Origin of the sequence: Gemmobacter aquarius, from assembly GCF_003060865.1 — a bacterium.
Classification (GTDB): Bacteria; Pseudomonadota; Alphaproteobacteria; order Rhodobacterales; family Rhodobacteraceae; genus Paragemmobacter; species Paragemmobacter aquarius.
Window position 1 is genome coordinate 2,642,345 of record NZ_CP028918.1, and the last position, 55,572, is coordinate 2,697,916.

General features: G+C 65.2%; 53 protein-coding genes, 1 tRNA gene and 1 pseudogene. 29 read left to right on the forward strand and 26 right to left on the reverse strand.

What is annotated here, in order from left to right:
* Window positions 1-142 precede the first annotated feature (142 nt).
* From HYN69_RS12740 to HYN69_RS12750, 3 genes are all read left to right on the forward strand, one after another.
* A complete protein-coding gene (locus HYN69_RS12740) occupies window positions 143-1,012 on the forward strand; it encodes a hypothetical protein (protein WP_108436075.1) in 870 nt (289 codons plus the stop codon).
* 180 nt (window positions 1,013-1,192) lie between these two features.
* Complete coding sequence (locus HYN69_RS12745) at window positions 1,193-1,741, forward strand: fasciclin domain-containing protein (protein ID WP_108436076.1); 549 nt, start codon at window positions 1,193-1,195, stop codon at window positions 1,739-1,741.
* A gap of 184 nt (window positions 1,742-1,925) precedes the next feature.
* Window positions 1,926-2,531 (forward strand): glutathione S-transferase family protein, encoded by a 606-nt coding sequence (locus tag HYN69_RS12750; protein WP_108436077.1) that lies wholly within the window; start codon window positions 1,926-1,928, stop codon window positions 2,529-2,531.
* A 30-nt stretch (window positions 2,532-2,561) separates the two neighbouring features.
* Here HYN69_RS12750 and irrA read toward each other — a convergent pair whose 3' ends face one another.
* Entirely contained in the window at window positions 2,562-2,978 is a 417-nt protein-coding gene (gene irrA / locus HYN69_RS12755; protein WP_108436078.1) for an iron response transcriptional regulator IrrA, read from the reverse strand.
* 195 nt (window positions 2,979-3,173) lie between these two features.
* On the opposite strand from irrA, the gene fabA reads away from it, so the two are divergent.
* The 4 genes from fabA (at window position 3,174) to HYN69_RS12775 (ending at window position 7,008) form a co-directional block, all read left to right on the forward strand.
* Window positions 3,174-3,680 carry a bifunctional 3-hydroxydecanoyl-ACP dehydratase/trans-2-decenoyl-ACP isomerase gene (fabA, locus tag HYN69_RS12760; protein ID WP_108436079.1) on the forward strand — a complete coding sequence of 169 codons (507 nt, stop codon included), beginning with the start codon at window positions 3,174-3,176 and terminating at the stop codon, window positions 3,678-3,680.
* A gap of 360 nt (window positions 3,681-4,040) precedes the next feature.
* Window positions 4,041-4,706, forward strand: a complete 666-nt coding sequence (locus HYN69_RS21810; RefSeq protein ID WP_108436080.1) for a PAS domain-containing protein — start codon at window positions 4,041-4,043, stop codon at window positions 4,704-4,706.
* Between the two features lie 226 nt (window positions 4,707-4,932).
* Window positions 4,933-6,162: a beta-ketoacyl-ACP synthase I gene (gene fabB / locus HYN69_RS12770; RefSeq protein WP_108436081.1), complete on the forward strand. Its 1,230-nt coding sequence runs from the start codon at window positions 4,933-4,935 to the stop codon at window positions 6,160-6,162.
* A 45-nt stretch (window positions 6,163-6,207) separates the two neighbouring features.
* Window positions 6,208-7,008, forward strand: a complete 801-nt coding sequence (locus tag HYN69_RS12775; RefSeq protein ID WP_108436082.1) for an enoyl-ACP reductase FabI — start codon at window positions 6,208-6,210, stop codon at window positions 7,006-7,008.
* A gap of 277 nt (window positions 7,009-7,285) precedes the next feature.
* Here the strand turns inward: HYN69_RS12775 and HYN69_RS12780 are convergent.
* Together HYN69_RS12780 and HYN69_RS12785 are read right to left on the reverse strand one after the other, a co-directional pair.
* Window positions 7,286-7,359, reverse strand: a tRNA-Gly gene (locus tag HYN69_RS12780).
* Between the two features lie 46 nt (window positions 7,360-7,405).
* A complete protein-coding gene (locus HYN69_RS12785) occupies window positions 7,406-8,056 on the reverse strand; it encodes an SOS response-associated peptidase (RefSeq protein ID WP_108437193.1) in 651 nt (216 codons plus the stop codon).
* Between the two features lie 110 nt (window positions 8,057-8,166).
* Between HYN69_RS12785 and HYN69_RS12790 the strand changes: the two genes are divergently transcribed.
* Window positions 8,167-8,505, forward strand: a complete 339-nt coding sequence (locus HYN69_RS12790) for a DUF952 domain-containing protein (protein ID WP_108436083.1) — start codon at window positions 8,167-8,169, stop codon at window positions 8,503-8,505.
* Window positions 8,502-9,575, forward strand: a complete 1,074-nt coding sequence (locus HYN69_RS12795; protein ID WP_108436084.1) for a quinone-dependent dihydroorotate dehydrogenase — start codon at window positions 8,502-8,504, stop codon at window positions 9,573-9,575. Before HYN69_RS12790 ends, HYN69_RS12795 begins: the two co-directional genes overlap by 4 nt.
* Window positions 9,576-9,726: 151 nt before the next feature.
* On the opposite strand, the gene HYN69_RS12800 is transcribed toward HYN69_RS12795, so the two are convergent.
* The 6 genes from HYN69_RS12800 to HYN69_RS12820 form a co-directional block, all read right to left on the reverse strand.
* Window positions 9,727-9,963, reverse strand: a complete 237-nt coding sequence (locus HYN69_RS12800) for an Lrp/AsnC family transcriptional regulator (RefSeq protein ID WP_108436085.1) — start codon at window positions 9,961-9,963, stop codon at window positions 9,727-9,729.
* A 97-nt stretch (window positions 9,964-10,060) separates the two neighbouring features.
* Complete coding sequence (locus HYN69_RS12805) at window positions 10,061-11,599, reverse strand: ATP-dependent DNA helicase (RefSeq protein ID WP_108436086.1); 1,539 nt, start codon at window positions 11,597-11,599, stop codon at window positions 10,061-10,063.
* Window positions 11,600-11,777: 178 nt separating this feature from the next.
* Complete coding sequence (locus HYN69_RS20625) at window positions 11,778-11,954, reverse strand: hypothetical protein (RefSeq protein ID WP_159082461.1); 177 nt, start codon at window positions 11,952-11,954, stop codon at window positions 11,778-11,780.
* A 148-nt stretch (window positions 11,955-12,102) separates the two neighbouring features.
* Complete coding sequence (ccrA, locus tag HYN69_RS12810; protein ID WP_108436087.1) at window positions 12,103-13,383, reverse strand: crotonyl-CoA carboxylase/reductase; 1,281 nt, start codon at window positions 13,381-13,383, stop codon at window positions 12,103-12,105.
* Window positions 13,384-13,492: 109 nt separating this feature from the next.
* Window positions 13,493-14,872: a 1-acyl-sn-glycerol-3-phosphate acyltransferase gene (locus HYN69_RS12815; protein WP_108436088.1), complete on the reverse strand. Its 1,380-nt coding sequence runs from the start codon at window positions 14,870-14,872 to the stop codon at window positions 13,493-13,495.
* A 42-nt stretch (window positions 14,873-14,914) separates the two neighbouring features.
* Window positions 14,915-15,232, reverse strand: coding sequence for a hypothetical protein (locus tag HYN69_RS12820; protein WP_108436089.1), 318 nt, complete (start codon window positions 15,230-15,232; stop codon window positions 14,915-14,917).
* Window positions 15,233-15,586: 354 nt separating this feature from the next.
* Here HYN69_RS12820 and HYN69_RS12825 point away from each other — a divergent pair, with 354 nt between their 5' ends.
* The 3 genes from HYN69_RS12825 to HYN69_RS12835 all read left to right on the forward strand — a co-directional run bounded on the left by HYN69_RS12825 (window position 15,587) and on the right by HYN69_RS12835 (window position 19,104).
* A complete protein-coding gene (locus HYN69_RS12825; RefSeq protein ID WP_108437194.1) occupies window positions 15,587-17,551 on the forward strand; it encodes a protein meaA in 1,965 nt (654 codons plus the stop codon).
* Window positions 17,552-17,839: 288 nt separating this feature from the next.
* Window positions 17,840-18,412 (forward strand): nitroreductase family protein, encoded by a 573-nt coding sequence (locus HYN69_RS12830; RefSeq protein ID WP_108436090.1) that lies wholly within the window; start codon window positions 17,840-17,842, stop codon window positions 18,410-18,412.
* The gene (locus HYN69_RS12835; protein WP_174213623.1) at window positions 18,409-19,104 is read left to right on the forward strand and encodes an EI24 domain-containing protein; all 696 of its coding nucleotides are present in this window, start codon (window positions 18,409-18,411) and stop codon (window positions 19,102-19,104) included. The genes HYN69_RS12830 and HYN69_RS12835 overlap by 4 nt, the downstream gene beginning before the upstream one ends.
* A 61-nt stretch (window positions 19,105-19,165) precedes the next feature.
* Here the strand turns inward: HYN69_RS12835 and HYN69_RS12840 are convergent, their stop codons facing one another.
* From HYN69_RS12840 to aspS, 4 genes are all read right to left on the reverse strand, one after another.
* Entirely contained in the window at window positions 19,166-19,444 is a 279-nt protein-coding gene (locus HYN69_RS12840; RefSeq protein ID WP_108436091.1) for a DUF1467 family protein, read from the reverse strand.
* On the reverse strand, window positions 19,444-19,848 hold the full coding sequence (gene mce / locus HYN69_RS12845; protein ID WP_108436092.1) for a methylmalonyl-CoA epimerase: 405 nt from the start codon (window positions 19,846-19,848) through the stop codon (window positions 19,444-19,446). The genes HYN69_RS12840 and mce overlap by 1 nt, the downstream gene beginning before the upstream one ends.
* Before the next feature lie 306 nt (window positions 19,849-20,154).
* Entirely contained in the window at window positions 20,155-20,874 is a 720-nt protein-coding gene (locus tag HYN69_RS12850) for a GNAT family N-acetyltransferase (RefSeq protein ID WP_108436093.1), read from the reverse strand.
* 303 nt (window positions 20,875-21,177) lie between these two features.
* Window positions 21,178-22,959, reverse strand: a complete 1,782-nt coding sequence (aspS, locus tag HYN69_RS12855; protein WP_108436094.1) for an aspartate--tRNA ligase — start codon at window positions 22,957-22,959, stop codon at window positions 21,178-21,180.
* Window positions 22,960-23,261: 302 nt separating this feature from the next.
* Here aspS and HYN69_RS12860 point away from each other — a divergent pair, with 302 nt between their 5' ends.
* Window positions 23,262-24,170 (forward strand): ring-cleaving dioxygenase, encoded by a 909-nt coding sequence (locus HYN69_RS12860; RefSeq protein ID WP_108436095.1) that lies wholly within the window; start codon window positions 23,262-23,264, stop codon window positions 24,168-24,170.
* Complete coding sequence (locus tag HYN69_RS12865) at window positions 24,167-24,805, forward strand: alpha/beta hydrolase (protein WP_108436096.1); 639 nt, start codon at window positions 24,167-24,169, stop codon at window positions 24,803-24,805. The genes HYN69_RS12860 and HYN69_RS12865 overlap by 4 nt, the downstream gene beginning before the upstream one ends.
* Before the next feature lie 270 nt (window positions 24,806-25,075).
* Here the strand turns inward: HYN69_RS12865 and HYN69_RS12870 are convergent, their stop codons facing one another.
* Window positions 25,076-25,699: an aminotransferase class IV family protein gene (locus HYN69_RS12870; RefSeq protein ID WP_174213660.1), complete on the reverse strand. Its 624-nt coding sequence runs from the start codon at window positions 25,697-25,699 to the stop codon at window positions 25,076-25,078.
* Window positions 25,654-26,796, reverse strand: coding sequence for an aminodeoxychorismate synthase component I (locus tag HYN69_RS12875; protein ID WP_108436098.1), 1,143 nt, complete (start codon window positions 26,794-26,796; stop codon window positions 25,654-25,656). Before HYN69_RS12875 ends, HYN69_RS12870 begins: the two co-directional genes overlap by 46 nt.
* A 383-nt stretch (window positions 26,797-27,179) precedes the next feature.
* On the opposite strand from HYN69_RS12875, the gene HYN69_RS12880 reads away from it, so the two are divergent.
* From HYN69_RS12880 to HYN69_RS12890, 3 genes are all read left to right on the forward strand, one after another.
* On the forward strand, window positions 27,180-28,769 hold the full coding sequence (locus tag HYN69_RS12880) for an amino acid permease (protein WP_108436099.1): 1,590 nt from the start codon (window positions 27,180-27,182) through the stop codon (window positions 28,767-28,769).
* Window positions 28,770-29,094: 325 nt separating this feature from the next.
* Window positions 29,095-32,424 (forward strand): carbamoyl-phosphate synthase large subunit, encoded by a 3,330-nt coding sequence (gene carB / locus HYN69_RS12885; protein WP_108436100.1) that lies wholly within the window; start codon window positions 29,095-29,097, stop codon window positions 32,422-32,424.
* Between the two features lie 131 nt (window positions 32,425-32,555).
* Window positions 32,556-33,389: an NYN domain-containing protein gene (locus HYN69_RS12890; RefSeq protein WP_108436101.1), complete on the forward strand. Its 834-nt coding sequence runs from the start codon at window positions 32,556-32,558 to the stop codon at window positions 33,387-33,389.
* A gap of 2 nt (window positions 33,390-33,391) precedes the next feature.
* On the opposite strand, the gene HYN69_RS12895 is transcribed toward HYN69_RS12890, so the two are convergent.
* Window positions 33,392-33,865 (reverse strand): BrnA antitoxin family protein, encoded by a 474-nt coding sequence (locus HYN69_RS12895; protein ID WP_159082462.1) that lies wholly within the window; start codon window positions 33,863-33,865, stop codon window positions 33,392-33,394.
* A 323-nt stretch (window positions 33,866-34,188) separates the two neighbouring features.
* On the opposite strand from HYN69_RS12895, the gene HYN69_RS12900 reads away from it, so the two are divergent.
* Together HYN69_RS12900 and HYN69_RS12905 are read left to right on the forward strand one after the other, a co-directional pair.
* Complete coding sequence (locus HYN69_RS12900; protein ID WP_108436103.1) at window positions 34,189-35,577, forward strand: DEAD/DEAH box helicase; 1,389 nt, start codon at window positions 34,189-34,191, stop codon at window positions 35,575-35,577.
* Between the two features lie 159 nt (window positions 35,578-35,736).
* Window positions 35,737-36,327: a thymidine kinase gene (locus tag HYN69_RS12905; RefSeq protein WP_108436104.1), complete on the forward strand. Its 591-nt coding sequence runs from the start codon at window positions 35,737-35,739 to the stop codon at window positions 36,325-36,327.
* 65 nt (window positions 36,328-36,392) lie between these two features.
* Here HYN69_RS12905 and HYN69_RS12910 read toward each other — a convergent pair whose 3' ends face one another.
* On the reverse strand, window positions 36,393-37,337 hold the full coding sequence (locus HYN69_RS12910; protein WP_108436105.1) for a DMT family transporter: 945 nt from the start codon (window positions 37,335-37,337) through the stop codon (window positions 36,393-36,395).
* A gap of 103 nt (window positions 37,338-37,440) precedes the next feature.
* Here HYN69_RS12910 and HYN69_RS12915 point away from each other — a divergent pair, with 103 nt between their 5' ends.
* Window positions 37,441-39,063 carry an AMP-binding protein gene (locus HYN69_RS12915; protein ID WP_108436106.1) on the forward strand — a complete coding sequence of 541 codons (1,623 nt, stop codon included), beginning with the start codon at window positions 37,441-37,443 and terminating at the stop codon, window positions 39,061-39,063.
* A 30-nt stretch (window positions 39,064-39,093) separates the two neighbouring features.
* Here HYN69_RS12915 and HYN69_RS12920 read toward each other — a convergent pair whose 3' ends face one another.
* From HYN69_RS12920 to HYN69_RS12930, 3 genes are read right to left on the reverse strand one after another with little or no spacing between them, the layout of a single operon-like run.
* Window positions 39,094-39,894: a 3-methyl-2-oxobutanoate hydroxymethyltransferase gene (locus tag HYN69_RS12920; protein WP_216824604.1), complete on the reverse strand. Its 801-nt coding sequence runs from the start codon at window positions 39,892-39,894 to the stop codon at window positions 39,094-39,096.
* Window positions 39,894-40,208 carry a MocE family 2Fe-2S type ferredoxin gene (locus HYN69_RS12925; RefSeq protein ID WP_108436108.1) on the reverse strand — a complete coding sequence of 105 codons (315 nt, stop codon included), beginning with the start codon at window positions 40,206-40,208 and terminating at the stop codon, window positions 39,894-39,896. Before HYN69_RS12925 ends, HYN69_RS12920 begins: the two co-directional genes overlap by 1 nt.
* Window positions 40,209-40,219: 11 nt before the next feature.
* On the reverse strand, window positions 40,220-41,305 hold the full coding sequence (locus HYN69_RS12930; protein WP_108436109.1) for a fatty acid desaturase family protein: 1,086 nt from the start codon (window positions 41,303-41,305) through the stop codon (window positions 40,220-40,222).
* 151 nt (window positions 41,306-41,456) lie between these two features.
* On the opposite strand from HYN69_RS12930, the gene HYN69_RS12935 reads away from it, so the two are divergent.
* The 5 genes from HYN69_RS12935 (at window position 41,457) to HYN69_RS12955 (ending at window position 46,471) form a co-directional block, all read left to right on the forward strand.
* Window positions 41,457-42,494: a LacI family DNA-binding transcriptional regulator gene (locus HYN69_RS12935; RefSeq protein ID WP_230426400.1), complete on the forward strand. Its 1,038-nt coding sequence runs from the start codon at window positions 41,457-41,459 to the stop codon at window positions 42,492-42,494.
* A 263-nt stretch (window positions 42,495-42,757) separates the two neighbouring features.
* Window positions 42,758-43,501 (forward strand): TIM barrel protein, encoded by a 744-nt coding sequence (locus HYN69_RS12940; protein ID WP_216824689.1) that lies wholly within the window; start codon window positions 42,758-42,760, stop codon window positions 43,499-43,501.
* A gap of 82 nt (window positions 43,502-43,583) precedes the next feature.
* The gene (locus HYN69_RS12945) at window positions 43,584-44,525 is read left to right on the forward strand and encodes a substrate-binding domain-containing protein (RefSeq protein ID WP_108436110.1); all 942 of its coding nucleotides are present in this window, start codon (window positions 43,584-43,586) and stop codon (window positions 44,523-44,525) included.
* Window positions 44,526-44,633: 108 nt separating this feature from the next.
* Window positions 44,634-45,704 carry an ABC transporter permease gene (locus HYN69_RS12950; RefSeq protein ID WP_108437197.1) on the forward strand — a complete coding sequence of 357 codons (1,071 nt, stop codon included), beginning with the start codon at window positions 44,634-44,636 and terminating at the stop codon, window positions 45,702-45,704.
* A gap of 5 nt (window positions 45,705-45,709) precedes the next feature.
* Window positions 45,710-46,471 carry an ATP-binding cassette domain-containing protein gene (locus HYN69_RS12955; protein ID WP_108437198.1) on the forward strand — a complete coding sequence of 254 codons (762 nt, stop codon included), beginning with the start codon at window positions 45,710-45,712 and terminating at the stop codon, window positions 46,469-46,471.
* 49 nt (window positions 46,472-46,520) lie between these two features.
* Here the strand turns inward: HYN69_RS12955 and HYN69_RS12960 are convergent, their stop codons facing one another.
* Both HYN69_RS12960 and HYN69_RS12965 read right to left on the reverse strand, forming a co-directional pair.
* Window positions 46,521-47,216, reverse strand: coding sequence for an SDR family oxidoreductase (locus HYN69_RS12960; protein WP_108436111.1), 696 nt, complete (start codon window positions 47,214-47,216; stop codon window positions 46,521-46,523).
* A 60-nt stretch (window positions 47,217-47,276) separates the two neighbouring features.
* The gene (locus HYN69_RS12965) at window positions 47,277-48,908 is read right to left on the reverse strand and encodes an ATP-binding protein (RefSeq protein ID WP_216824606.1); all 1,632 of its coding nucleotides are present in this window, start codon (window positions 48,906-48,908) and stop codon (window positions 47,277-47,279) included.
* A 355-nt stretch (window positions 48,909-49,263) separates the two neighbouring features.
* Here HYN69_RS12965 and HYN69_RS20630 point away from each other — a divergent pair, with 355 nt between their 5' ends.
* From HYN69_RS20630 to HYN69_RS12980, 3 genes are all read left to right on the forward strand, one after another.
* Complete coding sequence (locus tag HYN69_RS20630; protein WP_159082463.1) at window positions 49,264-49,503, forward strand: hypothetical protein; 240 nt, start codon at window positions 49,264-49,266, stop codon at window positions 49,501-49,503.
* 397 nt (window positions 49,504-49,900) lie between these two features.
* Window positions 49,901-50,659, forward strand: a complete 759-nt coding sequence (locus HYN69_RS12975; protein WP_108436113.1) for a nitrilase-related carbon-nitrogen hydrolase — start codon at window positions 49,901-49,903, stop codon at window positions 50,657-50,659.
* Entirely contained in the window at window positions 50,659-52,743 is a 2,085-nt protein-coding gene (locus HYN69_RS12980) for an oxidoreductase (RefSeq protein ID WP_108436114.1), read from the forward strand. The genes HYN69_RS12975 and HYN69_RS12980 overlap by 1 nt, the downstream gene beginning before the upstream one ends.
* A 266-nt stretch (window positions 52,744-53,009) precedes the next feature.
* Here HYN69_RS12980 and HYN69_RS21475 read toward each other — a convergent pair whose 3' ends face one another.
* From HYN69_RS21475 to HYN69_RS13000, 4 genes are all read right to left on the reverse strand, one after another.
* Window positions 53,010-53,186 carry a diacylglycerol kinase gene (locus tag HYN69_RS21475; RefSeq protein WP_230426401.1) on the reverse strand — a complete coding sequence of 59 codons (177 nt, stop codon included), beginning with the start codon at window positions 53,184-53,186 and terminating at the stop codon, window positions 53,010-53,012.
* Between the two features lie 212 nt (window positions 53,187-53,398).
* Window positions 53,399-53,761, reverse strand: coding sequence for a diacylglycerol kinase (locus HYN69_RS12990; RefSeq protein ID WP_108436116.1), 363 nt, complete (start codon window positions 53,759-53,761; stop codon window positions 53,399-53,401).
* A 43-nt stretch (window positions 53,762-53,804) separates the two neighbouring features.
* Entirely contained in the window at window positions 53,805-54,167 is a 363-nt protein-coding gene (locus tag HYN69_RS12995; RefSeq protein ID WP_108437199.1) for a YigZ family protein, read from the reverse strand.
* A gap of 110 nt (window positions 54,168-54,277) precedes the next feature.
* Window positions 54,278-54,538 (reverse strand): DUF6455 family protein, encoded by a 261-nt coding sequence (locus HYN69_RS13000; RefSeq protein WP_108436117.1) that lies wholly within the window; start codon window positions 54,536-54,538, stop codon window positions 54,278-54,280.
* A 144-nt stretch (window positions 54,539-54,682) separates the two neighbouring features.
* Here HYN69_RS13000 and HYN69_RS13005 point away from each other — a divergent pair.
* A pseudogene (locus tag HYN69_RS13005) lies at window positions 54,683-55,515 on the forward strand (integrase core domain-containing protein).
* The last annotated feature ends 57 nt before the right edge of the window (window positions 55,516-55,572 follow it).

Below are 55,572 nucleotides of genomic sequence, written 5' to 3' on the forward strand. Positions count from 1 at the left end.
TATACGCCCTTCGCGCCCCCGCGCAATGAGTGCCCCGCAAGGCCGGCGCAAGATCGCGGGCCAAGATCGCGGGCACGGGGCTTGCAATACCGGCCCTTTCCCCCGACTCTGCGCGCCAGTACCCTCGCCCTTGGAACAGCCCATGCGTTTTGCCAGTCTCGACGCCTATATCGACAGCCAGCGCCGCAGCCCGCCCAAAGGGCCCGTCGCCGTGATCGTCGCCGAAGACGGGGTCGAGATCGACACCACGCTGCGCCACCACCTCGCCGCAGGCTTCTCGCCGGTCCTCCTGCTCGCCAATCCCGACACGCCGCTCGGCGCCAAACTGGCAGACGAGGTGACGCGCATCGACTATGACAGCAACGCCGAAGGCGCCCTCGTCGTCGCCGTCAACCGGCTGAACGACGCCTTCCCCGACATCTGGCTTTATTACTGCTTCAACGCCGAATACCTGTTCCACCCCTTCTGCGAAACTCGCTCGATCCGCGAGCTTCTGGCCTTCCACACCGAGGAACGGCGCAATGCCATGCTCACCTATGTCGTCGACCTCTACGCAGGCGACCTGAACCGCGCGCCCAATGCCGTCAGCCTCGAAGATGCCCATCTCGACCGCTCGGGCTATTACGCGCTCGCCCGCCAAGACCCCGCAAACAACTGGCAACCCAAGGACCGCCAGCTCGATTTCTACGGCGGCCTGCGCTGGCGGTTCGAAGAACACGTGCCATGGACCCGCCGCAAGATCGACCGCATCTCGATCTTCAAGACCCGCCGCGGCCTGACCCTGCGCCCCGATTTCACCTTCGATGACGACGAGATGAACACCTACGCCTGCCCGTGGCACAACAACCTGACCGCCGCCGTCTGCTCGTTCCGCACGGCCAAGGCGCTCAAATCCAACCCCGGCTCGCGCTACGAAATCCACAATTTCCGCTGGCACAACTCGACCGAATTCCAATGGCACAGCCAGCAACTGATGGACTTCGGCCTGATGGAACCCGGCCAGTGGTTCTGACCCTCCAACCTCCCCCGTTCATCCTTGCCCCAAATACTCTGGGGTCCGGGGTGAAACCCCGGCGGCATCCGCCAACACCCCGGCCGGGAAAATTTCATCCCGCCTGAAACTCGGCCCCAAAGCCCCCCGTAGCTCCGGACACAAGGCGGGATCGGCCCGCCTCCAAACCGGAGACTGCCCATGAAACTCTCGATCCGCGCCCTCGCGCTTACCACCCTCTTCGCGCTTCCCGCCTTTGCCGCCGAAAACCCGATGGTGGGCGGTGCGCCCATGTTCGCCACCAAGAACATCGTCGAAAACGCCGTGAACTCGGCCGATCACACCACGCTCGTCGCCGCCGTGCAGGCCGCGGGCCTCGTGGAAACCCTGCAATCGGCAGGCCCCTTCACCGTCTTCGCCCCCGTGAACGACGCCTTCGCGGCCCTGCCCGCAGGCACCGTCGAAACCCTGCTCAAGCCTGAAAACAAGGCGATGCTGACCAAGATCCTGACCGCCCACGTGGTCGCAGGCACCCTGTCGGGCGAAGAAATCATGCGCCGCGCCAAAGCCTCGGCCGATGGTTTCTACCATATGCAGACCGTGTCGGGCGATGCACTCTCGGCGCAGGTCAAGGGCAAGAACCTGTATCTGATCGACGAATCGGGCAATGCGTCCAAGGTCACGATCGCCGATGTGAACCAGTCGAACGGCGTGATCCATGTGGTGAACGCGGTCCTTCTGCCGCGCTGAACCGGCACCCTCCCTGCCAGTTCTTGGCCGGTCCGTGGCCGGTCCGTGGCGGGTCCGTGGCGGGTCCGTGGTGGGTCCGTGGCGGGGGCCTGTCCTTCGGGGCAGGCCCTTTGCCCATGTCGCGATCAGACGCGACAGCCCCGCCGCCGCCTGTTTCGCTAGCCCGAAAGCGAAAGGCACCCCCATGCGACTGCTCGGCACCTATGGCTCTCCCTTCGTCCGCCGCGTGGGCGCCACGCTGCACCTTTACGCCATCCCCTTCGACCATGCGCCGCTGCAAACCGCAGCCGACCGCGACGAGATCACCGCCCACAACCCCCTCGGCCGCATCCCTGCGCTTGTGCTCGACGATGGCACGGCCATAGCCGACAGCAGCGCGATCCTTGACCACCTCGACGAAACGATGGGCGAAGCCGCCCTCACCCCCCGCTCCGGCCCCGCCCGCCGCCGTGTGCTGGCCCTTACGGCCATCGGCCTCGGCACCGCCGAGAAATACGTGGCCGCGTGGTACGAAACCGCCATGCGCCCCGAAACCCATGTCTGGCAGCCGTGGCTCGACCGCCTGCAAGCGCAGATCGTGCAAGGCTTGGCTGCGCTGGAAGCGGAAATGACCGGACCCTACCTTGCGGGGGACAGCCTGACCCAGGCCGATGTCACCGCCATCTGCGCGCTCGACGGCGTGCTGATCGACATGCCCGACCTGATTGCCCCCGGTGCCATCCCGAAATTGCGCGGCCTGCGCGACCGTCTGGCCGATCTCGACGCCTTCCGCCTTACCGCGCCCGAATGATCAAGCCCGAGAATGATCAGGCCCGAATGATCAGGCCCGCTTCAGCCTGATCACCACATCGACGCGCGAAACCTGCATCCCCGCAGGCGCATCGGGCAAGCCCTCGATCCGCAAGGCATCGGCGGGCGCATCGGTCAGCGCGTGGCTGTCTTCCCAGTAGAAATGCGGATGCTCGTCCATGCGCGTGTCGAAATAGCTTTTCGACCCGTCCACCACGACCTCGTTCATCAGGCCCGCTTCGCAGAACGCGCGCAGCGTGTTGTAAACCGTCGCCAGCGACACCTTCTCGCCCGACGTGGCCGACAGCGCATACAGGCTTTCCGCCGTCACATGCCGGTTCTCGCCGTCACCCACCAGCAGTGCCGCCAGCGCAAGCCGCTGCCGTGTCGGGCGCAACCCTGCGCTCGCCAGCCATTCGGTCCCGCGTGTCTGTGCCGTCACCGCCATCCGCTCCGCCCCTTGCAGTCTGCCCCGTATATAACGGCCCGGACCGCCGCTTTACAAATGAAAATAGGTCGCAGCCGCAACACTTGCCCGGCCCACGCCCCCTGATTTGCCGGAACCTGCCGCCCTTGCTTTGGCTTACACGCCGATGTTACATCGCCCGAACACTGCAAGACCCGCCAAAAAAGGGAAGTCCCGATGTCCTACCCGACCAGTTTCGACCGCGAGGCCCTGCTGAAATGCTCCCGCGGAGAGCTGTTCGGCCCCGGCAACGCCCAGCTTCCCGCGCCCCCCATGCTGATGATGGACCGCATCACCGAAATCTCGGGCGATGGCGGCGAACATGGCAAGGGCCATGTGGTCGCCGAATTCGACATCACGCCAGACCTGTGGTTCTTCGACTGCCACTTCCCCGGCAACCCGATCATGCCGGGCTGCCTCGGCCTCGACGGCTTGTGGCAGCTGACCGGCTTCAACCTGGGCTGGCGCGGCTGGCAGGGCCGCGGCTACGCGCTCGGCGTGGGCGAGGTCAAACTGACCGGCATGGTCCGCCCCGACCGCAAGATGCTGACCTACCGCGTGAATTTCACCAAGGCCCTGCAAACCCGCCGCCTGACGATGGGTGTCGCCGACGGCATCGTCGAAGCCGATGGCGATGTGATCTACATCGTCAAGGACATGAAGGTGGCCCTCAGCGAAAGCTGAGGCCCCTTCCCGCACCATCAGCCAAAGGGGCGCGGCCGTCCCGCCGGGGTGGTTGCACGTATACGTGCGGCCGCCCCGGGGGGGCGGGACGGCCGCGCCCCGATGCTTGGGGCATCGGGGCAATCCCACGCGTTGCGACTGTGCGAAGGTCAAAGGCCGATCTCTGTCGCAAATCCCCTATACTGCCATCGGTCTCGCCCAGCCCCCCGCCAACCCATCGCCCGCGCGCGCCAGAAACCGCGGGCGCGCATTGCCCCACACCGGCGCTAAACTTTCCGCCGCCCCACCCGTTCTGTGCATCGTTGCGTCTGCTGGCACGAAACCTGCCAGCGCCGCAGAGAAGCAAGTTTCGGGGGCAGAATGGACGGCGCAATTTTTGACGGGCGGGCCGTGATCGGCAGCATCGTCCACCGGACCAACGGCTTCGTCTACCGCTGCCGCAACGACCGCGACTATTCGATGCTCCTGATGGAAGGCGCTGTGGCCGAACTCACCGGCTACCCCGCATCCGGTTTTCTCGAGGCGCCTCAACGCTCCTATTCCGGCCTCTGCCACCCCGACGACTGCGATTCAGTCTATCTGGCCGTCGATACCGCGCTGGAAAAGCAGGAAAACTGGACCGTCGATTACCGCCTCGTGCGGCCCGACGGATCGACCCGCTGGGTGCATGAAATCGGCGGCGGCGTCTTCGACGGCGCGGGTGCTCTGGAATTCCTCGAAGGCATCGTGCTCGACCACGAAGCCCGCCGCAACGAAGACACCGAACGCGGCAAGCGGACCGAACTCATCGCAGGCCATTGCCGCACCTTGGTGCAGGAAACCAAACCCGTCCTCCGCGTCCTGCGCGAACTCCGCATCCTTGCGATCAACGCCCGCATCGAAGCCGCCCGCGCCGGTCGCGCCGGCGCAGGCTTTGCCGTCGTCGCAGGCGAAGTCGGCCGCATCGCCGACGAAACCGCCGCCCGCGCCTCCCGCGTGGCCGACCTCACCGAAGAGCTGCAAAGCCTCTTGCGCGCCAACGACTGACTGCGCCCAAGGGCGCGACCAGCACCAGTTGCAGCACGCCCGTGGCCCCGCTACGCCCGAAACTCTGCCCGCAGCCCCCCCCGACCCGCAGCCCCGCCCCCCGACCCGCCCCCCGCCCCCAGCCGCCTGCTGCCGGTCGCCTGCAGCCCGCCTCGCGCGCCCATCCCCCTTGCCCCCATCCCCCCTCTCCCGTAGAGAAAAACCAAAGCTCACGAACGGAGGCTCCATGCGTCGCGTCGTCATCACCGGAATCGGGATCGTCTCGCCCATCGGCAACACCGCGGCCGAGGTGGAAGCCTCGCTCCGCGCCGGAAAATCGGGCATCGTCTTCGCCCCCGAATACGCCGAACGCGGCTTCCGTAGCCAAATTCACGGCCAGCCGCAGATCGTACTGGAAGACCATATCGACAAGCGCGACCTGCGCTTCATGGGCGATGGTGCGGCCTACAACTTCATCGCCATGGATCAGGCGATCAAGGACTCGGGCCTTGAACCCTCGGACATCTCGAACGACCGCACCGGCATTATCGTGGGCAGCGGCGGCCCCTCGACCAAGTCGTTCTTCAAGGCCCATAACATCGTCCGCGAAACCGGCTCGCCCAAGCGCATCGGCCCCTTCGGCGTGACCAAGGGCATGTCGTCCACAACCAGCGCCTGCCTCGCCACGCCGTTCAAGATCAAGGGCGTCAACTACTCGATCACCTCGGCCTGCTCGACATCCGCCCATTGCATCGGCAACGGAACCGAACTCATCCAGTTCGGCAAGCAGGACATCGTCTTCGCCGGCGGCGGCGAGGAACTCGACTGGACGCTGTCGTGCCTTTTCGACGCGATGGGCGCGATGTCGTCCAAGTACAACGACGCCCCCGAAACCGCGTCCCGCACCTATGACGCCACGCGCGACGGTTTCGTCATCGCAGGCGGTGGCGGTGTGGTGGTGCTCGAAGAACTCAACCACGCGCTGGCCCGTGGTGCCAAGATCTACGCCGAAGTCACCGGCTATGGCGCCACCTCCGACGGTCACGATATGGTCGCCCCCTCGGGCGAAGGCGGCGAACGGTCGATGCGTGTCGCCCTCTCGACCCTGCCCGCAGGCCGCAGCATCGACTACATCAACAGCCACGGCACCAGCACCCCCGTAGGCGATGTGACCGAAATGGAAGCCATCCGCCGCGTCTTCGGCAAAGGCTCCACGCCCCCCGTGGCATCGACCAAATCGCTCACCGGCCACTCCTTGGGTGCCACCGGCGTGCACGAGGCGATCTATTCGCTTCTGATGCTCAACGGCGACTTCATCGCCGCCTCCGCCAACGTCAAAACGCTCGACCCCGCGCTCGACCCGTCCGAAATCGTCACCGAACTCCGCACGGGCGTGAAACTCGATTCGGTCCTGTCCAACAGCTTCGGCTTCGGCGGCACCAACGCGACACTGGTGATGAGCAGATATCTCGGCTGACCCCGCCAAGGGGTAAGCCGCAATAAACCGACAGGGACAGAGAAAATGGCCGATCTGATGAAGGGCAAGCGCGGGCTTGTCATGGGCGTGGCGAACGAACGCTCGATCGCATGGGGCATCGCCCGCGCCATGGCCGCCGAAGGCGCCGAACTCGCCTTCTCCTATCAGGGTGACGCTTTCGGCAAACGCCTTGCCCCGCTCGCGGCCTCGGTCGGATCAGATTTCATGGTCGATGTCGACGTGACCGACGACGCCTCGCTCGACGCCTGCTTCGCCGCACTGGCAGAGCGTTGGGGCACCATAGACTTCGTGGTCCATGCCATCGCCTATTCCGACAAGAACGAACTCACCGGCCGCTTCTCGAACACCTCGCGCGCGAACTTCACCAATTCCTTGGCGATCTCGTGCTTCTCCTTCATCGACATCTCGCGCCGCGCGGCCGAGCTGATGCCCGCAGGCGGTACGCTGATCACCCTCACCTACGGCGGCTCGAACCGCGTCACGCCGAACTACAACGTGATGGGCGTGGCCAAAGCGGCGCTGGAATCCTCGGTCCGCTACCTCGCCAATGACCTCGGCCCGCAACAGATCCGCGTCAACGCCGTATCGCCGGGGCCGATGAAGACACTGGCAGGGGCCGCCATCGGCGGTGCGCGCGCCACCTACCGCCACACCGAAGCCAACGCCCCCCTTCGCGCCAATGCCACCCTCGAAGCCGTAGGCGGCACAGCCGTCTGGCTCGCGTCGGACTACGGTGCCTGCACGACCGGAGAGATCATCCACGTCGACGGCGGCTACCACGTCCTCGGCATGCCGCAACCAGAATCGGGCGCCGACAAGGCCTGACCCCACCCGTTGGGGGGCTTTCCGCCCCCCCACGGGCCGCAAGCGGCCCTCCCCCCGAGGATATTTGAACAAGCATGAAAGCAGGGCCGCCCCTGCCCGTTTCACACTTGCATAAATATTCTCGGGGGAAGCGGCGCGGCACGCGCCGCGCGGGGGCAGACAGCCCCCGTCCCACGCCAGCCAAAGCCCCGTCCGGCACAGCACCAAACCGCGGCAGCCCGCCCGAGCGGGGGCTCGATGCCCCCCGAGGGCGGGGCCTGTTCAAGATCGGTTATTCTGGAGCGGGCGGCGGGAATCGAACCCGCGTCTCTTGCTTGGAAGGCAAGGGTCTTACCATTACACAACGCCCGCGCTGATGCCTATCTAGCCACCCGCGAAAGCGGATGCAACCCACCCCTCACGCCAAAAGCGGCTCGATCAATCCCGCCCCCTCGGCACGGTTGGAATTCACCGCCACGTCCACCCGATGCGCCGCCAGCACCCCGCCGCCCGAGGCTTTCATCAACACCGCCGCCCCATGCCCCGCCTCGCCCAGCCACAGGGGCCAGTCGGCCGCCTCCAGCACCACGGCTTCGCGGTGGTGCAGCCCGCACATCCCCGGCCCCGCGTCAGTCGAGACGATGGCCACCGTGTCCAGTTCCCCCCACCTCTGCCACAGTCCCGCAAAGGCCAAGGGCGCCCCATCCACACGGGTGAAATACCACGGCAGCTTGGCCTTGCCCTCGGCCTGCCATTCGTAAAACCCGCTCGCGGGCACGATGCAGCGCCGCGCCCGCACCGCCTCGCGGAAGGCGGGCTTCACCGCCACCGTATCGGCCCGTGCATTGATGATCAGCGGCCCGTCCGTCGGCGTCTTGTACCAGCTTGGAATGAACCCCCAGCGCATCGGGCGCAACCGCCGCACGCCCCCATCGCTCGTCACCACGGCGACTGGCGTCGTCGGACAAACATTGAACCGCGGCGACGGCGGCAGATCGTTCGACGGCACGGCATCGAACAGTCGCGCCAGCGCGTCATTCGGGTGGGTGATGGTGAAACGTCCGCACATGCCCCCAAGATAGGCCCGCCAGCCACGCCTGCCAAGCGCAGCACAACCGGCCATGCCCGCACAGCCGACCCCCATTGACCGACCGCCCCCCGCAGTGCAATGAACCGCCCATGCTGATCTACAAAATCTTCCGCCGCCCCGAATGGGATGCCTACCGCGCCGCCGGCCAGACCGCAGGCGCCCCCATCGACATAGCCGATGGCTTCATCCACTTTTCGACGGCGGCCCAGGTCGCCGAAACCGCCGCGAAATGGTTCGCCACCGAAAGCGATCTCGTCCTCGTCGCCTTCAACTCCACCACCCTCGGCCCGATGCTGAAGTGGGAGCCATCCCGCGGCGGCGCCCTCTTCCCGCACCTTTACCGCCCCCTCACCCTCGCCGATGTGGTCTGGGACAAATCCCTGCCCCTCGGTGCCAGCGGCCATATCTTCCCCGAAGGTGTCTGGTGAAACGGCTCGAACGCGCGGGCCTCGCCCTTCTCCACCTGACAGACCCCGAAACCGCACACGGCCTGTCGATCCGCGCGCTGCAAGCAGGCCTCGCCCCCGCCCCCGGCCCCGTCACCTCGCCCCGCCTCGCCACAACCCTTGCGGGCCTCGAACTCCCCAACCCAGTCGGCCTCGCCGCAGGCTACGACAAGAACGCCACCGCCATAGCCCCCCTGTCGCGCGCAGGCTTCGGCTTCATCGAGGTCGGTGCAGCCACCCCCCGCCCGCAACCGGGCAACCCGAAACCCCGTCTGTTCCGCCTGACCCAAGACCGCGCCGCAATCAACCGCTTCGGCTTCAACAACCAAGGCGCAGACGCCATCGCCACCCGCCTCGCGCAGCGCCAACGCGGCCCCGTCCAAGGCTACGTTCCCGTTGGCCTCAACCTAGGCGCCAACAAGGACAGCCCCGACCGCGCCGCCGATTTTGCGGCCGTCCTCGCCACCTGCGGCCCGCACGCCGACTTCGCCACCGTCAACGTCTCCTCCCCCAACACCGAAAAACTCCGCGATCTCCAGGGCCGCGCCGCCCTCACCGCGCTGCTGCGCGGCGTGATGGACACCCGCGCCCGCCTCGCCACCCCGATCCCGATCTTCCTGAAAATCGCCCCCGACCTGACCGATGACGACCTCAAGGACATCGCCGCCGCCGCTTTCGAAACCGGCATCGCAGGCATCATCGCCACCAACACCACCCTCGCGCGCGACGGCCTTTCCAGCCCGCATCGCAGCGAAGCGGGCGGCCTCTCCGGCGCGCCCTTGTTCGACAAATCCACCCGCATCCTCGCCCGCCTCTCGGCCCTGACCCAAGGCACCCTCCCCCTGATCGGCGTCGGCGGCATTGAAACCGCCGAGCAGGCCTATGCCAAGATCCGCGCCGGGGCCTCGGCCGTCCAGTTCTACACCGCCATGGTCTACCACGGCCTCAGCCTCGCCGCCGACATCGCCACCGGCCTCGACCGCCTCCTCGCCCGCGACGGCTTCTCGTCGATAGATGAGGCCACCGGCACCGCCCGCGCCGACTGGCTCTGACATTTTCTGCCCTTCAAATATCCTCGGGGGGTGAATTGTCGCGGCACGCGGCAAGAGGGGGCGCGAGCGCCCCCTGAACCCGAGCCGCAGGCGAGACGAAGCCTTGCGCGGCCCCTTGGCCGCGCTCCGCAAGATCACCGACCCGAAACGTTCAGAACGCCTTGAACGTCATCGTGGTCAGGGTCCGCACGATGTCCGGAATGTCGAACAGCCGCCCCGACAGGTAATGGCCCACATCCTCGTCGTCGGGGATATAGACCTTGGCGATCAGATCATACTCGCCGCTGGTCGAGTAAAGCTCGCTCACCACCTCGCGGTCATAGATGGCTTCCGCCACCTCGTAGGTCTTGCCGGGGGTGCAGCGGAACTGGACGAAAACGCAGCGCATGATGGCCTCCTGATCTTGGCCCGACCCTAACCAAACCCTCGGCCAGCCGCAATTTTCTTGAAAAGAAAATTGGCAAAATCCTTCACAAGGATTTTGGTCACTCCCCCTCGGGCAGCGCCTCGGGCTGCAGGACCAGCGCAGCCGGCCCCTTCTTCAGATCGGAAATTCCCAGTTCTCCCTTGGGCTTGCCCAGCCGGTAGCGCGTCACCCACAACAGCCGCGTCGATGCCCGCGTGATCGCCACGTAAGCCAGCCGCTTCCACAAGGGCACGCCCGCCTCCGACCGGCCCGCCTGCGCTGCGGCATAGATGTCGGGCGCGAAGACCTGCACATCCTCCCATTGCGACCCTTGCGCCTTGTGGATCGTCACTGCCGCGCCGTGCAGGAAGGCAGCCCCCATCTTGGCCGCCGCCGGAATGAACGGCTCTTCCTCGTCGGGCTTCTCGATCTTGATGATCGAGGCCGCCGAAACCTGCGGCTCTTCGGCCCCCACCACATGCAATTTGGCGAAACCGTCCTTCGATCCGGGGCCAAGGTAGATCACCTGCGCCCCCTTGATCAGCCCGCGCGCTTCCAGATCGATCCGCTTCTTGCGATGCTTCAACGGCAATTCGATCCCGTCGCAGATCAAAGGCTCGCCCGGCAGCAACGCATCCTCGGGCGCGCCGAACGCCCCGCGAAAGGCCGAAATCAACCTGATCCGCGTCGCATTGCGCCACACCAGCACGGGGCTGCGTGACATCAGGTCCGCATCCACCCGTTCCGCCATCACCACCCGCCCGTCACGGGCGGAAATATCTTCCACCATCCGCTCGAACTGGTCGAAGCGCAGCGCCTCATCGCCCAGCGCATGGGCCAGATCGAGAATCGGATTGTCCTGCGTCTGGCGGTGGATGCGGCTTAAAACCAGCCGGCGCGAATCGCCCAGCCGGTCAAACACCATTTCGCCCGACAGCCCCACCGGCGCCAACTGCGCCGGATCGCCAAACAGCACCAGCGTCGGGAAAATCTCGCGCAGATCGTCCAGCGCGCGTTCGTCCAGCATCGAGGATTCATCGATGAACCCCACATCCAGCGGCTCTTCCCGCCGCTTCCAGCCCTTGATGAAATCCGACCCCTTCAACCCCGCCGCCGCCAGCGCGCCGGGGATCGATGCCACCGTCTGGTAAAACGCCAAGGCCCGGTCCAGCGAAATGTCGGTCAGCCCCTCGACCACAGGCCGCTCGCCGTTTCCGGCCAGCCATTCCGCGATGCGTTCGTATTCGGGGTCGTAAACCGGCGTATAGAGGATCCGGTGGATCGTCGTCGCCGGAACCCCGCGCAGGCGCAGCACCGATGCCGCCTTGTTGGTCGGTGCCAGCACCGCCAGCGTGCGCCGGTCTTTCCGTTTCTTGCCCTCGTAATCGCCCGAGACCACCTCGACCCCCGCCGCCACCAGCGATTTGGTCAGGCTGGCCAGAAGCATCGTCTTGCCCGACCCCGCCTTGCCCACCACCGCCAGCACCGAAGGCTTGCCCTCCTCACGCGGGAGAACCTCGCCCGAGGCAAGATCGATGCCCGAAAGGAACAACTCGGCCGCCACACGGTCCCAGGCTTCGGCCTGATCTTCGGAAAAGGTAAGGGCGGGCGCATTCATGCCGCCAACATATCGCCCCCAAGCGAAAGATGACAGGGGCAGCGCCCTGCGACACGCGTCAAGGCGGGGGGGCTATCCAGCCCCCCGTGGGCCGCGTACCGCGCCCCTGCCCCCCAAGGATAATCCTGACACGGCAAAGCAGGCCAGGACCGGAAGCGCAGCGCAACCCGCAAACGGCTTAGTTCATCCGGCTTGACGGGGTGTCCTCATCCTCGCGCGCGCTGCGCTCGGCAATCTCGGCGCGCGCCACGGCCAAAAGCTCGCCGGTCTTTTCCGAAACAAGCTGCAACCCGTTCTTGTCGGCATAGGATCTGAGGTCCGCCAGAACGTCAAAAATCCACTCATGGCTCATCATACAACCCGCACTTGGTTAACGACCGCAAAGCGCGAAGCTATCATTCCACCATGGGGCGAGAGTATCACCCAAAACGTGCACAAACCGTTTCCGAAAACGAAACGCCGCCCCATCGCGGGGGCGGCGCTTTCAATCGGTCAGCCACAGGTCACAGCGTGCGGCTGGCTTCCAGCGTATCCTCGAACGTCCGCAAGCCCGGACGCGGCGCCTGCACCAGCACCGCCATATTGCCCGGCTTGTGCTCGTTCTTCATCATCTTCATATGCGCCGCCGGAATTTCCGCCCACGGGAAGACTTCCGACATGCAAGGGTCAAGCCGACGCTCGATCATCAACCGGTTCGCCGCGCTCGCCTGTTTCAGATGCGCGAAATGCGACCCCTGCAAACGCTTCTGGTGCATCCACATGTAGCGCACGTCGAATGTGCAGTTGAAGCCCGTGGTGCCGGCACAGATCACCACCATCCCGCCCTTCTTGCACACCAGCGACGACACCGGAAAGGTCGCCTCGCCCGGATGCTCGAACACCATATCGACGTTCACGCCCTTGCCGGTGATGTCCCAGATCGCCTTGCCAAACCGCCGCGCCTCTTTCAACCAGTCGTTGTATTCGGGCGTGTTCACCTTCGGCAACTGGCCCCAGCATTTGAAGTCGTTGCGGTTGATGACCCCCTTGGCCCCCAACCCCATGACGAAATCGCGCTTGCTCTCGTCGGAAATCACCCCGATCGCATTGGCCCCCGCCGTGTTGATCAACTGGATCGCATAGACGCCAAGGCCTCCCGAGGCGCCCCAGACCAGCACGTTCTGCCCCGGTTTCAGGTCATGCGGTTCATGCCCGAACAGCATGCGGTAGGCCGTCGCCAGCGTCAGCGTGTAGCAGGCACTTTCCTCCCATGTCAGGTGCTTGGGCCGCGGCATCAACTGCTGCGCCTGCACCCGCGTGAACTGCGCGAAAGACCCGTCATGCGTCTCGTAGCCCCAGATGCGCTGGCTGGGCGAAAACATCGGATCGCCGCCGTTGCATTCCTCATCGTCGCCATCGTCCTGATTGCAGTGGATCACCACCTCGTCGCCCACCTTCCAGCGCGTGACCTTGTCACCCACCGCCCAGACGATCCCCGCCGCATCCGACCCGAACACCGCATAGGGCTGCTTGTGGCCGTCGAACACGCTGATCGGCTCGCCCAGACTGGCCCAGACGCCGTTGTAATTGACCCCCGCCGCCATCACCAGAACCAGCACCTCGTGGCTGTCGATCTTCCAGGTGTCGACCACCTCGACCTGCATCGCCTTGTCGGGTGCGCCATGCCGCTCGCGGCGCACGGCCCAGGCGTACATCTGCTTGGGCACATGGCCCAGGGGCGGCATCTCGCCCAACTCGTACAGGTCCTTGACCGGAGCGTCGTATCGATGCGTGTCCAAAGCCATCCGGGCCTCCCAGCCGTTTCATGCCGCGCCGCAGAATCGGGCCGCTTGAGCCAGAGATAACGGATGCCCTCGCAACAATGCAATAGCATGACGGTATATTTTTGTAATTTTATGTCTGCTGCGGCGCAGAATTTCCCATCTCGAGCCGCTGCCGCACCGATGCCGCGTAAAACGCGACCAGCGGCTCCTTGCCCGCCCGCACGCGCAGATCCGCCCCGATCACACCGCGCCGCTGCAAATGCCGCAAGGCCGTGGCCACGGTTGCCGCCATCCCGTCAGGGTGCAGCCGCAGCACGGCGCCCTTGTCGTGCAGGGCATCCGCCAAGGCCGCAGCCCGCGCCTCGACCGCCGCCCGATCCCCGCTCAGGGCCGCCGCGACCAAGGGCACCGGCAGGATCGGCACGGCTTGCGCCACCCGCTCCATCAGCGCGGCCCCCAGCGCCTCGACCGGCGCGTCAGGTGCCTCCGCCAGAAACGCCCGCAACGACACCGGCGCGCCGAAGCCCGCAGCCGTTGCCCCAAAGCCGGGGAAATTGCCGCGCAGCATCCGCCATAGCATCCGCGCCGAAAACGCCACCACCCCGCCGACCGAAGGCCGGAACCGCCGCAGGCCCGTCACCCCCGCCTCGGTCAGCACGCGGTCTTCCAGCACGCGGTCATACCCCAACCCCACCGGCACGAACAGGATATCCCGCCCCGCCCGATCGCGTCCCGCCTGTTCGAAGCCCGCCACGAAATACGATAAAAGCCCCAGCCGCGCCGCCCCCACGCGCCCGTCCAAACTCAAGCCCCCTTCGGGAAAGATCGCCTGCGCCACGCCCTCGCTTGCCGCCATCTGGACATACCGCGCCAACACCCGCCGGTAGAGCGCATTGCGCGACCCGCGCCGGATGAAATACGCCCCCATGCCCCGGATCAGCCGCGACAAAGGCCAAACCCGCGCCCATTCCCCCACCGCATAGGAAATCGCCGAACGGTCCGCGATCAGCCATGTCACCAGCACATAATCCATATTGCTGCGGTGGTTCATCACGAAAACCACCGTGGCGTTCTCGTCGATCCGCTCCAGCGCCTGATCCAGCGACCCGATCCGCACATCGTAAAAGCGCCGCGTCAGCCAGCGCGCCAATTGCACGGCAAAGCCGAAATACATGGTCGCGGAAAAGGCCGGCACGATCTCGGCCGCATAGGCGCGGGCTTCTTGTGCGGCCACGTTGGGCGGCACCCCCGCCTCGGCGGCATGGTCGGCCACCGCCTGCATCACCTGCGCGTCATAGGCCAGCCGCAGGATCATGTCATGGCGCTGCGCCAGCTTGAAGGGGGCTATGGGCCGTGCCAGACGGCGGTTCAACCGCGCGACCGCCCGCTCCATCCGGCGGCGGAAGAACCAGCGCACCGAAGGCGCAAGGATACGGTCCAGCGCCGCGATGGACGACAGGATGACGATCAGGATGACAAGCCAATACGGCAGTTCGACAGTCGCACTCATCCCGCCACGCTGACCAAAGCGCCGCCGCCTGTCAAAGCTGCATCAGTTCAGCGTGACGGATTTCTGCGAACATACGTCCACATCCTGCATCACCGACTCGTCGCCATCATCGAAGACAGCCCGCAGGTCATAGACGCAGACACCCGACCCGTTGTCGAAATTCACCGAAAGGCTCGCCCCCGGTGCCAGCGTCTGCCCGCCGAGGATATTCTCCTCCCAAGACACATCGCCATCGGCTGACCCGTAAAAACCCGTAATCCCGAACGAGGTCGCATTGACCACGTCGAACACAGCCTCTTGCGCCATCACGGGCGCGGCAACCATCAGCGAAGCAAAACCAAGCGCAAGCGAAACGCGCATCGATCAAAGGCCCTTCGACCCTCGGCCCCCCTTGTTATGCCGCATCGCGGCAGGGGCCTTCGTCTACAGATATAAGAGGCCCGTAGCCCTTTGTTAAGGGGGCGAAGTCTGACGCAGACTTCGCGCCGATTTCTGACGCAGAAATCGCCCCGCCCGGCAGCACCGGCGCAACAGACCCGCCGACCCGCGGAATTTGCGTCAAATTCCGGCGCGGTTCCTGCGTCAGGAACCGCCGTCCCACCCGCCCCGCCGCACCGCAAAATGCCGCAACGCGGCGAATTGACAAGGAACGATTATGTCCGCTACATGCTTTCCAGCGTAACAATATTGCCCAAAGCCGCGCAGGAGCCCGCCATGACCGCCCCAAAAGACGCACCGTGGCTGTTCCGCACCTATGCCGGCCACTCCACCGCCAAAGCCTCGAACGCGCTTTACCGCACCAACCTCGCCAAGGGCCAGACCGGCCTTTCGGTCGCCTTCGACCTGCCCACCCAAACCGGCTATGACAGCGATCACGAACTGGCGCGGGGCGAGGTCGGCAAGGTCGGCGTCCCCGTCGCCCACCTTGGCGACATGCGCGCGCTGTTCGACGCGATCCCGCTCGACCAGATGAACACCTCGATGACCATCAACGCCACCGCCCCGTGGCTGCTGGCGCTTTATATCGCGGTGGCCGAAGAACAGGGGGCCGATATCGCCGCCCTGCAAGGCACCGTGCAGAACGACATCATAAAAGAATACCTGTCGCGCGGCACCTATATCTGTCCGCCCGCGCCCTCGCTTCGCATGATCACCGACATCGCGGCCTATACGGCCGAGCACCTGCCGAAATGGAACCCGATGAACGTCTGCTCCTACCACCTGCAAGAGGCAGGGGCGACGCCCGAACAGGAACTGGCCTTTGCGCTCGCCACCGCCTGCGCCGTGCTCGACGACCTGAAAGCCAAGGTCGCGCCCCAAGACTTCCCCGCCATGGTTGGCCGCATCTCGTTCTTCGTGAACGCAGGCATCCGCTTCGTCACCGAACTGTGCAAGATGCGCGCTTTCACCGACCTGTGGGATGAAATCTGCGAACACCGCTACGGCATCACCGACCCGAAATACCGCCGCTTCCGCTATGGTGTGCAGGTCAATTCGCTGGGCCTGACCGAACAACAACCCGAAAACAACGTCTACCGCATCCTGATCGAAATGCTGGCCGTGACGCTCTCGAAAAACGCCCGCGCCCGCGCCGTGCAACTGCCCGCATGGAACGAGGCCCTCGGCCTGCCCCGCCCTTGGGACCAGCAATGGTCGCTCCGGATGCAACAGATCCTCGCCTATGAAACCGACCTTCTGGAATATGACGACCTCTTCGACGGCAACCCCGCCATCGAGCGCAAGGTAAACGCGCTGCAGGACGGCGCACGCGAAGAACTCGCCCGCATCGACGCGATGGGCGGCGCGGTCGCCTGCATCGACTACATGAAGACCCGCCTCGTCGAGGCCAATTCCGACCGCCTGTCACGCATCGAATCGCGCGAAACCACCGTCGTCGGCGTCAACCGCTGGACCGAAGCCGCGCCCTCTCCCCTCACAACCGGCGACGGCGCGGTCATGGCCGCAGACCCGCAGGCCGAGGCCGACCAGATCGCCCGCCTGACCGCATGGCGCGCCACCCGTGACGCGGCTGCCGTCGCAAAGGCGCTCGACTCCCTGCGCCAAGCCGCCGCCACCGGCACGAACATCATGCCCGCCTCCGTCGCTGCCGCAAAGGCAGGCGCCACCACAGGCGAATGGGGCGCGGTGATCCGAACTGCCTTCGGCCAATACCGTGCGCCCACCGGCGTGTCGCAAAGCCCCTCGAACCGCACCGAAGGGCTGGAGCCGATCCGCGACGCGGTCTCGGCCCTGTCGGCCAAACTCGGCCGCCCCCTCACCTTCCTGATGGGCAAACCGGGGCTTGACGGCCATTCCAACGGCGCCGAACAGATCGCCGCCCGCGCCCGCGACTGCGGCATGGAAATCCATTACGAAGGCATCCGCCTGACCCCGTCCGAAATCGTCTCCGCCGCCGCCGAGAAACGCGCCCATGTCGTGGGCCTCTCGATCCTGTCGGGCTCGCACCTGCCCTTGGTGACCGAAACCCTCGACCGCCTCCGTGCCGCAGGGCTTGGGGATGTCCCCCTCGTCGTCGGCGGCATCATCCCCGAAGAAGACGCCACCCGCCTGCGCGCCCTCGGCGTGGCAGCGGTCTACACACCCAAGGATTTCGAACTCAACCGCATCATGCTCGACATCGTGACCTTGGTCGACAGCCAGCCCATCGCGGCGGAATGACGCGCAAACGCAAGCGCGCCGAACCGCCGCAAACAGGGGGGCCGTCTGCCCCCAAGGGCCGCAAGCGGCCCGCCCCCCGAGGATATTTGGACCAGCATGAAAGCAGGCCATGACTTTCACGCTGGCAAAAATATCCTCGGGGGACGCAGCGCGGCACGCGATGCGCGGGGGGCAGACAGCCCCCCGTCCTGACGCCTGCCCACGATGCATCGCCCGACATCCTGCCTGACACCCCTTGACGCCCCGCCCCCCGCACCGCCACATCGGCCCCGTAACAGGAGCCGCCCCATGCCCGCCGCCAACCAGCCCGTCCTCGATTATCTCGCCTCCCGCCTGTCGCATCCCGCCAAGGTGATGCAGGCCCCCGTGCCGTCGGAGGCCGAGCTTGCCGCGATCCTGTCGACCGCCCTGCGCACGCCTGACCATGGCAAGCTCGAACCATGGCGTCTGGTGCTGATCGACCGCGCCGCGATGGTCCGCCTCGCCGATCTGGCCGAGGCCCGCGCCCGCGAACTCGGGGCCGATGCCGAAAAGATCGACAAAGGCCGCGGCCAATTCGACCGCGGCACCCTCGCCGTGGCCGTGATCGCCTCGCCCAAACCGTCCGGGAAAATCCCCGCGGCCGAGCAATTCCTGTCGGCCGGCGCGCTGTGCATGAACATCCTGCACACCGCCACCGCCGCAGGCTGGGGCGCGAACTGGCTCACCGGATGGGTCAGCCATGACGCCCCCTTCGCCGCCCGCGCCTTCGGCTGCACCGAGGGCGAGACCGTGGCAGGCATCATCCACATCGGCACACCCGCCGCCGCCATGCCCGACCGCCCGCGCCCCGACCTTACCCGCCTCCTGACCCGCGCATGATCGCCGCCGCTTTCCTCAGGGCCCTCTCGCAGGTCACCGACAGCCGCTTTCGCCGCGTCCTTGCGCTTGGCCTTGCGCTGACCATCGGCCTGCTCGTCGCGCTCTGGGTCGCCACCCTCGAACTGGTGCGCTGGTTCACCCCCGACACCCTCACCCTGCCATGGCTGGGCGAGGTAACATGGCTCGACACCGCCGCCTCGGCAGGTTCGGTCCTCATCTTGCTCCTCGCCTCGACCGTCCTGATGGTGCCGGTCGCCTCGGCCTTCACCGGCCTTTTCCTCGACCGCATCGCCGATGCGGTGGAAGCGCGGCACTATCCCGCCCTGCCCCCCGCCCGCAGCCAAACCATGTCCGAGCAAGTCACCGGCAGCCTCGGCTTCTTCGGCCTGATCATTGCCGCAAACCTCATAGCCCTTGCCGTCTGGCCCTTCACCGGCCCCTTCGCCCCGCTGCTGTTCTGGGCGCTGAACGGCTTTCTGCTGGGGCGCGAATATTTCACCCTTGCCGCCCTGCGCCACCTGACACCGGCACAGGCGAAACGCCTCTACCGCACCAACCGCCTGACCATCTGGGCCGCAGGCATCCTGATGGCCGCCCCCCTGTCGATCCCGCTCGTCAACCTGTTCATCCCGGTCCTCGGTGCCGCGACCTTCACCCATATCTTCCACGCGCTGAAAAAACGCAGCCCCTGACCGCGCCGCACCCCGTCAGGCACGCGCCCGATTTTTCGCAGAAAAATCGTCCCCGCAGGCCTCAGCCCGCCGCAGGCCCCATCACGCCGTTAAAGTCGATATCACGGATGCTGATCACGCCCGACAGGATCACCGCGCAGATCAACGCCCAGACCACCAGCGTCACCAGCGTCGTGATCTTGGCCTTCCGGGCCACCACATGCCCCGAAGGCGCACCCGCAGGCGTGCCGGGCACCACCTCGCCCGCATCCGCCTGGCTGACAAAGCGCAAGGGCAGCACGATGAAGAACACCAGAAACCACGTCGTGGCGAAAAGGACAATTGCGCCGGTAATGCTCATCAGACTTGCTCCAACTCGACCAGACAGCCATTAAAATCCTTGGGGTGCAGGAACAGCACAGGCTTGCCATGCGCCCCGATCTTCGGCTCGCCCGACCCAAGCACCCGCGCGCCCGATGCCTTCAGCCGGTCGCGCGCGGCCAGAATATCGTCCACCTCGTAGCAGATATGATGGATCCCTCCGGCAGGGTTCTTTTCCAGAAACCCCGCAATGGGCGACCCTTCGCCAAGCGGATACAAAAGCTCGATCTTGGTATTGGGCAAGGTGATGAAAACCACCGTCACCCCGTGATCCGGCTCGTCCTGCGGTGCCCCGACCACGGCCCCCAAAGTGTCGCGATACTGCGCCACTGCCGCGCCAAGGTCCGGCACCGCGATGGCCACATGGTTCAACCGCCCGATCATCGCTGCACCCCTCCCGCATCCCTGCCGTAGCAATTCCGCCGCCTTATCGTCCCGCCCCCGCCTTGATGCAAGGCGATCATCCGTCGCAGTCCCCGCGCATTAACGCTTTCGCAAGCGGTCGGCGCGATCCTTGCACCGTCTCTGTCATCGTCTCTGTCACCGTCTCTGCCACAGTCACAATCTCTGCCACCGTCACCGGATGTCCGGCCAAATGTTCCGATTGAAAGGTTTCGCCATGCAGCCCCCCGCCACGACGCAATCGACGCTCTTGCTGACCGATGCGCTCAACGCCGCAATCGTGGCGCGCTACCCGCCGACCAGCGGATCGGATGACACCCGCACCAGCTGCGTCAGGTCCGACAGCCGCTCTCTCTGCCGCCCGTCGGGCGCGAAATTCGCGGGCGACAGCCAGGCGCGGTAAGCCTCGCGCAGGGCAGGCCAATCCTGATCGGTCATGGCAAACCACGCCGTATCACGGTTGCGCCCCTTGATGATCATGTGCTGGCGGAACACGCCTTCAAAGGAAAAGCCCAACCGCTGCGCCGCGCAGCGTGACGGCAGGTTCAGCGCGTTGCACTTCCACTCATACCGCCGGTAGCCATTGGAAAAAGCCCAGTCCATCATCAGGAACATGGCTTCGGTCGCAGCCCGGCTGCGCTGCAAGGCGGGCGAGAAACAGATATTTCCGACCTCGATCACCCCGTGGTCGGGCGTGATCCGCAAATAGGATGCCACCCCCACCGGATGCGCCGCGCCCTGCTCGTAGATCGCCCAGAACACCGGATCCTTGCCCGCCACGGCCTCCTTGGCCCAGCGGATATAGGCGGGCGCCGAATGGAACGGTCCGTTCGGCATGTAATCCCAAAGCGCATCATGCCCGTCAAACGCGGCAAACAGGTCGGCCGCATGGGCCTCGGGGTCCAGCCGCACCAGCCGCGCATAGCGCCCGTCCATCGGCGTCTCGGTCGGCCATGCCGCAGGCATCCAGCCCGCCACCTCTGGCCCCAGATTACGCGCAACCCCCATGTCCCGACACTCCCGCCCGATTATGCGCTGACTATGCCCCGCCCGCAGCACTTGCTGCAAGCAGTTGCAGTTTCATAATGCCAACCGCAGGGATGGCACGTGGCCAAAGCCACGGGCCGCGCACGACCCGCCCCCCGGGTCGTGCGCCAAGGCGCCCGTCCCGCGGGTCGCGCGCGCCCCTAACGACGACGCCTCGAAACGCTCCCCCGGAGCCTTTCGAGGCGTCTCATCTTCCCGCAAAGAGACGTCATCCCCGCCCAAGCGGGCGTATCCGGCGCGCCGCTGCGCCAGATCACCGACCGCTTACTGATCCTTCGGCACCACGCGCAGGCGCAACTCGCGCAACTGCTCGTTCAACGGCTCCGATGGCGCGCCCATCAGCAGGTCTTCCGCCCGCTGGTTCATCGGGAACATGATAACCTCGCGGATGTTCTGCTCGTCCGCCAGCAGCATCACTGCCCGGTCGATCCCCATGGCACAGCCCCCGTGCGGAGGCGCGCCATACTTGAACGCCTTGACCATCCCGCCAAACCGCTTGTCGACCTCGGAATTCGGATAGCCGGCAAGTTCAAAGGCCCGATACATGATCTCGGGCTTGTGGTTGCGGATACCCCCCGAAATCAGCTCGTATCCGTTGCAGGCCAGATCATACTGATAGGCATAGACCGCCAAGGGGTCGCCCATCAGCGCCTCCATCCCGCCCTGCGGCATGGAAAACGGGTTGTGCGAAAAGTCGATCTTGCCCTCGTCGGTCTTCTCGAACATCGGGAAATCGACGATCCACGCAAAGCGGAACGTATCCGTCTCGCACAGCCCCAACTCCCGCCCGATCTCGTTGCGCGCCCGCCCTGCCACGCTCTCGAACTGCTCCGGCTTCCCGCCAAGGAAGAACGCCGCATCCCCCAGCCCCAGCCCAAGCTGCGCCCTGATCGCTTCCGTCCGCTCCGGCCCGATGTTCTTGGCCAGCGGTCCGGCGGCTTCCATCCCCGACCCGTCCTCGGCCTCGCGCCAGAAGATGTATCCCATCCCCGGCAGGCCCTCTTTCTGGGCAAAGGCATTCATCCGGTCGCAGAACTTGCGGCTGCCCCCCGTGGGGGCCGGAATGGCCCGCACCTCGGTGCCTTCGTTCTCCAGCAATTTCGCGAACACCGCAAAACCCGACCCGCGGAAATGCTCGGACACGATCTGCATCTTCAAAGGGTTACGCAAATCCGGCTTGTCGCTGCCATACCACAGCAGCGAATCCCGATAGGCGATGCGCGGCCAGACCGCGTCCACCTTCCGGCCTGCCCCGAACTCCTCGAACACACCCTGAATCACGGGCTGCACGGCGGCGAACACATCCTCCTGCTCGACGAAACTCATCTCGACATCGAGCTGGTAGAAATCGGTAGGGCTGCGGTCCGCCCGCGGGTCTTCGTCGCGGAAACAGGGCGCGATCTGGAAATAGCGGTCGAACCCCGCCACCATGATCAACTGCTTGAACTGCTGCGGCGCCTGCGGCAGCGCATAGAACTTGCCCGGATGCAGACGGCTCGGCACCAGAAAGTCCCGCGCCCCTTCCGGAGAAGACGCCGTGATGATCGGCGTCTGGAATTCGGTAAACCCCTGATCCCACATCCGGTTACGCAACGACCGCACCACGTTCGACCGCAGCATCATGTTGCGATGCAGCTTTTCCCGCCGCAGATCGAGGAAGCGATAGGTCAACCGCGTCTCTTCGGGATAATCCACCTCGCCGAACACCGGCATCGGCAATTCTTCCGAAGCGCCCAGCACCGTCAGCCCCGTGGCGTATACCTCGACCTCGCCCGTCGGAATCTTGGGGTTCACCAGCGCCGCATCCCGCGCCTTCACCCGCCCGTCGATCCGCACCACCCATTCGGCCCGCACCTTGTCGATCTCGGCAAAGGCCGGGCTGTCGCTGTCTGCCAGCACCTGCGTGATCCCGTAATGGTCGCGCAAATCGATGAACAGCACGCCCCCATGGTCACGCACACGGTGCACCCAGCCCGACAGACGGACCTCCTGCCCGACATGCGAGGTGTTGAGTTCGGCGCAAGTATGGCTGCGATAGGCGTGCATAGGTGTCCCCTTCACGAGGCGAAAACGAGATTTCCGCCGATACACCCCTTGGAACGGACGAAGTCAAGCCACGACACCACTCAAGGCCCAACCGCATCTCGCATGTGCACCCCGCATTTTCTGTCCTCAAATATCCTGAGGGGGGGGTCTCGGGGGGCGCAAAGCCCCCCGCGTCCGCTCAAGGCGCGCTCCGGCCCGCCGTGCGAAAACGCACAGCGTCCGCGCAGCCACGCCGGATTTGCAGATTTCCGCACCCGCCCCATATAGTCACCAACGCCCCGCAGGCCAAAGGACCACGCCCCATGCCCACCATTCCCGGCATCCACCACGTCACCGCCATCACCGGCCCCGCTCAGGCCAATGTCAGCTTCTACACAGGCGTGCTGAAACAGCGCCTCGTCAAAAAGACCGTGAACTTCGACGACCCCGGCACCTATCACCTTTACTACGGCGATGCCGCAGGCAGCCCCGGCACCATCCTGACCTTCTTCCCCTTCGCAGGCGCAGAAGCCGGCCACGCAGGCCCCGGCATGGCCTCCGCCTATGCCTACGCCGTGCCCGCCGCCCAATTCGCCGTGCTGCAAGACGACCTCGCCGCCCGCGCCCTGCACCCGCAGCTCTCCACCCGCTTCGGCGCGCGCGTGCTGACCGTGAAAGACCCCGACGGCGCCCCCGTCGAACTGATCGAGGATGCCTCCGCCCCCGACATGCACGGCTTCCACTCCGTCACCCTCTGGGAACGCGACCCCGATGCCACCGCACGGCTTTTGACCGAGGCTTTCGGCTACACCGCCACAGGCACCGAACGCACCCCCGCAGGCGAACGCCTCAGGCTCACAGCCGCAGGCTCCGAACGCGGGCGCATCATCGACATCTTCCGCAGCGATGTTCCGGTCGTCCCGCAACCGGGCGCAGGCACGATCCACCACATCGCCTTCCGCGCCGAAACACAGGCCGATCAGGACGAATGGATCGAAAAACTCCGCACCTTCGGCCACCGCACCACGCCGGTGATCGACCGGCAGTATTTCAACGCGATCTACTTCCGCGAACCGGGCGGCGTACTGTTTGAAATCGCCACCGACCCGCCGGGCTTCGCAGTCGACGAATCGCCCGAAACGCTGGGTCAGGCGCTGAAACTGCCCGCCCAATACGAACCGATGCGCGCCCGCATCGAAGCCGCCCTGCCGCCGCTCAAGGTGCCGGCATGAAGCGCGCAGGCCCCGAAACCGGCGCCACCACCGGCATCGTCCTCTTGCACGGACGCGGCGGCTCGGCAGATGATATCCTGGGCCTTCTCGCTCATGCCGACGTGCCAAGGGTCGCAGCCATAGCGCCCGAGGCCGAAGGCCGCTCGTGGTGGCCCACCGGTTTCCTCGCGCCCGCGGCGCACATGGCCCCCCATGTCGACCGCGCCCTTGCCGCCGTAACGCAAGCCATCGCCACGCTGGAAGCCGAAGGCATCGCCCGCGACCGCATCTGGCTTGCAGGCTTCAGCCAGGGCGCCTGCCTCGCCTGCGAAGCCTACGCGCGACTGGGCGAAGGCCTCGCAGGCCTCATCGCCTTTTCGGGTGGCCTGATCGGTACGGGCGATGCGACGGGCGGCCCAAGCGAAGCCCTCTACGGCCACAGCCCCAAACGCTTCGACTACACAGGCCAGCGCGATGGCAAGGTCTGGCTCTCGGTTCACGAACAAGACCCCCATATCCCCCAACAGCGCGTCCGCGAAACCGCCAACACCTTCACCGCCCTTGGCGCCCGCGTGCAAACCCGCATCCACCCCGGCGCGGGCCACGGGTTGATGCAAGACGACCTCGCCGCCCTGCAAAGCCACCTCTCCCGCTGACCAAACGGAGCGGCGTGCCGCCGCAAGCCATCTGTCTCGCTGACGCTCGGCTGAGGGGGCGTTCCGCCCCCAACGGGCCGCGCAAAGGGCGCGTCCCTCCCCCCTGAGGATATTTGAGCGAGCGTGAAAGCACAAAATCGTCGTTTTCACGCTCGCTCAAATATCCTGCAGGGGGAGTCGCGGGAACCGCGACGGGGGCTGCACAAGCCCCCTTCTTCGTCCGAGCCTCAGCGAGACAAAAGGCTTGTGGCGGAACGCCGCTCCGCTTGGTCAGGGGGTCCAGCGGGCAGGGATCAGGCCGCGCAGCGCGTTGCCGACCCAAAGCCTGACACGGGGCAAGTCAGTCGCCATAAGCACTTCTTCCGGCACTGCCATTTCCTCTCTCAGCACCCCCGGCAACACGCCACAGGACAAAGGCGGAGTCCGCATCCCCTGCCCCCGGTCGAAAAAGACCGTCGTGATGCTGCCGTCGCAAACCTCGCCGCGTTCGTTCAGAAGCACCACCTCGTCCAGCCCTTCGGACAAGGCGGCGCGGGCCGCGTCATAGGCCGCGCGGCAGGTGGATTTCACCGTCAGCCACGGATCATTCGAACGCAGTCGCTCGCTTGCCAGACCGACCCGCCATTCCGCCTTGGCGGCAGGCAGGGGCGCAGCGGTCACCTCGACCGCGCCATCCGCGCCGAGCGTCAGGCGCACCCGCAAGGCTTCGGTCCCGACCGCCGTCGCAAGCGCCCCCGTCACTGCCCCCGCGTTGCAAGGATAGCCCAGCGCCTCCGCCCCGCGTTCCAGCCGCGCCAGATGCAGCGGCAGGCGGGGGAAGCCCGCGCCGTCCCAGAGCAGCGTCTCGATCAGCCTGACGCCTGCGTCAGCCCCTCTGCGTAGCGCGCTTTCCACAGCGCCTCCTCCCATTCGCCGTCTGCCGTGCTGTCATGCACCACACCCCCGCCGACATTCAGCCGCACCGCCCCGTCAGCGCCAAGCGACAACGTGCGGATCGCCACGTTGAAGGCCGCATCCCCTGCCGGAGACATCCAGCCCATCGCCCCGCAATAGGCCCCCCGCTCGCCGCGCTCGACCTCGCGGATGATCTCCATCGCCCTGATCTTGGGCGCACCCGTCACCGACCCGCAGGGAAACAGCGCTGCCATCAGCTCCGCCAGCCCGGCCTCGCCGCGCAGCCGCCCCGTCACGGTCGACGACATCTGATGCACCGTCGAGAACGCCTCGACAGCATATAATTCCGGCACCTTGACCGATCCCACCTCGGAAATCCGCGCGATATCGTTGCGCAGCAAGTCCACGATCATCAGGTTCTCCGCCTGGGCCTTGTCGCTTGCGCGCAATTCAAAAGCCAGCGCCGCATCGCGCGCAGGATCGGCATCGCGCGGCGCGGTCCCCTTCATGGGCCGCGCCACGATCACCCCGTCCGTCAGCCGGAAGAACAATTCGGGCGAGCGCGAAATCACCACCGGCCCCGCGCCCAGATCGCAGAACATGCCGTAACCCACGGTCTGGCGCGCCCTCAGCGCCCCGTAAAGCCCGAGCGGCGTGCCCGCCTCAAGCCGGGCCGACATCGGAAAGGTCAGGTTGATCTGGTAGCAATCGCCCGCAGCGATATAGTCGGCCACCTGCCGGAACGCCGCACCGTAAGCCTTGCGCGACACCAGCGGCCGCAAGCGCGAAAGCCGCGCCCCGTGCCCCTCGGCGTCCGCCTGCGCCAGCACCACCGCCGCATCGCGGGGGGCGTCGAACACCCCCAGCGCCACCAGCGGCCCGCGCCTGCGCCCCGGCATCAACCGCCGCAGCCGCGGCTCGAGCGCATAGCCCGCCTCATAGGCGACATAGCCCGCCAGCCAGCCCCCCGCCCGCCGCGCCGCTTCGGCCCGCTCCAGCGCAGGCCGCACGTCGCGCGCACGCCAGGCCACCACCACCTCGCGCGGGGCAGCAAACAGGGCGGGAACGCCCCCCGGACCGTGCTCGCACAGAATCAACGCAGTCTCCACTTGACCGGCAGGGCGGCGTGGCCCGCGGCCCGCCCGCAGCCTGCCCCTCGCCTCAGGCGGCGCAGATAGCACGCCCCCCCGCACAGGAACAGTCCAACCGCGACCATTTGCCATGCCAAGCCGCCCGCCTACCCGCCCGCCAACCCGCTGATGCGATCGCATACGCTGCCTGCCGATCCGGCAGAAACCGCGTTTCCCCAAGGTTTTTCCGCATTATCCGCCCTGTCGGGCTGAAAAGATCGTTTCACCGCTTGCCGGATCGGGAATTCAAGAGCCAATATCGCCCCTGCGAAAGGCGGGAAAAACCCGCTCCGCTGAATCGGCCCGACCGGACACCGGTCGACGCATCCGAAACAACAACGGGGACAAAGATGGCATCGGACAATTACACCGACCACGAAAAACACGAGGACATGAAGGTCCTTCACGGCATGGGCTACGCGCAGGAACTGTCGCGCTCGATGTCGAAATTCTCGAACTTCGCGATTTCCTTCTCGATCATCTGCATCCTGTCGGGCGGGATCAACTCCTTCGCCCAGGCCATCTCGTCCGTCGGCGGCGCGGGTGCTGGCATCGGCTGGATCGTCGGCTGCCTTTTGTCGGGCATGTTCGCCCTCGCCATGGCGCAAATCGCCTCGGCCTTCCCCACGGCGGGGGGCCTGTATCACTGGGCCTCGATCCTCGGCAACCGCTTCTGGGGCTGGCTGACCGCATGGCTCAACCTTCTGGGCCTCATCACCGTGCTTGGCGCCATCAACATCGGCACCGCATACTTCTTCCAGGGCACCTTCGGCGCGCTGTTCGGCACCACGGGCGCTGACGGCGCGATCACGCCCTGGCCCAGCTCGGACATGGAGATCGTGGTCTTCGTCGCGATCATCACCATCGTGCAAGCGGTGTTCAACCATATCGGGATCAAGGCCACCACCTTCCTGACCGACGTGTCGGGCTACCTGATCTTCGCCACCACCGCCGTCCTGGTTCTGGCCTGCCTCTATTTCGCGCCCGCACTCGACCTGTCGCGCCTGTGGACATTCACCAACTTCTCGGGTGACGCGGGCGGCGGCGTCTTCCCGCAATCCGACAGCATGGGCTACCTGTTCCTGCTGTGCCTTCTGCTTCCGGTCTACACGATCACCGGCTACGACGCCTCGGCCCATACATCGGAAGAAACCAAGAACGCCGCCGTCTCGGTGCCCAAGGGCATCGTCAACGCGGTCTTCTGGTCGTCGCTCGTCGGCTGGATCATGATCTGCTCGATCACGCTGGCCATTCCCGACCTGCCCACGGCAGCCGGTCAGGGCTTCATGATGTTCTTCAACACCATGGATGCCGTCTTGCCCGCAAGCCTCAAGCTGGTGATCTACTTCTTCATCCTGATCGCCCAGCTGATCTGCGGCCTTGCCACCGTGACCTCGGCGAGCCGGATGCTGTTCGCCTTCTCGCGTGACAACGGAATGCCTGTCGGCTCCAAGGCGCTCGCCACCGTTTCGGCCAAGTTCCGCACGCCCGTCACCGCGATCTGGACCGCCACGGTGCTGTGCATCCTCTACGTGCTTCTGGCCATGTCGATCAAGGTCGGCGAAACCTCGATCTACGTGATCGTGGTGAACTCGACGCTGATCTTCCTGTTCCTGTCGTTCACCGTTCCGCTGGTCGCGGGCTTCTTCGCCTACGGCACCGCCAAATGGCCGAACCCCGGCCCGTGGAGCATGGGCGAAGGCGTCTACAAACTGGTCACCGTCCTCGCCGTCGTCGGCATGGGCGTGATCTTGTTCATCGCCGTCGCCCCGCCGAACGAGCGTGTGCTCTACGTCGTCCTCGGCTTCCTCGCTTTGGCGATGGTACTTTGGTTCGCGGTCGAAAACCGCCGCTTCGAAGGCCCGCCGACCGGCGAGAAGATTGCCGCCCGCAAGGCAGCAATCGCCGCAGCCGAGGCGGCCGTGGGCGAAAAGGCCTGACGAAAGCCTGTCGTGCAACAAGGGGCCGGGGGGAAACCTCCGGCCCTTTCCACACCGTGCCGGAATTTGACGCAAATTCCGCGCCGGTTTTTGACGCAAAAACCGTGCCCCACCGCTGCGCCCCGGAAAATGCGTCATTTTCCGCCGCGATTTCTGCGTCAGAAATCGCCGCCCGACCCCAAGACCCAAGGCCGCACAGGGGCACCCGCCCGCACAATCCCTTGCGCCCTGCCCGACACTCCCCTAAACCCCCGTCAATTTGCAGATTGGTCGAATCCACCACCCGCCGCACATTGCAGCGGGCTGGCACATGCGGGACAGAAAAATGCCGAAAAGAACCGACATCTCCTCGATCATGATCATCGGAGCCGGTCCCATCGTCATCGGACAGGCCTGCGAATTCGACTACTCGGGCGCGCAAGCGTGCAAGGCCCTGCGCGAGGAAGGCTACCGCGTCATCCTCGTCAACTCGAACCCCGCCACCATCATGACCGATCCGGGGCTGGCAGACGCCACCTATATCGAACCGATCACCCCCGAAGTCGTCGCCAAGATCATCGAAAAAGAACGCCCCGACGCGCTTTTGCCCACCATGGGCGGCCAGACCGCGCTGAACACGGCGCTGGCGCTCGACGACCTTGGCGTGCTGGCGAAATTCAACGTCCAGATGATCGGCGCCAACCGCCACGCCATCGAAATGGCCGAAGACCGCAAGCTTTTCCGCGAAGCGATGGACCGCATCGGCCTTGAAAACCCCAAAGCCACGATCATCGCCGCCCCGAAACTGCCCTCGGGAAAATACGACATCGCCGCAGGCATCCGCGAAGCGGTCGAGGCGCTGGAATACGTGGGCCTGCCCGCCATCATCCGCCCCGCCTTCACCCTCGGCGGCACCGGCGGCGGCGTCGCCTATAACCGCGACGATTACGAAGCCATCGTCCGCTCCGGTCTCGAAGCCTCGCCCATGGCGCAGGTGCTCATCGACGAATCCCTCCTCGGCTGGAAGGAATTCGAGATGGAGGTGGTGCGCGACCGCAAGGACAACGCGATCATCGTCTGCGCCATCGAAAACATCGACCCGATGGGCGTGCACACCGGCGACAGCATCACCGTGGCCCCCGCCCTGACCCTGACGGATAAAGAATACCAGATCATGCGAAACGGCTCCATCGCCGTCCTGCGCGAGATCGGGGTGGAAACCGGCGGCTCCAACGTGCAATGGGCGATCAACCCCGCCGATGGCCGCATGGTCGTGATCGAGATGAACCCCCGCGTGTCGCGCTCCTCGGCGCTGGCCTCCAAAGCCACCGGCTTCCCCATCGCGAAAATCGCCGCCAAACTCGCCATCGGCTACACGCTGGACGAGCTTGACAACGACATCACCAAGGTCACCCCCGCCTCGTTCGAGCCGTCGATCGACTATGTCGTGACCAAGATCCCGCGCTTCGCCTTCGAAAAATTCCCCGGCTCCGAACCCAACCTGACGACCGCCATGAAATCGGTGGGCGAGGTCATGGCCATCGGCCGCACCATCCACGAATCGCTGCAAAAGGCGCTGGCGTCGCTTGAAACCGGCCTCACCGGATTTGACGAAATCGCCATATCGGGCGCCCCCGACAAAGCCGCCGTCATCAAGGCACTGTCGCAACAAACCCCCGACCGCATCCGCGTCATCGCCCAAGCCATGCGTCACGGCCTTTCCGATGACGAAATCCAGTCCGCCACCGCCTTCGACCCGTGGTTCCTTTCCCGCATCCGCGAAATCATCGACATCGAGGCACAGGTCCGCCGCGACGGCCTGCCGCTCGACGCCGCCGGCCTGCGTCGGCTGAAGATCTTCGGCTTCACCGACGCCCGCCTCGCCAAACTCACCGGCCGGGACGAGGCGCAAGTCCGCCGCGCCCGCCGCAACCTCGGTGTGGTCGCCGTCTTCAAACGCATCGACACCTGCGCCGCCGAATTCGAGGCGCAAACCCCCTACATGTATTCCACCTACGAAATGCCCGTGATGGGCGATGTGGAATGCGAAGCCCGCCCCTCGAACGCGAAAAAGGTCGTCATCCTCGGCGGCGGCCCCAACCGCATCGGTCAGGGGATCGAATTCGATTACTGCTGCGTCCACGCCTGCTACGCCCTCACCGCGGCGGGCTATGAAACCATCATGATCAACTGCAACCCCGAAACCGTCTCGACCGACTACGACACGTCCGACCGCCTTTACTTCGAACCGCTTACCCTCGAACACGTGCTAGAAATCCTGCGGGTCGAGCAAGACAACGGCACGCTCCACGGCGTCATCGTACAATTCGGCGGCCAGACCCCCCTCAAACTCGCCAACGCGCTCCACGCCGAAGGCATCCCGATCCTGGGGACCACCCCCGACGCCATCGACCTCGCCGAAGACCGCGAACGCTTTCAGGGCCTCCTCCAAAAACTGGGGTTGAAACAACCCCACAACGGCACCGCCCGCTCGCGCGACGAAGCCTTTGCCGTAGCCAAAGACGTGGGTTACCCGCTCGTGATCCGCCCCTCCTTCGTGCTGGGTGGCCGCGCGATGGAGATCGTCCGCTCCGACGAACAGCTAGAACGATACATCGCCACCGCCGTGAACGTGTCAGGCGACAGCCCCGTTCTGCTCGACAGCTACCTCTCCAACGCGATCGAGGTCGATGTCGATGCCCTGTCCGACGGCAAACACGTCCACGTCGCAGGCATCATGGAACATATCGAGGAAGCGGGCGTCCACTCGGGCGATAGTGCCTGCTGCCTCCCCCCCCATTCCCTCAACGCCGAGACCATCGCAGAACTCAAACGCCAGACCGTCGTCATGGCCCTCGCGCTGAACGTCGTGGGCCTGATGAACGTGCAATTCGCCATCAAGGACGGCACGATCTACGTTCTCGAGGTCAACCCCCGCGCCTCGCGCACCGTACCCTTCGTCGCCAAAGCGACCGACAGCGCCATCGCCACCATCGCAGCCCGCCTCATGGCAGGCGAGCCGCTCTCGAACTTCCCGCTCCGCGCCCCCTACCCCGCAGGCGTCGGCCCCGACAGCCCGCTCCCCTTGGCCGACCCCAACACGCTCGCCGACCCCATCACCCCGTGGTTCAGCGTGAAAGAGGCCGTTCTCCCCTTCGCCCGCTTCCCCGGCGTCGACCCCCTGCTCGGCCCCGAAATGCGCTCGACCGGCGAAGTCATGGGCTGGGACCGCACTTTTGCGCTGGCCTTCCTCAAGGCACAGATGGGCGCAGGCACCATCCTGCCCGAATCCGGCCGCGTCTTCTTGTCGGTCAAGGACATGGACAAGACCGAAGCGCTGGCCAATGCCGCCCGCGATCTTGTGGCCATGGGCTTTGAACTGGTGGTCACAAAAGGCACCGGCGACTGGCTGAAAGCCCAAGGCATAAAGGCCGAAGCCGTGAACAAGGTCTACGAGGGCCGCCCGAACATCGTCGACCGCCTGAAAGACAGCGACATCGCGCTGGTGCTGAACACCACCGAAGGCACCCAAGCCATCGCCGACAGCCGCGACATCCGCCGCGTGGCGCTAATGGACAAGATCCCCTACTTCACCACCGCCGCAGCCAGCATCGCCGCCGTCGCCGCGATGAAGGCCCGGGGCGAAGGGTATGGGGTGCGGACGTTGCAGGGGTGAAAAGATCAGGCTTGAAAAAGCTCAAGCCTTTTGCTACTTCATTGTTGCGCGCAGCCATTTATGTTGCGGCACCTATCTAGGGGCACCTGCGGGTGCCCTTTTTCGTATGTAGTGTTTGGTGTGAGTGAAAAATGCAGACCGCTGTCTTTGTCGACGCAGGCTATCTTTATGCCCAAGCGTCTGTTTTGCTCGCCGGCAGTAAACAGCCACGCGCAACACTCCTTCTCGACATAGACCAAACCATTGCCCAGCTTAAGGAATTGTGCCGGGCGATTGCGCCTGAAAGCAGGCTGCTCAGAATTTACTGGTATGATGGATTGCAACGCAGCGCTCGAATGACTGCCGAGCAAGAACAGGTCGCCAGCGCCTCCTACACAAAACTGCGTCTCGGCGTGGTGAACAGTAAAGGCGAGCAAAAAGGTGTCGACTCCCTCATCGTAACCGACCTCATCGACCTCGCCCGCAATCGCGCCATCACAAACGCAGTTCTTGTATCGGGTGATGAAGATATCCGGATCGGTGTTCAGATCGCCCAGACATTTGGTGTTCAAGTGCATCTTCTGGGCATCAAACCTGCTCGTGGGTCTCAGTCGCCGGACCTGATCCAAGAAGCCGATACCCATCATGAATTCGATGAGTCTGTCATTTCTCGTCTCCTGACGATCAAACCGGCCTCCAACGAAGGTGAAACCCACGTCACCCCGACTGCGACAGCCGAAGCGACACTCACGTCGCCGGACCAGACCAGTCTGGCCGACCAAGCCATTGCAGAAACGCTTGACTCATTTGATCCGGATAAGCTGGCCTCGGCGCTTCGCGCCTTCAAGGCCGGTGCTGGCAGTATTCCACCCGAACTGGACCGCCCTGCTCTCGGCAGGCTGAAAAGCCTGCAAGGTAGCGACCTCACGCCATCCGAGCGATCCGCGTATCGCGACAAATTCCGAGCCCGACTTCAATCCATGTGACCTCAACCCTCCTCCAACCGCCCCAACCGCAGCGCCTCTTCCATCAGCAGTTGCGCCTCGGCCTCGACCGCCGCCTCCGACGCCTCTCCCCCCTCCAGCGCATGCACCAGCGCGCCCCACATCGGCCTTGGCCCCGCATACTGGTCTTGCGAGCGCGCATACCAGGGCGAGGTCTCGCCCCCCCGCACCACACCCGCCAGACGCGCATGCATGAAGGACCGCAGCACCTCGTTCATTCTTGGTCCGTGCCCCGGTCCCATCGACTTGAAGAACCGCACCACATCCTCGTCGATGCCAACCGTCATCCGCACCTTGGCCTTGGGGTGCCGCCGCGCCGCGATCTCGTGCCATTCGTCAGGCACGCGGCTCGTCGCTTCGATGGTGTGGTGCAGGTCCCATTCCAGCCGCCGCATCGCATCGGCCATGTAATGGTAGTGCTCCGCCCGCCGCCCCTTCAGCTTCTTCAATTCGACCATTCCGCCCCCGCACATGCCAGCGCCAAACCCTGCCCGCAAAGGGTAAACGCCGCCCTAACGCAGCGTTTTGCGCGTCTGCATCGGTTGTGCATCCGTGCATCCTGAAATCACCACGCTTGACATGGGCGACCAAAAGCCCCATCTGCCCCCCACGCCCGCCCTCCGCTGCCGCGTGAGCAGCCCCCGCACGGGGAGACAGACCGGGCCAAAGGTTCCCACCTTCACGCAGGGGTTCCGCGCGATTTTGCGTCGCGCCCGACCTGCAACCGGCCACGCCATGTGGCCCCCTTGGCCCGTAAAGCACGGGCAGGAAAGACATTGACATGACCACCTTCGCTGACCTCGGCCTTTCGGCCAAGCTATTGAAAGCACTCGAAAAAACCAACCTCAAGGAACCGACGCCGATTCAGGCACAGTCGATCCCGCATATCATGAAGGGCCGCGACCTGATGGGTCTGGCGCAAACCGGCACCGGCAAGACCGCCGCCTTCGGCCTGCCGCTTCTGCACCGCATCCTTGATCTCGGCCACCCGCCCGCGCCGCGCACCGTGCGCGCCCTGATCCTTGCCCCCACGCGCGAGTTGGTCACGCAAATCCATGATAACCTTACCGTTTTCACCAAAGGCACTTCCGCCAAGGTCATCATGGTCGTCGGCGGCGCCTCGCTGAACCGTCAGGCGATGAACCTCGCCCGCGGCGCCGATGTGCTGGTCGCCACCCCCGGCCGGTTGATCGACCTTCTGGAACGCGGCGACGTCGACCTGCAAGCCACAGGTTACCTCGTGCTGGACGAGGCTGACCACATGCTCGACATGGGCTTCATCCACGCCCTGCGCCGCATCGCCAAACACATTCCGGTCAAGCGCCAGACCCTGCTGTTCTCGGCAACCATGCCCAAGGACATCGAGGAAATCGCCGACACCTACCTGCGCGATCCGGTCCGCGTGCAGGTCGCAACCCCCGGAAAACCCATCGAAAAGATCGTCCAGGGCGTCCACTTCATCCCCAACGGCGACAAGGCCCGCCTGCTCGAGGAATACCTGAAAAAGCACCCCGGCGAGCAGGCGCTCGTGTTTGGCCGTACCAAGCATGGCTCGGAAAAACTGTCGAAACTGCTGGCCGTCTGGGGCTTCAAGGTCGGCTCGATCCACGGCAACAAAAGCCAGAACCAGCGCGACCGCACCCTGACCGAATTCCGCAACGGAGAACTTGACGTGCTGGTGGCCACCGATGTCGCCGCCCGCGGCATCGACATTCCCGGTGTGCGCCACGTCTACAACCACGACCTGCCCAACGTGCCGGAAAACTACGTCCACCGCATCGGCCGCACCGCCCGCGCAGGCGCCGAAGGCACCGCCGTGGCCTTCTGCGCGCCCGCCGAGATGGACGAACTCCGCGCCATCGAAAAGGTGATGAAAAAGCCCATCCCGATCATCGGCGGCGCGCCTTGGTCGGCCGAAATGGTGGCAGCCGCCCCCAAACCCGGCCAGAACCGCGGCCAACGCCCCGCAGGCGGCGGCCGCCCCGGCCAACCCAAAGCCCAAGGTCAGGCGCAAAAATCCTTCGCCCCCCGTGGCGAGGGCAAACCCGCTGGCAAACCCCAGGGCGCCAAACCCGCCCGCCCCATGGGCGGCGGCCAAAGCCCGAACCGCGCAGGTGCACCCCAAGGCGCCAAACACAGCCGCCCGCAGCAAAACCGCCGTCCGGCCTGATCCATGGTTCGAAGGGGCGGGCTGAACCCTGCCCCTTCACCTTTGCCCAAATACTCGTCTTGCGCGGCAGGCAGCCCTCGCCACCGCGCGGGAACGGGCCGCCCCTCTCGGCGCGTCCCGCCTCTTTCGCGCGGCGATGCGATGCGCTAATCCGCCCGCATGGCAAAGCTCTACTTCCACTACTCGACGATGAACGCAGGCAAATCGACCCTGCTCCTCCAGGCCGCGCATAACTACCGCGAAGGCGGCATGGCGACCTATCTCGTCACCGCGCAATTCGACAACCGCGCAGGCCAAGGTCGCATCGCCTCACGTATCGGCATCGGCGAAGACGCCGACACCTTCGCCCCCGGCGAGGACCTCTACGCCAAGATCGTCGCCCGCTTGCGCCAAGGCCCCGTCGCCTGCGTCTTCATAGACGAGGCGCAATTCCTGTCCAAAGACCAGGTCTGGCAACTCGCCCGCGCCGTCGACGACCTCAAGACGCCGGTGATGTGCTACGGCCTGCGCGTCGATTTCCAGGGCAACCTCTTCCCCGGCTCGGCGGCCCTGCTGGCATGGGCGGATGAAATGCGCGAGGTCCGAACGATCTGCCACTGCGGCAAGAAGGCCACCATGGTCATCCGCCGCGGCCCCGACGGCCGCGCGCTCACGGCAGGCGAACAGGTGGTGATCGGCGGGAACGAAACCTATGTCAGCCTCTGCCGCAAACACTGGCGCGAAGCGACCGGCGACACCAGCGGTGGGTGAACCCGCGCAAGCGCGGAACCACCCACCCTACCACCGCACCGTAGGGTGGGTGGTTCCCGCGCCCCTCAGGCGCGGGGTTCACCCACCCCCGCCGGCGCTTCCACAGTCTTCGCCCGCAGCGCGATCATCGATCCCGCCGCCACGATCAGCACCATCCCCGCCACCGCAAGCGGTGCCAGCCCCGTCCCCCAAAGTGCCCATGTCCAGAACGCCGACGCCGGCAGGATCACATATTCCAGCACCGAAGCGCGGCTCGCATCGGTGATCTGATAGGCCCGTATCATCGTGGCCACCCCCAGAAGCGACCCCGCTGCCTGCACAAAGGTCCAGAAGTAGAACTCGCCCGACGGCCAGACCGGCCCGCGTTGCAGGAACCCCGCGGTCCCTTCCGGCACCACCATGGGCGCAACGGTCAGCACCGCCATCCCCACCGCCCCGATCAGCCCCAGCGCCACGAAGAACCCGCCGACAAGCGTCCCTGCACTCTCCTCGGCGCACCATTCGCGCGTTGCGATATTGCCCATCGCATACAGCGCCCCCGCCAGCACCGGCAGCACCGCAGGCAGTGACGCGCCCGTCATCGCCTCGGGGCCGAGCACAAGGATGACCCCCGCAAACCCTGTCACCACCGCCAAAATCTGCACCGGCCCGAACCGCTGGCCGTAAGCAAAGCGCGAGATCAGCAGCACCCAGATCGGCGCGGTGAACAGCCCCGCCGCGACCAGCGCCACATCGAGGAACGCCAGCGCCCCGAAATAGATCACCATCGCGCAGCCGTGGATCGCCGACCGCGCCACCACCGCCCGCAGGTTCACCGGACGCAAGCGCAGCCCCAAAGGCACCGCCGCAACCCCGAGGATGACCATCGCCATGCAGGTCCGCGTAAAGTGGAACTGCCAAAGCCCCGCCTCGGCCGCGATCACCCGCACGTAGTTGTCGGTAAAGCCGATGATCATGGCATAGACCAGTATCAGCCCCGCCGCAGCCAGCGTCCTGTCGGGATTCGTCATCGCTTCGCCTTTCAAACTCTCGCAATCCCGATGAAGCCTGCTAACCTCGCCCATGCCTGTCTGAAAGCGACAAGGCGCGGGTCATATCGGGGGGATTATCATAATGGGTTGGCTGGCCGACGAAACGGGTCTGGAAAAATGCGCGGCGAATTACACGCCCCTCACGCCGCTGTCGTTTCTGAAACGTGCCGCCGATATCCACGCCGACCGCACCGCCGTGGTGTGGAAATCGACCCGTCTGACCTATGCCCAATACGCCGCCCGCGTCTCGCGCCTCGCCTCGGCCCTTGCCCGCCACGGCATCGCCCCCGGTGACGTGGTCGCCACCCTGATCCCCAACATCCCGCAGCAGGCCGAAGCACATTTCGGCGTCCCCGCCGCAGGCGCTGTTCTCAACACCATCAACACCCGCCTCGACCCCGACACGGTCGCCTATATCTTCGCCCACGCAGGCGCCAGAATCGTGCTTTGCGACACCGCTTTCCTGCCCCTCGCGGAAGACGCGATCAAACGGATGGAAGGCCCCGCCCCGCAGATCGTCGAGGTGGTCGATCACGGCTTTGCCGCATCCGGCCATTACCTCACCTACGAAGCCCTGCTGTCCCAGGGCGACCCCGACGCGCCATGGACCCTGCCCGATGACGAATGGGAATCCATCGCGATCAACTACACCTCGGGCACCACAGGCCGGCCCAAGGGCGTGGTCTACCACCACCGCGGCGCCTACCTGTCGGCCACGGCCAATATCCTGTCATGGCGCATGGTGCTGTTCCCCGTCTACCTGACAATCGTTCCCCTGTTCCATTGCAACGGCTGGACCCACACCTGGATGGTCCCCATCCTTGGCGGCACGCTGGTATGCTGCCGCGACATCACCGCGAAAGCCATCTATGACGCCATCGCCGACGAAGGCGTCACCCATTTCGGCGGCGCACCCATCGTGCTGAACACCATGATCAACGCCCCCGAATCCGACCGCCGCCCCTTCGCCCACACGGTCGAGGTCTTTACCGCAGGCGCACCGCCCCCCGCCGCCACCCTTGCAGCCTTCGAACCCCTCGGCTTCAACGTGACGCAAGTCTACGGCCTGACCGAGACCTACGGCCCGGCCACCGAATGCACATGGAAACCCGACTGGGACGACACCACCGACCGCGCCGCACTCAAGGCCCGCACCGGTGTCGCCATGCCGATGCTCGAAGGGGCCGAAGTGCATGACACCCACGGCCACCCCGTCCCGCGTGACGGCCAGCACCTTGGCGAAATCGCCATGCGTGGCAATATGGTGATGAAAGGCTACTACAAGAACCCGACCGCCACGCGCGAGGCGTTCAAGGGCGGCTGGTTCCGGTCAGGCGACATCGCCTTCCAGCACACCGATGGCTACATCAAGATCACCGACCGCGCCAAAGACATCATCATTTCCGGCGGCGAAAACGTGTCCTCGGTCGAGGTCGAAGGCGCCCTCATGCACCACCCCGCCGTTTCGCTCTGCGCCGTGGTCGCCAAGCCCGACGACAAATGGGGCGAGGTGCCTTGCGCCTTCGTCGAACTCAAGGCCGGACAGACCGCGACCGAGGCCGACCTGATCGCCCATTGCCGCACCCGCCTCGCCGGGTTCAAAACCCCCAAACACATCGTCTTTGCCGAGCTGCCCAAAACCTCGACCGGCAAGATCCAGAAGTTCGAACTCCGCGCCGTAGCCAAGCTGATCGGCCAACCCTGACCGATCAGCCCAGACCTTAAGTCCTAACCCTCAGTCCTGACTGTCCAGCCAGTCGCGGAACTCGGCCACCACCTCGGGGTCGCTGTCGACCATGTATTGCGGCGCGGGGTAGTGCCCCTTGTGAACGTCGCTCGCAAAAGCCGTCATCGCCCTCACCCGCATCTCTTGCAGACGGGCGTGTTCGGCGGCGAAATCGGCGTAAACCTTGGCATGGCGCGGCACGCGGCCCTTGGTCTGGCCCAGCACGTCGTCGGTGAACAGATATTGCGCATGCCCGCCCGGCCCCGCCCCCATCGAAATCAGGAACAATCCGGTCTTTTCGGCAATCGCATCGGTGATCGAATGCGGCACCACCTCGATCTCGACCGCAAAAGCCCCCGCCTCCTCCAGCGCCTTGCACTGGCGGTAGACCAGTTGCGCCGTCTCAAGCGTCTTGCCCACCGCCTTGAACCCGCCGGTCCATGTGGCCTTTGACGGGATCAGCCCGACATGCCCGCAGACCGGCAAGCCGTGGTCGGCCATCGCCCGCACCGTCGCAAGCGAGCCTGAGCAATAGAACCCGTCCGCCCCGTTCTTGAACAAGGGAAAGGCCCAGCGCAGGAAATCGGCCGTATCCCCGATCTCGTAGAAATTATCCCCCGGAAAGGCGAAAGCGGTGGGGGCAACCTCGCGGAAACGGCGGTCCATGATCATCGCAGGCGGCACCGACAGCAATTCTACCCCAGCCCGCTCGGCGGCCTCGGCCTCGTCCAGCGTCTCGACCCGCAGCATGGCGAACTGGTGCTTGCCCCGCGCATCCAGCAGATCGCGCACCGTCAGACGTTTGCCCATCACGGCACCTCGATGAAAACGTCGTCGCCCTCGACCTTGGTGGCAAAGGTCTTCAGGTTCACGCAGACCGGCGCACGCTTGGCCTCTCCGGTGCGATAGTCGAACTGCCCGTTGTGCTTGGGACATTCAATCAGATGCCCCATCACCAGCCCGTCGCAAAGATGCACGTTTTCATGCGTGCACAGCCCCGCCGTGGCGTAAAACTTTCCCTCGGGCGAATGATACAGCGCATAACTCGCCCCGCCATGATCGAAGCGGATCAGGTCTTCCTCATCGATATCATCGGTGGCGCAGGCACGAACCCATTGTGGCATCTGTCTTTTCCTTATTCGGCAGGAATGGCTTGGCCCAAAGCGGCCACGTGGAAATCGGTCCGGTAAGGCTTGGCCCCCGCAGGCAGGTCGCGGTGCAGGAAATACTCCTCGCTCCCCAACTGCCGCTTCAGCGCGGGCCACATCTCGCGGAACGCTTGCAAGATCGAGGTGTTCGGCGCGGGCAGGTCATGCTTGATCACCTCATGCAGGCGCGGCAGCGCGTGATAGGGCACCATCGGGAACATGTGATGCTCCACATGGTAATTCATGTTCCAGTAGATGAAGCGCGACACGGGGTTCATGTAAACCGTCCGGCTGTTCAGACGGTGGTCGATCACATTGTCCGCCAGCCCGCCATGCTGCAACAGCCCCGTCATGATGTGATGCCACGCGCCATACATGCGCGGCAGCCCCACCACCATCAAAGGCAGGACCGACTGCGTGTAAACCGCCAGCCCCAACGTCACGGCATAAATCACGGTGTAGACAATCGCCACCCGCCGCACCTTGCCCCACTCCGATTGCGGCACGAACGTCCGCTCCTCGGCGGTCGGCCCCGAAACCGCATTGCGGATCATGCGGGGAAAGAACCCGATCACATCCGGCACGCCAAAGAACGCAAGGACCAGCTTGGCAAAGGCGGGCGGGCGCATGATCGCAATCTCGGGGTCGCGCCCGACGATATAGGTGTCGGTGTGGTGGCGCGCATGGCTCCAGCGCCACGTCGCCGAATTCCGCATGATCATGAAGGACGCGATCTGGTAGACCACATCGTTCATCCACGGTGTCTTGAACGCCGTCCCGTGCCCGCACTCATGCCAGCGCGAGTCGGAAGCCGACCCGTAAAGCACGCCGTAAGCCAGCCAGAACGGCACGCACCACCACGTTCCCCACAGCGCAATGCCCCCCGCCGCAAAGCCGATCATGCAGCCGTATAGCAGGATCGTGTCCCGGATCGCGGGGGCATCGCTGCGCGCCATCAACTCTTTCATCACCTTGCGCGGCACCTCGGTGTGGTACCACTCGGCGGCAGCAAGGCCGGTTTCCACCGCCCGCGCGCCATCGGGGCCAAGCAGGCTGTAATCACGTTTGCTCATCTCTTCCTCCTCCGCTCGGAACCGGCGCCTCGGTCACCAACCCCGCGCCTGTCTTAGAACAATCATTCCACCGCCGTGTAGAGGAAATGCTGGACGCCCGCATATTTTCATCATAACTCTGCATGATACTGACGAAAAAACATCAAGGCAAATGATGGCGAAACGTCCCGGAATGGCCACCCTCGCGGCGGCGGCAGGTGTCTCTGTCGCTACCGTCGACCGTTTGCTCAACGGGCGCGAACAGGTGTCCGCCGCCACGCGCACCGCCGTGCTCGAAGCGGCGCTCAGGCTTGGCCACCCCGCAGCCGCCCGCCTGACCGGGGCATCCGGCCAAGACGCGCCCCGCACCATCCGCTTCGGCGTTTTGCTGCACAAACAGGGGCAAGAATTCTACCAGAACATGGCGCGCGAAATGCGAACAGCCGTCAGCCGCCTTCCGGCGGTCAACGGCAAACTCGATCTAGAATTCTCGGCCAGCCAAGCCCCGAGCGAGGTCGCAAGCCTGCTGCGCGCCATGGGCAACCGCTGCGACGTGATCGCCGCCACCGCCGTCAACCACCCCGAAATAACCGCCGCCGTGGACGAGTTGAAACAGCGCGGCATCCCCGTCTTCTCGCTTCTGTCCGATTTCGCCCAAGGCATCCGCGCGGGCTATGTCGGGCTCAACAACCTCAAGGTCGGGCGCACGGCGGCATGGATGATTTCCCTTTCCGCACGCGGTGCCGGCAAGGTCGCGATCTTCGTCGGCGGCACACGCTGGCACGGCCACGACCTGCGCGAAACCGGCTTTCGCGCCTATCTGCGCGAAGAACGCCCCGACCTCGAGGTGCTCGAATCGATCGTCAACCTCGAAACCCGCCAACTGACCTTTGAGACCACGCTTGCCCTCTTGCGCAAACACCCCGACCTGCGCGGCATCTACGTCGCAGGCGGCGGGATGGAGGGGGCAATCGCCGCCCTGAAGCAATCGCGCACGCCGGGCGATGTCGCACTTGTGGTCAACGAACTCACCACCGATTCGCGCTCGGGCCTCGCGCAGGGCTGGGTCACGCTGGTCGATGCCACACCCCTTCCCGACCTGTGCCACGAAGTCCTCGGCATGATGGTGCGCGCCATGCGCGACGGGGGCGCTGCAAATGCAGGGCAGGTGTTCTTGCCGGTCAACCTGCACGTGGCCGAATCCCTCTGACGCTTTGCCGCAACAGATTGGCAGGCCCTTCTGACGAAATATCGTCATAGCCCGACGATTCCCCGATGAATCTTCGGCTTTCCTCCCTGCCCTCCCAAATAGCGCTTTGATGGAATGAAAGTTCCACTATGCCTGTCCTGCGGCATGTCCGAACCACAGCCGCCCCGAACGGCCACCCCGACGACCAAGGACCCTTGCAGAATGCTTCCCTTCGCCCTTAACCACATGACCACCCCCGCCTCGGATGGGAGCCATTCCTCGATCTGGCCAAATCGCTCGGCTGCGTCGGCGTCGAATTCCGCAACGATTTTCCCACCCCGCTCTTTGACGGTGCCGCCCCGGCCACCGTGGGCGCCGCGGTCAAATCCCGTGGCCTGCGCTTCCTCGCACTGGCCGAGGTCAAGATGTTCAACGACTGGTCCGACGCCAAACGCGCCGAGGCCGAAGCCCTGATGCAGATCGCCGTCGCCGCAGGGGCCGAAGCCATCAGCCTGATCCCGCGCAACGATGGCGTGGCGACCGACCGTGCGGAAAGCCGCAATGTTACGGAAACGGCGCTGCGCGAACTGCTGCCCATGCTCAAATCCCACGGCCTGAAAGCCATGGTCGAACCCCTTGGTTTCGCCGTCTGCTCGCTGCGCTACAAGGACGTTCTGGCCGATGCGATCCATGCCGTGGGCGGGGTTGGCACCTACTTCATGGTGCATGACACCTTCCACCACGCGCTGGCCGGTTTCGGTGCTATATTCCCCGACCTGACGGGAATCGTCCACGTCTCGGGCGTCAAGGACATGATCCCGCTCGACGACATGCGCGACCCGCACCGCGTGCTCGTCGATGCCGACGATGTGCTGGGCAACGTCGCCCAGATCCGTGCCCTTCGCGCCGCCGGATATACCGGCCCGATCAGCTATGAACCTTTCGCCCCTTCGGTCCACGCGCTGGCCGATGCGAAAGCGCCGCTTGCGGCCTCGATGCAATTCATCCGCAACGGCGTTGCCGCCTGAGTGGAGGGAATACCGCCCCGAAGCGGGCGGTCCGGCAGGGAGAAAAGGTGTGCCGGACACCGACATGTGGAGGAGAGACCCAATGAAAAAGACCCTTATGATCGCCGGTTTCGCTGCCCTGATGGGTACCAGCGCGATGGCTGACGGCATCGGCGTTTCGATGGCCAAGTTCGACGACAACTTCCTGACCGTCCTTCGCAACGGCATTCAGGCGCAGGCCGATGCCGCCGGCCTTTCGGTCCAGATCGAAGATGCGGGCAATGACGTTGCCAAGCAGCTCGACCAGATCAACAACTTCATCGCGTCGGGCGTCACCTCGATCATCGTGAACCCGGTCGACACCTCGGCCACGCAGGCGATGTCTGACGCTGCCGCCGCCGCAGGCGTGCCGCTGGTCTACGTCAACCGCCAGCCAGTCAACGTCGACACCCTGCCCGACAATCAGGCTTTCGTCGCCTCGAACGAAGAAGAGTCGGGCACGCTGGAAACCATCGCCATGTGCGACAACTGGGCAGCCGAAGGCAAAACCGAAGTCAACGTCTACGTCATGCAGGGCGAGCTGTCGAACCAGGCCGCCGTGCAGCGCACCAAAGACATCTACGACGTGATCGAAGCGGGCAAGTGCAAGGTCAAGGTCAACGTGATCGACCAGCAGACCGCCAACTGGAGCCGCGACGAAGCCACCAACCTGATGACCAACTGGCTCTCGACCGGCGCAGCCTTCGATGGCGTCATCGCCAACAACGACGAAATGGCCCTCGGCGCGATCCAGGCGATCAAGGCCGCCGGCATCGACATGGCGACCGTCCAGATCGGCGGCGTGGATGCGACCCAAGACGCGCTTGCCGCGATGCAGGCGGGCGACCTCGACGTGACCGTGTTCCAGAACGCCGCCGGTCAGGGCGCAGGCGCACTCGACGCCGCGACCAAACTCGCCGCAGGCGAAGCGGTCGAGCAAAAGGTCTATATCCCGTTCGAACTGGTCATTCCGGCCAACCTGGCCGATTACGCCGCCAAGAACTGATCCCGACAGATCACGGGGGCGGCGCGCACAGCGCCGCCCTTTTATCTTGCCGCGCGGGGCAGCGCAGGCAGATGATGCAAAATCCAGATGACAAAGGGAGGGGAGCCCGTGTCCCAGACGACACATGGCCTTGGCGGCCTGAAATACGATCCGGCCAAGCGGACCAGACCGCAAGAGATGAACGTCTTCATCGCCCTGCTCGTCATCATCGCGGCTTTCGAAATCCTTGGCCGCGTGCTGATGGGCGACAGCTTCCTGTTCAACACCCGCGACAACATCGACACGCTGTTCAACGAACAGCGCCTGCAGATCATCATCCTGCAAGTCTCGATCGTCGGCATCATCGCGCTTGGCGTGACCCAAGTCATCATCTCGGGCGGGATCGACCTGTCGTCGGGTTCCATCGTCGGCCTGACCGCCATGGTCACCATGAGCTTCGCGCAAGTCGCCCTCGTCAACGGCAACCCCAACCCCAAGGCCATCTTCGGCGACTGGGCGATGGACCTGCCGGTGATCGTGCCCCTCGTTGTCGGCCTCGGCTGCGGGCTTGCGGCGGGCTTCGTCAACGGCGCGCTGATCGCCTATACCCGCATCCCGCCCTTCATCGCCACGCTCGGCATGATGGTGACCGCACGCGGCGCGTCCAAATGGTGGTCCAAGGGCAACCCGATCTCGTTCCCGACCGAAGCTTACGCCGAAATCGGCAAGGGCATGATGCCCGTGGTGATCTTCGTCGTGCTGGCGATCCTGTTCCACTGCATCATGACCTACACGAAATACGGCAAACACTGCTACGCCATCGGCTCGAACGAGGCTGCGGCCCGCATGTCGGGCATCAACACCGAACACCACAAGGTGCTGGTCTATGTCATCGCAGGTGGCCTCGCCGCGCTCGCCGCCGTGGTGCTGTCGTCGAAAAACCTGACCGCACAGGCGGGCATGGGCGTGATGTACGAACTCGACGCCATCGCCATGGCCGTGATCGGCGGCGTGTCGCTCCAAGGCGGGCGCGGCTCGATCCTCGGCACCTGCCTCGGCGCGCTGATCTTCGGCGTCATCATCTCGGGGTTCACCTTCCTGAAGCTCGACGCCTACTATCAGGAAATGGTCAAAGGCATCATCATCGTCGCCGCCGTCGTGCTTGACCAATGGCGGCAAAAGGGACGGGCGCGGGGATAATGGCAATGGATGATATCGTTCTCGAAACCCGTGGCCTGACCAAACGCTACGGCGGCGTGCACGCGCTGGAAGACGCCAACTTCATCCTGCGGCGCGGCGAACACGTCGCCGTCGTGGGCGACAACGGCGCAGGCAAATCCACCTTCGTGCGCCAGATCACCGCCGTCGAACAGAAATCGGCGGGCCAAGTGTTCTTCGACGGGCGCGAGGTGAATTTCGAAGGCCCGCTGCAAGCCCGCGAAGCCGGCATCGAAACCGTGTTCCAGACCCTCGCGCTTGCCGATGACCTCGACGTGCCCTCGAACCTGTTTCTGGGGCGCGAGCTGTTCAAGTTCCGCCTCGGCCCGTTCAGCATCCTCGACCGCAAGGCGATGCGCGAACGCACGCTCGAAGCGCTCAAGACCACGGCGGTGAAAATCCCCAACGTCGACAACCCGATCCGCAACATGTCGGGCGGCCAGCGCCAATGCGTGTCCATCGCCCGCACGGCCGCTTTCGCCAGCAAGCTGGTCATCATGGACGAACCGACCGCCGCCTTGGGCGTGCAGGAAACCGCACAGGTCGAAAACATCATCCGCGGGCTGAAAGAACGCGAGGTGCCACTGATCCTGATCTCGCACAACCTGCGTCAGGTCTTCGACCTTGTGGACCGCATCGTGGTCTTCCGGCGCGGCCGCATCGTCGCCAGCCTGAACAAGGACGAAACCGACGGCAACGACATCGTCAGCTACATCACCGGCGTCAAGGGCGCCGATGCCGCCGCCTGACCCGCGAAACAAAAGGGGGGCCACAGCCCCCCTTGCCCCCCAATTCCCCTCAAACGTGCCGCGTCAGCCCACCGTCGACGCGCAGGCTTTGCCCCGTCACATAGCTGCTGTCATCGGTCAAAAGGAACGCCGCCGCCTTGGCCTGTTCCGCGACCGTCCCGATCCGCTTCATCGCCGCCAACTCGCCGTATTTCGCCACGTCCAGACTGTCGGTGAACCCCGGCAACAGGCAATTCATCCTGATGTTCTTCGGCCCGTAACGGTCGGCATACATCTTGGCGAAAGCCGACACCCCCGCGCGGTAGACGCAAGACGCCGGAAACCACAGCGAAGGCTCGAACGCCGCATAGGTCGTGACGTTCACGATGGACCCGCCCCCCTGCGCCTCCATCGCGGGCGTCACCAGCCGCGCCATCCGCACCACGGATTTGACGATCATGTCATTGGCCAGATCCCAGTTCTCGTCGGTGATCTCCAGCAAATCCCCTTTCGGCGGGTGCCCGGTATGGTTCAACACCGCATCGATCCGCCCGTAAGACGCCATCGCCAGATCGACGATCCCCTTCAGGTCGGCCTCGCTCTGCGCCACACCGCGCCGCGCCACGCCGCCCAGTTCCGCCGCCAGCACCTCGCAGCTTTCCGATGGCGACATCAGCGCCACACGGTAGCCCCGCGCGTGCATCTCGCGCGCTACGGCGGCCCCGATCCCGCGCCCGCCCCCTGTGACCAGACAAACCTTCTGCATGCGACGCCTCCCAAATACTGCGCCGCCACCTTGCCCGCCGCATCGCCTGAAAGCCAGAGCCTAGCCCTGCAAGACCCGCTGCATCTTCCGTGCAAGCTGTTCAAGGCTATAGGGCTTGGTCAACAGCTCGACCCCCGGATCGACCATGCCGTTATGCACGATCGCATTGGCGGTATAGCCCGTGGTGTAGATCACCCGCAGATCGGGCTGCACCCGCAGCGCAGCTTCCGCCAGCATCCGGCCCGACATTCCGGGCATCACCACATCGGTGAACAAAAGGGTGAACCGCGTCCCCGCCTCCATCATCCGCAGCGCCGCATAGCCCGAAGCGGCCTCCTCGACCGTATAGCCAAGCTCGCGCAGGATACCGACCGCAATCTCGCGCACCGCATCGTCATCCTCGACCACCAGCACCGAAACCGAAGGCCGCCCCATCGGCACCTCGGCATCCAGCACCACATCGGCCCTGACCTCGCCCTCGCCGTAATGCCGCGCAAGGTAGATCTTGATCGTCGTGCCCTGCCCCGGTTCGCTGTAGATCTTGATATGCCCGCCCGATTGCTTGACGAAGCCATAAACCTGGCTCAGCCCCAGCCCCGTGCCCTTGCCCGCGTCCTTCGTGGTGAAGAACGGATCGAACGCCCGTTCCATCACCTTGCGCGTCATCCCCACCCCTGCGTCCGACACCGCAAGCAGCACGTATTGCCCCGGCGTCACCTCGTCATGCGCGGAGGCATAGGCATCGTCGAGAAAGGCATTCATCGTCTCGATGGTCAGCTTGCCGCCGTCGGGCATCGCATCGCGGGCATTGATCGCCAGATTGACCAGCGCGTTCTCGACCTGCCCCTTGTCGACCCGCGTGCGCCACAACCCGCCCCCCAGCGCCAACTCCAGCCGCACCGTCTCGCCAAGCGACCGGCGCAGCAATTCATCCAACCCGCGCACCAGCGCGTTCATATCCGCGACCTCGGGCGTCAACGGCTGCTTGCGCGAAAACGCCAGCAACCGCTGCGTCAGCCCCGCCGCCCGCCCCGCCCCTTCAAGCGCCCCGTCGAGGAACTGCACCACATCCGTATCGCCCCGCTCGAGCCTGCGCTTGGCGACATGCAGACTGCCCATGATGATGGCGAGCATATTGTTGAAATCATGCGCCACCCCGCCCGAAAGCTGGCCGATCGCCTCCATCTTCTGCCCTTGGCGCGCCTGCGCCTCGGCCCCGACCCGCGCTTCGGTTTCGGCCAGAAGCCGCTGGTTCGCCTCGGTCAGCTCCCGCGTCCGCAGCGCCACACGCTCCTCCAGATGCCGGTTCGCCAGTGTCAGCGCGGCCCGCGCCTCGGTCGCGCTGTCCAACGCCGAGCGCAAGGCGTGCAGCAGCCAGACGATCATCCCCGAAACCGCAAGGAACAGCGAAAGCCCGATCCAAGCCGACAGGCTTTGCGGCAAGAACTCGGCATTGGAATCGACAGCAAACGGTGCCGCCAGAACCGCCGACAGACCCACGGCAAGCACGCTCGCCAGCGGCCGCGCCAGCACGGCAATCATCAGAATCACGGGATAAAATGTCGCATAAGGATAGCCAACCAGCACATCCCCCAGCACCACCCGCGCCGCATATCCGGCTAGCGGAAGCCCCACAGCCAGACCGAAAACCTGCCAATTGCGCGATCTTACAGGTTCAATACCGGGAAACATGCCGCGCCTATTCCCAAATTTGCCAAATATGCCTCCACCCTGCACCGCAAACTGGCGCAAGGGCAACACAATCATTTTGAAATAATTCATGCCAGACGCAGCGTCCGCCGATCCCGATCTCCAACCGGACCGGCCAGCGGGCAACTTGCCCCGACCCATACCTTCGATAGGCCCGCAAACCGGCTCACCACACGCAATGCCTTGATCCAAAGCAAGTTTTCCCCGCCGCCCTGCCGGTTTCCATACCAATGGCGGCCCGTCCGGCGCAGGCCATCCCTATAGCCAGATGTCTGACCCGCCCAAAATTCGCCATATTCCAACCCGAGGCTTTGGCTAAGGCATAGGAAGAACGGTCATGACCGCATCGACACTCTGGTCCGACGCTCCCAAGAACCGCTACGCCGCCGAGCGTTCGGGCCTCGCCGCCAATCGTGCCGCGCCCGACGCCCACGCCGCCCGCCGCCACACCACCGCCCTTGCCGCCGGCATCTTCCTTGCGGTGAATCTGGTCGTCCTCGTCACCCTGACCCCGACCCTGATCGACACGCTGTCTTCGATCGTCACCCTGACGGACGTAAGCTCCCCCCGTTTCTGACGTCCCGTCGCGCGACAAGCAGCGGCAGCATCAGCACACACGACCCCGCCTTCGACGCAATCGCGCAGCGCCGATATAGCTGACGGCGGAACACCTTGGCCGCCTGCAGCACAAGCCCTGCCACCCGCCCGATAGACGTCGTCAAAGATCCGCACAGGATCATCAGCGCCACGTCACCCTGCCTTGGCCACAGCGCGACCCCCATCGCCGCGATCGGCCCCGCTCCCCGGCGCCCCCACCCCCGGCGCCCGCGCCCCTCTTGGCGATGCCTCGCCCCGCATCCCGCCGCAGCCCGTGATAACCGCTTTGGGGTATATACCCCCATAAACAGCACTCCCGCCTTCATTCCGGCAGGTCACAGTGGTATACCCGATCCAGCCAAACCCACAGGTTCCCCATGCGCCTCGCCCTGCTGCAAGCCCCCTCGCCCGCCGCCGATGACGAAGCCGCCTTCGCCACCCTTGCCGCGGCGCTGAACGCGGCGGGCGCGATGGGGGCCGCAACCCTGACCGCGCCGGAAATCTACCTTCCGGGTTACAACCAGCCCGACATCCCCGCCCGCGCCCAACCGCGCGGCGGTGCGTGGCACCAGCGCCTCGCCACCCTCTGCCGCGCAGCAGGCTGCGGCATCGTCATCGGTTACGCCGAACGCGCCGGAGAGCGCGTCTACAATTCGGCCATCGCCATCGACGCGGCAGGCCGCGAAATCGCCCATTACCGCAAACTGCAACTCTACGGCCCGCGTGAAAACGCGATCTACACCGTCGGCGACGCCTATACCCTGTTCAACCTGCACGGCCGCACCGCAGCACTCCTCATCTGCTACGATGTGGAATTCGCCCCCCATATCGCAGCCCTCGCCGACAGGGGCGCGTCTCTCATCCTGTGCCCAACCGCCAACATGCTGCCCTATACCCATGTCGCCCGCGTCACCGTCCCTGCCATGGCGGTGAACCACGCCGTGACCATCGCCTACGCCAACTTCTGCGGCAGCGAAGGCGACCTTGATTATGCGGGCGGCTCGGTCATTGCCGGTCCCGATGGCGAAATCATCGCACAGGCGGGTGCACACCCCGCCCTGCTGGTGGTCGACCTGCCCGCCGCCTACGATCCCGCCCGCATGTCCACCCAAGCCCGCGACCTGCGAAGCCTGTGATGCCCAAGGACACCGCCACCCGCTACGACATCCTGTTCGAACCCGTCCGCATCGGCCCCAAGACCGCCAAGAACCGCTTCTACCAAGTCCCCCATTGCAACGGCGGCGGCTACCGCGACCCCTCCGCCGTGGCCGAAATGCGCCGGACCAAGGCCGAAGGCGGCTGGGGCGTGATTTTCACCGAACAGACCGAAATCCACCCCACATCGGAAATCACCCCCTTCATCGAACAGCACCTGTGGGACGACCGCGACATTCCCGCGCTCGCAAAGATGGCTGACGCGATGAAATCCCACGGCGCGCTTGCGGGCATCCAGCTTGCCTATTCCGGCATCAACGGCCCCAACCTCTATAGCCGCGAAACCCCCCTCGCCGTATCGGGCGGCCCCATCCTCACCTTCACCTCCGACCCCGTGCAGGCCCGCACCATGGACCGCGAGGATATCCGCAACCTCCGCCGCTGGTTCCGCAACGCCTTTCGTCGCAGCCAACAGGCGGGCTTCGACATCATCTGCCTCTACGGCGCCCACGGCTTCGGCATCCTGCAACACTTCCTGTCGCGCGCCACCAACCACCGCACCGACGAATACGGCGGCAGCTTGGAAAACCGCGCCCGCTTCCTGCGCGAAATCATCGAAGACGCCCGCGATGAAACGCGCGGCGAACTCGCCCTGTCGCTGCGCCTTTCCCTGCACGAGGCGGGCACCTTCGGCTTCTCCAATGCAGAACTGCGCGATTTCATCGAAATGCACGGATCGCTCCCCGACATCTGGGATTTGGCGCATGGCACATGGGAGGCCTGCTCCGGCACATCCCGCTTCAAACCCGAAGGCGCACAGGAAGACCTGATCGCGGGCATCAAATCCCTGACCCCGCGCCCCGTCGTCGGCGTCGGCCGCTTCACGTCACCCGACGCAATGGTCCGCCAGATCCGCGCAGGCCTCCTCGATTTCATCGGCGCTGCCCGCCCCTCCATCGCCGATCCCTTCCTTCCGCTAAAGGTGCAAGAAGGCCGCATCGACGACATCCGCGAATGTATCGGCTGCAACATCTGCGTCAGCGGAGACATGACAGGCGGCATTTCCCGCTGCACCCAGAACACAGCCTTCATGGAAGAATGGCGCAAAGGCTGGCACCCTGAACGCCCCCGCCCCAAAGGCCCCTCGCAAACCGTGCTGATCGTCGGCGCAGGCCCCGCAGGGCTGGAAGCAGCCCACGCCGCCGCCAAACGCGGCTACACCGTCACCCTTGCCGAAGCGTCGGAAACCATGGGCGGCCGCGTGATCCGCGAAAGCGCCCTCCCCGGCCTGTCGGCATGGCGCCGCGTCGCCGATTACCGGCTCGGCCAACTGCGCCAGATGCCGAACGTATCGCTCTACCCCGCCAGCCGCCTGACCCCCGAAGACCTGCTGACCTTTGGTGCCCAGCACATCGCCATAGCCACGGGCGCGCACTGGCGCCGCGATGCCGTCGCCCGCCTGCACCTGCACCCCATCCCCACCGACCCCGCCATGCCCGTCTTCACCCCCGACGACCTGATGGCCGGTCACCTGCCCAAAGGCCGCGTGGCGCTCTACGATGACGACCATTTTTACATGGGCTCGGTCCTTGCCGAACTCCTCGTCGCCAAAGGCTGCACGGTCGACTACATCACCCCCGCCACGAAAGTGGCCGAATGGAGCGAAAACACCCTCGAACAAGCCACCATCCAGCGCCGCCTGATGGAACTCGGCGTGACCCTGCACCTGTCCAAAGCGCCCGAAGCACTCCACGCCGACCACCTGACCCTCGGCTGCACATGGACAGGCCGCAACGCCCCCCTGCCCGCCGACGCCGTGCTGATGGTCACCTCCCGCATCCCCGATGACAGGCTCTACCACGCCACCCGCGCCCTGAACTGGCAATCCGCAGGCATCCGCACGCTCGAACGGATCGGAGACGCCGCCGCCCCCGCCCCCATCGCATGGGCCACCTATGCCGGTCGCCGCTACGCCGAAGGCCTCGACGCCCCCGACACAGGCGACGCCCTGCCCTTCCGCCGCGAAATCGCAGCCCTGTCAGACGCCCCCCGCCTCACACCCTGACGCCCCCCAAACCCCCACCCCGACCCTCCCCCACAAAGGGGGAGGGAGCCGTGAACCGTCCACCGCTGCCCTTTCCGCTCGGGCAGGAAAAGCGCGGCGTCACCTTCCCTTGGCCATCCGTGCCCGAATCGATGGAAAAACCGAAGGGCCACCCAAATGGGATATCCGGAACAAGACCGCTTCCCCGTCCCCCTCGTTCAAACCCTCTCGGGGGCAAGGCGCGGCACCTGCCGTGGGGGGTGGGGGGGGCGGAAAGCCCCCCGCCTTCAGCCGATCAGAATGACCAACCACGCCACCCCGCCCGCCAGCGCCGTCAGCGCCACGGCGGCAGACCCGCAATCCTTGGCGCGCTTCGCACGGGGGTCGATCTCGGTCGAGATGTAATCCACCACCTCCTCGACCGCCGTGTTCATCACCTCGGCCGCCAGCACCAGCAGCCCCAACGCAAGAATCAGCGCCCGCTCTCCCGCCGTCTTCTCAAGCCCCGCCGAGACGACTCCATTGCCGCGTCCCGAAAAACCTCCAATTCCCCCGAGGATCTCCGGAACAAAACAAAGCGCACACAGACCGCTTCCCCGTCCCCCTCGTTCAAACCCCCTCGGGGGCAAGGCGCGGCACCTGCCGTGGGGGTGGGGGGGCGGAAAGCCCCCCGCCTTCAGCCGATCAGAATGACCAACCACGCCACCCCGCCCGCCAGCGCCGTCAGCGCCACGGCGGCAGACCCGCAATCCTTGGCGCGCTTCGCACGGGGGTCGATCTCGGTCGAGATGTAATCCACCACCTCCTCGACCGCCGTGTTCATCACCTCGGCCGCCAGCACCAGCAGCCCCAACGCAAGAATCAGCGCCCGCTCTCCCGCCGTCAGCTCAAGCACCAGCGCAAGCACCGCCGACACGACATTCACCAGCGTCCATTGCCGCAGCGATTTCTCCCGCGCAAATGCCGCGCGCCAGCCGTCGAGCGACCAAAGACAGGTCTTCCCGATCCGCCGCGCTTCGGCCCCGACCCATGCCAACATCACGAACCCCCATCCGACCTGCCCATCCGACCAAGGGCGCAGCCTAGCCGCCCGCCTGCCGCGCGTCGAGATAGGCCCTGACACAGGTGACCACATGGGCAAAACGGTCGCCGCCCAGATGCACACCGCCATACCAGCGCGTCACGACGACGATATGATCGACCAGCCCCGCCCGTTCGAGCATCCGCAAGATCACCGCACCCGCACCCGCCTCGCCATCGTCGCCCTTCACCGCGCCACCGTCGGACAGCACGACGGCCCAGGTGTTATGCGTGGCCTTGGCGTATTTCTTGACGCGCTTCAGGTCGGCCAGAAACACCGCGACACCGGCGCGCCCGACCACGGACCCGCCGCTCACGGCATAGCGCGACCCGCGATCGCGCACCACATCCTCGATCTGCAACATCGGCACCCCCTCGGCCCCGACCTGCCACGGCCGCATCACAAAGGAAACCCGCCGCAAAGCGCACGCACCCGCCTCGCCCTGCAGCCTCGCCATGCAGCTTCGAAGATCGGCTAGCCCTGCGCCGCCGCCAGCGCCTCGAGGGCCCGCTTGTTGGCGCAGAACTCCGGCAGCGCCACGGCCTTTGCCGTATGGGCCAGCCAACCCATGCAGTCCGCATCGCGCCCGCAGCCCTGACAGCGGTCGACCAACCCCGACAACTCGCTCCGCGACATCCAGCCGTCGATCACGGCATCGGTCAGGTTCACATCCAGCACCCGCGCCATGCCACGGGTCAATCCCCAGGCCTTGGGGGCCTCTACATATCCGATCATAGCACCTCTCCCGGCCCCGCAGTCCGGGGCCTCACCCGGACAGAATGCCGCAGTCGGCAGCGCCACACCTTGATCCTGATCAAACGCCCGCCGCTTGCCTCCACCCCGGCCACCAGCTGTTTGATCCCGTGGTTTGCAGGTGCGATCCTTTCGCAGGAAGGAAGCACTACGGGACAGGTTCGTCACGGGAGCGCCACGACCACGCAGGCGGTCAGAGCAGCAATACACCGATCGCAAGCTTCGCTCGCACAGTTGAGCCGGGAGCTCGGCATCAATCCGAAGACAGTGGCGAAGTGGCGCAAGCGGGTGATGGTCGAGGATATGAAGACCGGGCCGACCGGGCCGCGGTCCACCGTGCTGACCGAGGCCGGAGAGGCAATGGTTGTCGCATTCCGGCGGCACACGCGTCTGCCTTTGGACGATTGCCTAAGTGCCCTGCAGTCGCCGATCCCGCGTCTGGCTCGATCATCGCTTCACCGATGCCTACAGCGTCATGGCATCTCGCGCCTGCCGGATGTCGAGGGCGACAAACCCAAGCGCCAGAAGTTCAAACGCTATCCCATCGGCTTCTTCCACATCGACATTGCCGAGGTCCAGACCGGCGGGGGCAAGCTTTACCTCTTCGTCGGCATCGACCGGCGGCCAATGCGCTTGAACATGATCTGCAAAGCCAACGGGAAGAGCACGGCTGACCAAGCCCAACCACCCGTGGACCAACGGCCAGGTCGAACGGATGAACCGCACCATCAAGGACGCGACAGCCAGACGGTTCCATTACGTCAGCCACGATCTAAGCCGAACCCATCTCGCCGACGTCTTGGCAGCCTGCAACTTTGCACGCAGGCCCAAGACGCTCAGTGGTCTCACGCCCTACGAATACATCTGCAAAAGCTGGACATCAGAGCCAGATCGATATCCTCGACCCGATCCACCGGATGCCGGGACTGAACACCTTATGTGTCTCGGCCCTGCTATAGATACCCCGTCGCCGCTCCCGGCCAGGATCGGCGACGGGGTTGAATACAGCGCTGAAC

What these genes read in the sequence shown, in the direction of transcription:
- HYN69_RS12840 (WP_108436091.1), bottom strand. Translation starts at nt 19,444, where the DNA reads ATGAGCATTACCGGCGCAATTGTCCTTTTCGCCACGACGTGGTTTCTG.
- HYN69_RS12880 (WP_108436099.1), top strand. Translation starts at nt 27,180, where the DNA reads ATGGCATCGGACAATTACACCGACCACGAAAAACACGAGGACATGAAG.
- HYN69_RS12955 (WP_108437198.1), top strand. Translation starts at nt 45,710, where the DNA reads ATGGATGATATCGTTCTCGAAACCCGTGGCCTGACCAAACGCTACGGC.
- HYN69_RS12860 (WP_108436095.1), top strand. Translation starts at nt 23,262, where the DNA reads ATGCCCACCATTCCCGGCATCCACCACGTCACCGCCATCACCGGCCCC.
- HYN69_RS12835 (WP_174213623.1), top strand. Translation starts at nt 18,409, where the DNA reads ATGATCGCCGCCGCTTTCCTCAGGGCCCTCTCGCAGGTCACCGACAGC.
- HYN69_RS12915 (WP_108436106.1), top strand. Translation starts at nt 37,441, where the DNA reads ATGGGTTGGCTGGCCGACGAAACGGGTCTGGAAAAATGCGCGGCGAAT.
- HYN69_RS12825 (WP_108437194.1), top strand. Translation starts at nt 15,587, where the DNA reads ATGACCGCCCCAAAAGACGCACCGTGGCTGTTCCGCACCTATGCCGGC.
- fabB (WP_108436081.1), top strand. Translation starts at nt 4,933, where the DNA reads ATGCGTCGCGTCGTCATCACCGGAATCGGGATCGTCTCGCCCATCGGC.
- HYN69_RS20630 (WP_159082463.1), top strand. Translation starts at nt 49,264, where the DNA reads ATGACCGCATCGACACTCTGGTCCGACGCTCCCAAGAACCGCTACGCC.
- HYN69_RS12820 (WP_108436089.1), bottom strand. Translation starts at nt 15,232, where the DNA reads ATGCGCGTTTCGCTTGCGCTTGGTTTTGCTTCGCTGATGGTTGCCGCG.
- fabA (WP_108436079.1), top strand. Translation starts at nt 3,174, where the DNA reads ATGTCCTACCCGACCAGTTTCGACCGCGAGGCCCTGCTGAAATGCTCC.
- HYN69_RS12790 (WP_108436083.1), top strand. Translation starts at nt 8,167, where the DNA reads ATGCTGATCTACAAAATCTTCCGCCGCCCCGAATGGGATGCCTACCGC.
- HYN69_RS12745 (WP_108436076.1), top strand. Translation starts at nt 1,193, where the DNA reads ATGAAACTCTCGATCCGCGCCCTCGCGCTTACCACCCTCTTCGCGCTT.
- aspS (WP_108436094.1), bottom strand. Translation starts at nt 22,959, where the DNA reads ATGCACGCCTATCGCAGCCATACTTGCGCCGAACTCAACACCTCGCAT.
- carB (WP_108436100.1), top strand. Translation starts at nt 29,095, where the DNA reads ATGCCGAAAAGAACCGACATCTCCTCGATCATGATCATCGGAGCCGGT.
- HYN69_RS12865 (WP_108436096.1), top strand. Translation starts at nt 24,167, where the DNA reads ATGAAGCGCGCAGGCCCCGAAACCGGCGCCACCACCGGCATCGTCCTC.
- mce (WP_108436092.1), bottom strand. Translation starts at nt 19,848, where the DNA reads ATGATCGGGCGGTTGAACCATGTGGCCATCGCGGTGCCGGACCTTGGC.
- HYN69_RS21810 (WP_108436080.1), top strand. Translation starts at nt 4,041, where the DNA reads ATGGACGGCGCAATTTTTGACGGGCGGGCCGTGATCGGCAGCATCGTC.
- HYN69_RS20625 (WP_159082461.1), bottom strand. Translation starts at nt 11,954, where the DNA reads ATGATGAGCCATGAGTGGATTTTTGACGTTCTGGCGGACCTCAGATCC.
- HYN69_RS12805 (WP_108436086.1), bottom strand. Translation starts at nt 11,599, where the DNA reads ATGAATGCGCCCGCCCTTACCTTTTCCGAAGATCAGGCCGAAGCCTGG.
- HYN69_RS12775 (WP_108436082.1), top strand. Translation starts at nt 6,208, where the DNA reads ATGGCCGATCTGATGAAGGGCAAGCGCGGGCTTGTCATGGGCGTGGCG.
- ccrA (WP_108436087.1), bottom strand. Translation starts at nt 13,383, where the DNA reads ATGGCTTTGGACACGCATCGATACGACGCTCCGGTCAAGGACCTGTAC.
- HYN69_RS12895 (WP_159082462.1), bottom strand. Translation starts at nt 33,865, where the DNA reads ATGGTCGAATTGAAGAAGCTGAAGGGGCGGCGGGCGGAGCACTACCAT.
- HYN69_RS12965 (WP_216824606.1), bottom strand. Translation starts at nt 48,908, where the DNA reads ATGTTTCCCGGTATTGAACCTGTAAGATCGCGCAATTGGCAGGTTTTC.
- HYN69_RS12785 (WP_108437193.1), bottom strand. Translation starts at nt 8,056, where the DNA reads ATGTGCGGACGTTTCACCATCACCCACCCGAATGACGCGCTGGCGCGA.
- HYN69_RS12920 (WP_216824604.1), bottom strand. Translation starts at nt 39,894, where the DNA reads ATGGGCAAACGTCTGACGGTGCGCGATCTGCTGGATGCGCGGGGCAAG.
- HYN69_RS12750 (WP_108436077.1), top strand. Translation starts at nt 1,926, where the DNA reads ATGCGACTGCTCGGCACCTATGGCTCTCCCTTCGTCCGCCGCGTGGGC.
- HYN69_RS12900 (WP_108436103.1), top strand. Translation starts at nt 34,189, where the DNA reads ATGACCACCTTCGCTGACCTCGGCCTTTCGGCCAAGCTATTGAAAGCA.
- HYN69_RS12815 (WP_108436088.1), bottom strand. Translation starts at nt 14,872, where the DNA reads ATGAGTGCGACTGTCGAACTGCCGTATTGGCTTGTCATCCTGATCGTC.
- HYN69_RS12975 (WP_108436113.1), top strand. Translation starts at nt 49,901, where the DNA reads ATGCGCCTCGCCCTGCTGCAAGCCCCCTCGCCCGCCGCCGATGACGAA.
- HYN69_RS12850 (WP_108436093.1), bottom strand. Translation starts at nt 20,874, where the DNA reads ATGGGGGTTGCGCGTAATCTGGGGCCAGAGGTGGCGGGCTGGATGCCT.
- HYN69_RS12905 (WP_108436104.1), top strand. Translation starts at nt 35,737, where the DNA reads ATGGCAAAGCTCTACTTCCACTACTCGACGATGAACGCAGGCAAATCG.
- HYN69_RS12960 (WP_108436111.1), bottom strand. Translation starts at nt 47,216, where the DNA reads ATGCAGAAGGTTTGTCTGGTCACAGGGGGCGGGCGCGGGATCGGGGCC.
- HYN69_RS12800 (WP_108436085.1), bottom strand. Translation starts at nt 9,963, where the DNA reads ATGCGCTGCGTTTTCGTCCAGTTCCGCTGCACCCCCGGCAAGACCTAC.
- irrA (WP_108436078.1), bottom strand. Translation starts at nt 2,978, where the DNA reads ATGGCGGTGACGGCACAGACACGCGGGACCGAATGGCTGGCGAGCGCA.
- HYN69_RS12740 (WP_108436075.1), top strand. Translation starts at nt 143, where the DNA reads ATGCGTTTTGCCAGTCTCGACGCCTATATCGACAGCCAGCGCCGCAGC.
- HYN69_RS12945 (WP_108436110.1), top strand. Translation starts at nt 43,584, where the DNA reads ATGAAAAAGACCCTTATGATCGCCGGTTTCGCTGCCCTGATGGGTACC.
- HYN69_RS12995 (WP_108437199.1), bottom strand. Translation starts at nt 54,167, where the DNA reads ATGTTGCAGATCGAGGATGTGGTGCGCGATCGCGGGTCGCGCTATGCC.
- HYN69_RS12830 (WP_108436090.1), top strand. Translation starts at nt 17,840, where the DNA reads ATGCCCGCCGCCAACCAGCCCGTCCTCGATTATCTCGCCTCCCGCCTG.
- HYN69_RS12925 (WP_108436108.1), bottom strand. Translation starts at nt 40,208, where the DNA reads ATGCCACAATGGGTTCGTGCCTGCGCCACCGATGATATCGATGAGGAA.
- HYN69_RS12910 (WP_108436105.1), bottom strand. Translation starts at nt 37,337, where the DNA reads ATGACGAATCCCGACAGGACGCTGGCTGCGGCGGGGCTGATACTGGTC.
- HYN69_RS13000 (WP_108436117.1), bottom strand. Translation starts at nt 54,538, where the DNA reads ATGATCGGATATGTAGAGGCCCCCAAGGCCTGGGGATTGACCCGTGGC.
- HYN69_RS12890 (WP_108436101.1), top strand. Translation starts at nt 32,556, where the DNA reads ATGCAGACCGCTGTCTTTGTCGACGCAGGCTATCTTTATGCCCAAGCG.
- HYN69_RS12930 (WP_108436109.1), bottom strand. Translation starts at nt 41,305, where the DNA reads ATGAGCAAACGTGATTACAGCCTGCTTGGCCCCGATGGCGCGCGGGCG.
- HYN69_RS12980 (WP_108436114.1), top strand. Translation starts at nt 50,659, where the DNA reads ATGCCCAAGGACACCGCCACCCGCTACGACATCCTGTTCGAACCCGTC.
- HYN69_RS12990 (WP_108436116.1), bottom strand. Translation starts at nt 53,761, where the DNA reads ATGTTGGCATGGGTCGGGGCCGAAGCGCGGCGGATCGGGAAGACCTGT.
- HYN69_RS12935 (WP_230426400.1), top strand. Translation starts at nt 41,457, where the DNA reads ATGATGGCGAAACGTCCCGGAATGGCCACCCTCGCGGCGGCGGCAGGT.